We start from the raw sequence: 57,671 nt of genomic DNA, 5'->3' as shown, positions 1-57,671 counted from the left end.
GCTTTTCACTAGCTGTCGGAACTTCTTTCATTACCTCGGCGATCCGTAAATCTGGGAATGATAAGCTATGCGCTCTATTTTGGAGCATCATCATTTCTTCTCGTCTAATATTTCCTGTCACTGTTTCACCAACAAGGTGTGCTGCACGGTTCGTTTTTTCCCAAAACTCATTTATATTTAATGGGCCAGTAAACAATAGTACCGATCCTTTTTCCTCGACAATATTGAGGAGCTCATTAAATGCTGCAGTTTGAAAATTATGTGCACTTGGAACGATAATCAATTTTGGTGTATCTTGTCTGAGTGCTTCAAGATGATATTCACTTAATGCTCTGAATGGAATATTCAATTCATAAGCCATGACACGCGTTAATTTTGTCGTTGCAGAAAATGCCATTCGTCTGTTCGAAAAATCATTTGAATAAGGGAAAATGACAGCGATATCTTCCAGTTCACGTTTTTCAAAAATATGGCCAACTTCTTTCATAAATGTGCCAAAGTCATAAGATACATTTGTTTCAGGCTTTTCTGTACCATCTGCTCGTAACGTACCGATATTAGACTCATTCACATTGTCCATAAAGTAGTTAGTATTCCATATCCACTGAACGGCACCAGCACCTGCTCCTGAATATGCGTAAGCATATTTTCTTTCTAGAATATTTCTTAATTCTTCTTCACTGCGTTTGGCGATATTATTTGGTTGTTCTACATACATAATGCCAGTTTCTTGGATTAAATTAGGCTTATTCGGCGTTTTGGTGAAAATGCTATCCCAAAGGAGTTGGTCCATCATCCACCAGGAATGATTTGTTGTATAATCAACAACTTCCTCATAGAAAAACGCGGAAGGACGCTGTCCCGCAAGCGCTTCATCTTGACCAACCGTTACTAGTTGATTAGGTGTATAATGCTTGACTGTCGCTGCAAGTTCTTTTGCCCACTGATTATGCATCTCCATTGTGAACAATGTATAATCTAACCATTTTAAACCTTTTTTTCCTGAAGCCATATTTTGAATATGTGAATTAATCTCGCTTGGTGCCGGCGGGTTAATGCTAGAGAATGATGGCAGTTCAGCTGCAGTCATATTCCAGTTTTCTTGAAGTTTTGTAATTGATTCATACTTAGCTTGTAGCCATGTTTGATATGCTTGTTTTTCAAAACGATCATGATTCGTCCTTGGCCCCGCGAAAACATTTGCTGGATCGAACATAGATGGCTCATTAATGAGATCCCAATTCACATTTTTAGTTTGTTGATGACGTTGAATAATTGTACCGATAAATCTTTTTTGCGCTTCTACACTTCGTGGGTCTAGATAAGGATTTTCTCCATCCCATGTTTCTGGAGTAAATGAAAAGAAGCATAGTGTTACGTAAATATCATGTTTTTTAGCAGCTAATATAAAAGCATCAAGTGCCCTTAATACTTCTTCATTTACATGTCCATCGACAAACATCATATTACGGTACGCAAACCATGCTCCTGTACGGACATAATTGATACCTGCTTTTTTCATTTGAGCGAAATCGCGATCCCATACTGCTGGGTTCGGCAAATAAAGGAAATATCTAGAAACATCTGATGTCATATAAGTCATACCAACAATTGGAAATGGCTTGTCCCCTTTACGGAAATAATCACGATCACATGTAAGTGCTTCCCCTTGTGCTAATAAAGCGTGATCAACACCCCAAAATCCCTGCCTCATCACTATTCTTTCTTGGTTATCTGATGTACAAATACAATCGATTTCAAATAAACCTGGCTCAACAACAATATCAGGATATAATTTAGTGATATTTAAATACTGGTCAACTGTTGCTGTAAAGAGATGATGATACTTTACCTCACCTTCTTTGCTAATTGTAATTTCATATGTCCATTCTCTTTCATAACTATTAATAGACTGGTACTGCAATGAAATGACTGGTTGTTCTCCAATTTCATATGTTGCATAGTTTGTTTTTAACCACATTTCAGTTACGCCAGATGAAACAAATCCTGCTGCTCCTTCGATAAAGTCGATTCCTTTATCTTGCCAGAAACTAGCTTTCAACTGCTGGTTAATAAATACCCAACGGCCGCCTGTGAAATTTCCGCGGTAATTTTCCATTAATACGATCGGTGCAGCAATCTCCCTATTCTCAGGACTGAATCCTTTCAACAATGGATAAATTCTAGCATCCATCGGTCCATTCGAACCCATTTCACCTTTGATCGTACTTACTTTTGAAACATGTAAAATAAAATTATATGTGTCCTCAATAGTGAATAGTTCTTCAAACCCATTTAATAGCTGAATATCGTGATTTGCCTGCAAGAGCTCTACTTGTTCCGTTTTTACCGGTAGTGCTTCATGGATATTCATCTGCATATGATATGCTGTTTGTTCCCTTTCTTCCTGCCACTGACCATCAATCAGATTACATGGAATCCGAAAAGGGATACCACCAAAATGGACAATACCTTTTCCTTTTTTCAGATATTGCAATATTGTCGGCCATGCTTGTTTCGGAAAATATGGTCCATGCAAATTGATAAAACTTGTAATCTTTGGATCTTTTAAAGTATCTGCTAATTCATCCGCTGCAACCAATGTAAATAGTTTGTTCATTTTCTCTACATATGTTTTTTCGGGACGCTCCCCTGCATATGGAAAATTCTCATCATAAAACAACACAACTGTGTCCATTCTTCTCCCACCCTTTACCAAACTAAATTATACCTATCAAGCTCAACCTCTTATAAATAAAATAGTTCAATCACTGATTAGACCTATCCAGTGATTGAACTAATCTGATCATTATTAATTAGCTTCGTAACGGTCGTAGGCAGTTTGATAAACTTCTACAATCTTATCTATACCGATGTCTTTAGCTGTTTTTACATATTTATCCCAATTAGAGATTGGCTCCGCGCCTGTAATAAATTTCGCTTCCATTTGTTCTACATAGGCAACGATGTCTGCATTAATACCTGCAATTTGATCCAATTCCTCTGCTGTCAAGAATAATTGTGGCAATGCGACTTGCCCGTACTTAAGAATTTTCTCTTCTGTTTCTTTATCTCTGAATTGATCATACTCACCAGCAAGACTAGCTGCATACTCTTCATTTGTCCACATAGGAACTGGAATTCCGTATGCTGGTGTTAATGTCCCACGAATATCCTCTGCCCCTTCTTTCATTTTTCGTTTTGTTTTAGCGTCATCAGAATACTCCCACACATCACCTTCATCCAATCCATGTAAGAACGCAGCTCCTTCTGGTGAATAAGAATAATCGATCCAACGCATTGTTGCTTCTGGATATTTATTTACTTTGGAAATAGCAAATTGGTTAATACTTTGTCCAGGACTGATAGGAATCACTGGGTTATCAACGTTAGGACCGGTTACAGGTTGCATCATTGGGTGTTTCGTTCCCTCTTCAGTTCCCTTAAACGCTCCCGGACTCCAGTTTGCAAATAGACCAACTAGATTATTTTTACCTTTCGCACCTTTTTGTTCCCCTGTTTGAGAAAATGCTTCATGGTCAAACAAATCTTCTTCCCATAGTTTATTCATATATTCTAGATATTCTTTAAATTCTGGTTGGATTGCGCCGTATTTGACTTCTCCATCATACACGCCTTGTGCAAGTTCATTAATTCCAAAGAAGCCCATAAACCACTGTCTAATATCCCACATCTCTGCAGCTGTTAATGGAATTTCATCTTGCTTCCCATTACCGTTTGGATCTTCTGTTTTGATTCTTTTCAATAGTTCATACAGTTCATCAGTAGTAGTAGGTAATTCTTTCACATCCAAAGCTTCTAAGAAGTCACCGTTATACCACATTGGATGAATATTCCAAGGTAATGTGCGGTCAACAGCTGGTAATGTATAGATATGACCATCTAGCGCAGTAATTGTTTTCTTAATATCAGGATATTGTTCAAGCATTGCTTTAATATTTGGTGCATATTCATCAATTAAATCTTCTAAAGGTACTAATAAGCCTTGTTCACTGTATTTAGTGACATCACTATTCGTTAACGCCGCCGCATAGAATACATCTGGAAGCTCATTACTAGCAAAGAGTAAGTTCTTTTGTGTTTCAAAACTTTCATTTGGTGGTGTATTAAATTTAAATGCAATATTCGTTTTCTTTTCCATTTCCTGAAAAAACTTCATATCCTCCCATTTTGCGACCCCGACATTCGGTCCAAACATAGAAAGTGTGATTTTCTCATCTACAATCGGAAAACCTTCTTTTTTCACTTCAACATTTTTTGCGTTTGAATCATTTGATTTTCCTGCTTTTTCTTTAGATCCACAGGCAGCCAATACGCCAACTAACAACAAAATAACCATAAAAACTGATATACTTTTTTTCATTGTTATCCCCCTAAAATTCACATTTAAATTTATTTATTAAAACATTGATAACTGAGTTAATTTCATAATTGCTTAACCAAATCACAAACCCGTATACTCATATAAATGTGCTTTTAATCATTCGTTAATATAAAACTTTAACTTTGTTCGAACATTATAAAATGGATTCAACCAACTCTTTTCAAACCACCTCCTTAAATGAATGCATCTTCATCATCCTTTTACTGACCCGATCATAACTCCTTTAACAAAGAATCTTTGCATAAATGGATATATGACAATTAATGGAAGTGTCGCAATAATGATTACTGCATATTTGACAGTATCTGCTATGGTAGCTTTATTTTGGAGCGCTTCCACTGTAGATGCATCCATTGTCATTTCTGCACTCATTTCTTGCAGTACTAAAATTTGTCTGAGTACTAGCTGTAAAGGATATAAATCTTGATCTCTAATATAAATCAATGCGTTGAAATAACTGTTCCAATGCCCTACTCCGTAGAACAAAGCCATAACAGCGATAATTGGTGCAGACAGCGGTACGATAATCTTCAAGAATAATGTAAAGTTACCAGCCCCATCCATTCTCGCCGATTCTTCAAGTTCACCAGGTATTGTGCTTTGAAAGAATGTCCGACATACAATGACATTGTAGACCGAAGCAGCTCCTGGAAGAATCATAACCCAAATCGTATCAATGAGCCCTAAACTCTTGATCAGTAAATAGCTTGGAATTAATCCTCCACTAATGAACATTGTGACAAGCATAAGCCCCATTATAAACCCACGTCCGACAAAATCTTTCCTCGATAATGCATATGCCGCCGGGATTGTTACTAACAAATTGACTGCGGTTCCTAAAAAAGTATATATCAAGGTATTTTTATATCCAATCCAAATTTGTGGATTTTGGAAAACCATTTTATATCCTTCAAATGTTAGACCTTTCGGTAAGAGCCACATTTCTCCAGAGTTAACGAATTTTGGGCTACTGATTGAAGCACTAACAATAAAGATAATCGGATACAAAACAATGATTAACGCTAATGATAGAAATAAATAGTTAAAAACTTTAAATATTTTATCCGAATATGTATCTTTAATCATATTTTTATCTCCTTTCTTACCACAAGCTAGCTTCTGATTTCTTCCTTGCTATATAGTTTACTGTGATCAATAAGGACGCATTAATTACAGCGTTAAATATATCAACAGCAGCACCAAAGCTATATTGTCCTTCAACAAGTCCTATTCTATAAACAAACGTCGAAATTACATCGGAAGAACCCATATTTAATGCATTTTGAAGTAATAGTATTTTTTCAAAACCTACTGATAAAAAGCTTCCCACATTAAGAATGAGTAGAATAATAATTGTCGGTATGATTGCTGGTAGATTGATGTGCCATATCCTCTGCCATCTTGTTGCACCATCTATCGTAGCAGCCTCATGCTGTTCAGGGTCCACTCCCGCCAATGCTGCGAGATAAATAATCGTCCCCCACCCTGTGCTTTGCCATATTCCTGACCATACAAAAACACTTTTAAACCAACCTGGTTCGGTTAAGAATGAAATTGGCTCAAATCCCAAGGCCTGTATAAAGAAGTTAATAATTCCAGTTGATGGCGTTAAGAAAGTAATAATAATTCCTGACATAACAACAACCGAAATAAAATGAGGAGCATATGTAACAGTCTGTACAGTTCGCTTAAAAATCCCATCTTTTGCTTCATTAAGTGAAAGCGCCAATATAATTGGTATTGGGAATCCCGCTAAAAGACTGTAAAGACTAATTCCGACTGTATTCTTTATTAAGTCCCAAAAATAATATGAATTAAAAAAACGCTCAAAATGCTTAAATCCAACCCAGGGGCTTCCTAAAATCCCATCAACTGGGTTGAAGTCTTTAAATGCAATTTGTATCCCATACATTGGAAAATAGGCAAAAACAATAATATAAGCTACTAGTGGTAGTGCAAAAAGATAGAGCTGCCAGTTTTGAAAAATCATTTTTCTTTTATATGTTTTTTGTCTTCGCTTGAAATCCGGATCATTCATGTCCATATTCAACTTTTTTCTTTCCTTCTTTACATTCACTTCTCCTATTAGAGGCGAAGTAGTTGTGTCTACTATTTGTTCTTTAAGAGCACTCAAAAATCCAACCTCCCCTAACTACTATTTTTTATTGGTGTTTCTAAGTTTATATTAAAGCGCTTTCTACAACTTTGTAAATGTGTAGATTTTAAATGGATGAAAACACTTACAAGTCAATGTTTTCGCATTATTGAATGATTTACACATTGAAGTAAGATTTGACACATGTAAAAAAAACCATGTAGCTAAACACTACTACATGGTTTTTTCATAGTTGAAAAACGAATATTTAATTCTCCTTCAACTGTATATTAATTTCCTGTGTGTTCATCGAATCACTGCCAACCATTACTTTAATATTCCCAGGCTCTACTACAAATTTCATTTCGTCATTCCAAATTGCCAATTCCTCTTTTCCTATTAAAAACGTAATTGTTTTTTGTTCACCTGCTTTAAGCCAGATCTTTTTAAACCCCTTTAACTCTTTTATTCTTCTAGTCACACTGGCTTCCAAATCTTTAATATACAACTGAACCACTTCTGCACCAGCCATTTTCCCAGCGTTTGTTATATCTATTCGTACTTCCACTAATTGATTATTTTCTATTTCTTTTAGTTGTATGTCAGATCGGACAAGTCGTAGATTGCTATATTCAAATTGCGTATAACTTAAGCCATAGCCAAATGGAAATAACGGTGCAGCCGTTGTATCGATATAAAGCAATTCTCTCCCTTGATCTTTATGATTATAATAAACCGGAAGCTGTGCGGATGATCTCGGTAAAGATACAGGTAGTTTTCCACTAGGGTTCACATCTCCAAAAAGCACTTCTCCGATCGCTTGCCCGCCTTCTTCTCCAGGATACCATCCGCAAAGTATAGCATCACAATCATCCATTATGCCTGTGACCGCATGTGGTCTGCCTTGAATTAAAACGGTAATGATTGGCTTACCAGTTGCAGCGATCGCCTTCACTAATTCCCCTTGCACACCACCTAATTGTAAATCGGCTAGATCAACTCCTTCCCCACAATCCATCTCACTGGAATTCCCAGAAATAATGGCTGCACCATTCGTGTCAAATTGAATATCAAAATTACGCATGCTACTGCCACCCAATGCGAGGACAACGACATCCGCTTGTTCAGCAGCTACAATCGCTTCATCAAAGCCCGCTTTTGATTCATCCCTAATACTACATCCTTTTGCATAAATGACCTCTGATTCTGCGATATTACGTATACCTTGAAGTACTGTGATGCCTTTCTCTTTTGCTTGAACTGCTGTATAGTCTCCTAGCTGATTGTATATTTGGTTAGCATTCGGTCCAATTACAGCTATTTTTGTATTTTTGCTTAGTGGTAAGATATCTGCCTCGTTTTTCAATAACACGATAGATTCTCTTGCGACTTGTAAATTGACTTGGCGAAAAGACTCATTGCCAACTACATTTACCGATACTGTTTCATCGATAAATGGTTGATCGAATAAACCTAAAGAGAATTTTAAACGTAGTATTCTACGAACCGCTCGATCAATGAGCTCTTCCTTCGCTTTCCCGTTTCTCACTGCTTGCTTCAATGTTGTAAAAGAAGTATCCCATAAACTTAAATCTACTCCGGCTGTTAGTGCCATCGCCGCTGCCGATTCATAATCACCCGCCTGTATGACTAAGCGATCAATCGCTACCCCATCCGCCATCACAATCCCTTCATATCCCCATTCTTCTCGAAGGATTTTCGTTAATAGCTTTTCATTAGCATGGCAGGGTATCCCATCAATTTCATTATAAGCTGCCATACATCCAAGGGCACCTGCTTCTACACCTGCCTTCATGCCTGGAAGATGTATCTCACGTAATTCCCTTTCACCTATATTAGCTGGAGCAGCATTTCTCCCACCTTCACCAGACCCTTGTGCTGCAAAATGCTTCAACACCGCAATAATTTTATCCTGCTTATGTATGTCAGATCCATCTCCTTGCATCCCCTTTACAGCTGCTACTGTCATTTGGGACGCTAAATAAGGATCTTCACTATAACATTCCTCTGATCTCCCCCATCTAGGTTCACGTAATATATCCAAAGTGGATATCAGACCTAGATGAGCGCCGCGCGAACGGACTTCCGCGGCCACATGTGCATAAGCTTCTTCCATCAACTCTGGATTCCAAGTACTGCCTGCACCGATATTAGTTGGAATCATCGTTCCATCTAGTGCCTGATGGCCATGAGGACACTCTTCAGATAAAAGCACTGGAATGCCCAATCTCGTGTTTTCTTTTACATAACGCTGCACGAGATTCGCTGTTTTGGCACTTTCATGGGGAGGAATACCATTTTCAAACGTAACTTCTGACCAAGGATCTGAACGGAATAAACCGTATAATGCCCCCATCCCTTCCCCAAATGTCACTTGCTTCTTAAATTCTTCTGTTAATTTGATACCGTCTTTTGTGCGCCTATATGCATTCCAACCATACATTTTCTGATTAAGCTGTCCTACTTTTTCTTTTAGAGTCATATGGGATAGTAAATTTTCCACACGTTCATCAATAGAAAGAGAGCTATCTTTATATCTCATCTAGTCACACTCATTTCGATTTATTTTAAAAAACCAACTCAACACGCAAACATGTCGAATTGGTATGTTAACTTCATTCAGTAGAAGTCCCACACTTCTATAAGTGCTGGGATAAATGCAATTTACCTAATTCAGTGGGTGTGCAAACCCGGCTGAATTAAATCTGGACGCAATTCCGACGAGGCTTTATTGATTTTGACTCAGTCATTATTTAAACGGATTGTTTTTACTTCAAATGGTTGAAGGTCGATAACTAATTCTCCATCTTCTACTGCAAGCGTAGATATATGCTCTTCTAATAAGTTTGTTTCCTCTGCCGAATTTAATGAACCTGCTATTTGCATATTTATTTGCTCTCTACCACCACCAGATTCATAAAATCTAAGTACTAATCCACGCTTGTCTTCTGAGGGCTTAACTGTATCTAATACTCCGTGTTTCCCTCTGATTTTCACAAAACTATGTTGACTAGGTAATACACCTTCGTGATTAGTCGTCGTTAATACACTGATTGGGTGATTCAGTTCATAGCCTCGTCTTACTATATTCGCTTCCTGCCAATTTCCCTCGTGTGGATAAATAGAATATGTGAATTCGTGAAAGCCTTGGTCCGCACCCGGGTCTGGCCATTTAGGGGCGCGTAGTAATGATAGTCTTAAAACATTATCTTTTACGTCATATCCATATTTACAATCATTTAATAAGCTAACCCCATAATTTGTTTCCGAAAGGTCGGCGAAACGATGTCCACACACTTCAAATTGAGCTTGCTCCCAACTCGTATTTGTATGTGTCGCTCTTTCCACAGTCCCAAATGGAATTTCAAATGCAGCCCTATTAGTCAATACATCCACAGGAAAGGCTACTTTTAATAATTTATGTGCTTCTTTCCACTCCACTTTTGTTTCAAAGTCAATTCTCCGTGTATGGTGATAAAAGACGATATCCTGTTCTAGCATAGATTGTGATATAGACCATTTAAAACGCAAAATGTCTTTGGTCTTCCCCTTCTGAATCACAGATACAGATAATAATTTCACTTGATCTGCCTGTTGCTCTGCAAATTTCGAATCGATATCCCAAGCATCCCAATACAAAGGCCGATCATGGAAAAGTTGCAATTGATTGGCTGTTTCTCCGGATTTAACCACTTCGCGCTTTGCTTTTTTATCATATAAACGCGATATTTCTCCGCTAGCATTCCACTCCACTTGGTAAAAATCCGTTTCCCAATGACCATTAAATTCATTCGTTTCTATTTCTTTTTTTACATGATCTGCTTTTAACCAAATTGTGCAATAGCCCATCTCTGGAATACTTGGTATATATACAGACAATTCTAGTTCTTCCTCTTCAAGTCTCTGTATATCACTAGTTAATAAAGTACCATCCTCATCGTAGGCTCTTACTTCCAATAGTTCAGGCCCACCTTTAATTATGATTGTCTCTGATCTTTCCCAAGACAAACTATTAAATAATAGAACGGGTACACCATCGCCGGCAGTGTTTATTTGGCTTTCAAGTGAGTGAAGCACGTTTTCCTTCTCACCGCTACCAATCTTAAATATTTCTTGATAATCCGACTCTGACTTCACATATACATCCGGAATCGATGTACCAGGGATGATATCGTGGAATTGGTTCAATAATAATAGTTTCCATCCAGCTTCCATATTTCTAGTGTTTCCTGAAGCCCCATACAAAGAAGCAAAACTTGACCAAATTTCAGCATCGCGATATAACACTTCGGCCTTGCGATTCCAGCGTTTATTTCGTGCATGAGTTGTATAAGTCCCACGATGAAGTTCAAGATACATGTCTCCTTGCCAGGTAGGCAATGTTGGATCTGCCTTTTGAACTCCATCAAAAAATTCATGTGCGGTACTATAGACGCAGCTTGGTAATCCAGGTAGATCATCTGAGCGCTCTACATATTCAAGCATCTCTTTCGTTACACCACCACCGCCATCACCATGTCCATACAGGAGCATTTGCTCTGGATGGACTGATTTTTGTTTATAGCTATCCCAATGATCTTGGATTTCCTTCGGATGTGTATATTCATTCACTCCGTGATTAACATAAGATATAACGCTCGTTCCATCAATGCCAATCCAATTAAAAAGATCATAGGGAAAAGCATTTGTATCATTCCAATTCATTTTAGTTGTCATAAAATAATCAATGCCTGCTTTACGAAGCAGCTGTGGTAAAGATGCACAATAACCAAATGTATCTGGAAGCCACTCAATTCGCGGTTTCACTCCGAACTCTTCTTGATAAAACTTCATTCCATAAACAAGTTGCCGTACAAGCGATTCCCCAGATGGTATATTCAGATCAGGTTCCACCCACATTCCGCCAACCACTTCCCATTTTCCAGAAGCAATATGTGCTTTCACCCTCTCATAAATATCCGGATAATGTTCTTTTATAAACGCATACGCTTGCGGCTGACTTTGCGCATATCCGAATGCTGGAAATTGATCTAATAAAGTACTCATCGTGGAAAAGGTCCGACTACATTTCCGAACTGCTTCCTTTAATGGCCATAGCCAAGCTAAATCAATATGTGATTGGCCTACCATATGAATTTTCCCATGAGAATATCCATTTAACTCTGCTAATTTGTTCAATAACCTTGTTTCAATTGACTTTACCCAAGCTTGATCTTTTAGCTTCTGTTCACTTTCATTTAAGACAAGCTCAGAAGTCTCCTTTAAAGCCTTTACAATTATCGATTGCTTTAAATCGCCAACTGACATTGTTCGAGCTGTTTCAAAATAAACCTTAACCGTATATAGTAAACTCTCGACCGCAGCGTTGACACAAATTAAATCACTTTGTAGAAGGATAAGTGGAGCAGGATTATATTCTGCTGGTTCATTCTGGTGATTCAATGTATCTAGTGGCTGAGCAGCCGGATTGAACAGCTCGATTTTCAAATCATAGGCATATTTTCCATTTCTATTTTTCGGAAATGGGATATAACTGCGATTTCTATCAATCCCATGATATGGGACACCATCTATTGATAAAAGGCCTTCATGATGCGTACTCACCTCGGGTTGTCCAACTCTAAATTCTACTCCAACGGGATAATCATCCCATTCAGCTGGAACAGTAACAGACTGTTCTAAAAACATCGTTACCCCTGTAGTAATTAACTGATCTCCGACATGAATCATTTCACTTTCGGACTCTTCATAGATATATTTACTTGGTTCCTTATATTGAGCTCGTCTAGCTGCCCACGAACTAATATTTAAGGTTTCTAATCTTTGATGTCCACTTAAATATTGAATAAATCGATTAATTCTTCGCAATGTTAATAACTTCCTTTATATGTTTTTAAGAAACTGTTTATATATCTCAATTGAATCGAAATACATGTGCAATTGGAGCATGTTCTCCAAATTCTGTTTCAGGAAGTTCAATGAATATGCCCTCATTCGATGAAGTATATTTAATATTTTCAGATCCTCCGACAATATCAACACTATTCACTTGGTCTGTGTATGGAATAAAGATTTCCTGTTTAAGAGGAGAATCTTCGTTTTCATACATATAGAAGCAGTAAACGATTTCATTTTTTCGTGTGAAGGCGATGTTCTCTTTATAGTATGGCGCACACATTCTTGTTCCATATACGGCTTCTCCATATACTTTCAACCAAGCACCCATTTCTTTCATTCTAGTAACTGCACCACGAGGTAATCGACCATCTGGCTGTGCAGCGACATTTAAAGCTAAGTTTCCACCCTTGGAGATTACTTCTATTAATAATTGGATAAGTTCACGGGTAGGTTTATAATCATCCTCATAGCGGAACGAGAATGCAGATCCCATCGTGATACAACTTTCCCACGGAACATCCATCGGATTTTCCGGAACGGCTTGCTCAGGTGTAATAATATTTTCATAAGGTCCACCAATTAGACGATCAGCTGAAAGTAACCATGGCTGTTTTTCGCGTGCCTTGTCAACTAACTCACCTAGACGGATATCTTGCTTACTTCTTGGTGAGACCCAGCCAGCATCAAGCCAAAGCACTTCAACCCTGCCGTATTCTGTTAATAATTCTAACATTTGCTCATGAGTAAATTGCACAAACTCTTCCCATAGATCTGGGTGTTCTATTGGATCATAAGATGGGCCACGCCACATCTCTGTTCCTCGCTCCATACCAGGTTTCCAATATGTAGGTGTGTGCCAATCCGCTTTTGAGAAATAGGCGGCAACTGGTAAACCTTTTGCACGAAAAGCATTAAATGCATGCTTTACAATATCAGCATATTTGTGCGTATGAAAAGGGGAACTCGGATCAGTTATTTTATAATCTGTCGTCTTTGTATCCCACATGCAAAAACCATCATGATGTTTTGTAGTAAATAAAAAGTATTTAAAGCCGCCCTCTTTTGCCAATTCTGCCCATTCATCCGGCTGAAAACGGACCGGATTAAAGCTTTTATTCAAATCGAAGTACTGCTTTTTAAAAACCTCTGGATCAGACTCCCAGTCAACATCTTCCCTTGACCACTCAGCATCGTGATCACTCAATGCCCAAGACTCTACTAATCCTAATTGCGAATAAGGCCCCCAGTGCATCATAAAGCCAAGTTTTTGATCTTTAAACCATTCTATTTGCTCTAGAAGTTCGGGTTCTTCGGGTTTTACCCAACCTTTTTCATTGCTAAAGTGATGTACTCCATTCTCTACTTCTACTTTTTCTTCTTTCACTTCTGTTGCTTCGATATTATTTTCTGGCATTAAGATTCCTCCATTAACTTAATATAAGAACTTTCTCACAGTAATTTTAGGGTTACTATCATTGCTTTGTAAACATGTAAAATTCTCTCGTGTTGAAAACCCTTTCTCTCACATCTTTTTCTAAAAGACATGAACTACATACGTATGTAAAATATTACATAGTCATAGTGCCTATATACGCCACCAATAGAGTGAAGACTGACTTGACATTTTTTTTTATCTTCCCTAACATGTAGAAGACATAAATAAAAAACACTTCTTAGGAAAATTGGTGATGAATGTGATTAATACAAGAGGATTTGCTGGGCTATTTTTTGGAGTTTCAGAATGGATTTTCAGAGTTATGTATGTACATCTTCTTTGGGTAATCTTCACTATTTTAGGGTTAGGTATTTTGGGCATTATGCCCGCTACATCAGCAGTTTTTTCTGTTGTTAGAAAATGGCTTATGAAGGAAGAGGATATCTCTATCTTGCCTTTTTTTTACAAAACTTATAAAAGCTCTTGGAAAAGTTCCAATCTTATAGGGTTAGTGATGCTATTGATAGGTGGTTTTCTTTATCTAGACATTAAAATTTCTCAGGAATTCTTAAAATTTGCTCCGTTACATATATTTTTGCTAATACTTAGTTTTCTATTTTTTATGACTTGTTTATATCTCTTCCCAGTTTTTTCACACTATAATTTAAAGCCCTTACAATATATAAAACAATCATTTTTGCTTGCGCTATCTCAGCCTTTATATACTATTTCAATTTTTCTTTGGATATTATGCGCTTACATTATTTTCATTAAAATTCCTGTTGTATATTTTTTTATGGGAGCTTCCATCTTGTCTCTCCCGATCATGTGGTTTAGTTTAATGTCATTTAATAAATTGGCAAAAAAGAAAATTCAATAGTTTTTGAGAGAATATGTAACAAGGAGAAGAATTCCGCATGAAAAAAAGACCAACTTCCAGATTGCAACTATCTTATATAATTTCATACATGTTAATATTCATTGTTCCTTTCTCGATAATTTCGCTGATCTTTTATTTTAATTCAGTTAATAGTTTAAGAGAAGAGATAGAAATATCTCACATAAATAACCTAAAGAATATTAAAAATATCGTGGATGATCGGATGAAAGAGTTAAATAACATTGGCGCTCTCATTTCCTATGATCCTAAATTATCACCTTATCGAGTTAGCTTGAATCAATTTCGACCCGAAGCAATTGATGAACTTAAAAAGTACAAAGAAAACAGCGCCATTATTGATGATCTATACTTATATTATTTTAAGCAAAATGAAATTTTTTCCACTAATGGTCATATGTCAGTTAATACTTTTTTAGAGTATCAATCTAATGTGCAAATAGCAGAAAAAGATGTTTTTATGAATAATTTGAGGGATATAAACATTCCAGGTATTTCCACTTCCGTTAATATATTCGATAATAATAATCCAACCTTTCTCTACCCGCTTCCACCTGGACCAGTCAGTTCATTTGGGGTTGTCTTTATGAAGTTAGAAGATACCTTTTTTAAAAATATGATTAATAATATTTTAGGCAGTTATGAGGGCATAGTACTTATTTTTGATCAAGAAAACAAAGTCATAGCCACCTATTCCAATGAAAGTGAAAAATTGAAAGTTGCTGATGTAAAAAGCATTCTAGACAAAAACGGTACGATTAGTGAATTAAATATCAATAAAGTAAATTATTCCGTTTTAAAAGTTAAATCTGAAACAAGCCAGTGGTCCTATGTAACTGCCTTGCCTACAAAGCAATTTTTTAGCAAAGTGTCCGAATTCAAAACATTCATGCTGCTCATTTTATTATTTATAGCTATTGTTGCTACATTTCTTACAATATATATTGCACTCAGACAATATCATCCTATCGAGAAAATGCTAGATACCGTGAAACGTAAAGACACTTCCTATCCAGTCAGCAACAAAAATGAATTAGATAATATGCGGATCATTATCGAGAATCTATATGCGCAACACGAAGATTTAAACAATAAGTTTGAAAAACAAGAACCATTAGTTCGTGATCAATGCTTAATCACCCTTCTCCAGGGTCATATGAAAGCCGTTAATCAATCGAAAGAATTATTCCAGTCTCTAAACCTAACTTTTACAGGAAATTATTCCTTTGTGTTCGTTACCTCTTTTTCCAAAGAACAATTAAGCGATATTGATATGAGGGAATTGGAATTAGCATCTAGTCAATTATTGCGGAATGCAAAGTTGTATAGTGTAGAGTTAATAAATGAAAAAGTTGTTGCCTATATCATTAATGGTAACGTTTCTAAAAAGGGGGAGAATCAAAAGTTCTTATCACAATTTATGCAGCTACTGATGGCTAATGACAAGAACCTCTGCATAGGCGTTGGCAAAACATATAAAGGGAAAGAGTTTATTAATCGCTCATTTATTGAAGCATCTGCCGCTTTTGAGCATGGTATATCGAATCAAATTAGCGGTGTCATACTATTTGACGAGATTAAAGAACAGCAAGAAACAATGTGGCTACCAAAAACAGATTTACTTAAATTAACCCAAAGTTGCAAACAAGGGAATGTCGAAATTGCTACTGAAGCTGTCAAATTACTCACAACATGGCTAAGTGAAAGAAATGCACCTATTCACCTGATTAAACATATGCAATACGACATTATTAACACAATTATCAAAACTGCAAGTGAAACTGGCATTTCCATTAATTTAAAGAAGGCTAGTTATCAACTAGATGTAACATCTATCAGACAATTTGAAATTGACTTAATCGAATTAGTAAAAGAAATTTGTATAGAAATCTCCAAAAAGAAGGAAAATCAAAAAAGTCAATTACAATTTGATATCTTGAAATACATCCATGATCATTTCCAAGACTATACGCTAAGCCTTGAAAATATGGCTCAAAATTTTAATTTATCTGCATCCTATTTAAGTAGGTTTATTAAAGATGAAACGCAAAAAACATTCTCACAATATGTCTGGGAATTAAGACTCACCGAAGTGAAAAAGCAATTAACTGAGACCAACTCTCCTATTAAGCAGATAATTTCTGATGTTGGCTATATCGATGCTCCAAATTTCACCAGAAAATTTAAAAATTCAGTGGGACTAACACCTAGCGAGTATCGAAATATACACGCCAAACACAGTAAGCTGTCCTAATAAATGAATAAGCCACCAATTAATCGATGGCTTATCCATTTCTATTTAGCTTTCTATCCTTTTGAAGCGCCATTTAATTTTTCAAAGCACTTGATCAACTTGAAATTAACACAACTTATTCTAAGGAGATAATTATGTCTAATAAACAGCCTAATATACTTTTTATTTTAACGGACCAACAACGTGTCGATACCTTAAAAGCTTATGGAGGAGAAATATGTCAGACTCCAAATATTGACAGTTTAATCGAAGAAAGCATTGTTTTTAATAATGCTTATGCTAGTTGTCCTGTTTGTACACCGGCCCGTGCTTCACTGCAAACAGGATTATACCCTCACAATCATGAAATGAGGAATAATACCTCTGAACCGGGGTGTAGATATGATGAATTACCCAATACCCAAGATTTATTAAGTGCTAGGCTTAAGAAACAAAATTACAGTATTGGCTATACAGGTAAATGGCATCTCGGTTCTGGTGATGATAACGATAGATCCAGCTCCAAATCCTCTCCAACTGCTGTCGGATATGAAGGTGATAATTTCCCGGGACATGGGGCTGGCGGACATAATTATCCACAATATGCGGAATATTTAATTGAAAGAGGACTTGAGGTCAAGTTGGAAAATAAAATCACTGGCCACTACAAGGGACATTGGGCAGCTGAAGTTGTTTCTCCTGTTGAAACAACTGTGGAATACTTTTTAACAGATCGTGCCATTCATTATATAGATCAATTCCGAAAAAGACCTGCGCCCTTCTTCTTCCAATTGAACTTTTGGGGTCCCCATGAACCATATGTGGCTCCCACCAAATATTTAGACTTATATCGCAATCAATCCTTGGAACCTTGGCCAAATTTTTACGATACTTCAACGAATAAGCCTTCTATTCATAATGTCAAAAGAGCTAATTCAGCGGAATGGAAAACGTTCGAACCATATGTAAAACATTATTATGCCAATATGAGTTTAATTGACGACCAAATTGGTAGATTACTCAACTACTTAAAAGAGCACGACTTGTATGATAATACGATTATCATTTTTTCCGCTGACCACGGAGAATCTCTAGGTATTCATGGTGGATTATGTGATAAAAACTTCTTTATGTACGAGGAGACTTGTCGGATTCCACTTATCATTAAACCACAAAATAAAAGGAATCAGATGAGATATGAAGATCGTTTTGTCGGAACCTGTGATATTTACTCGAGTATACTGGATTGGGCCGGAGTTCCTGAATTGGAGGCGAGGCGCGATGGAAGATCCTTCGTACCATTTATCAACGATGAAAATGTGATTGATTGGCCAGATCATGCAGTCACTGAAGGTAATGGGCTTAGTGAATTATTATATACACAACGGATGATCAGACATGAGAATATGAAATACGTCTTTAATTGTGGTGATATCGATGAATTATACGATCTGCAAACAGATCCCTATGAACTCGTAAATCAAGTTGAAAACGTTACATATAAAAATACGCTTCGATCGATGCAAGAACTATTAGCAACATGGATGGAAAAACATCATGATCAAGTTTTAGATCAATACAGAGACTTACGTATGCGCTGATCATGAATCATTGGTATAAAATAGAAAAGAAAGGTGATTATCGTTATGAAAAAGCCCAATTTCATTATCATTTATTGTGATGATTTAGGGTATGGTGACCTAAGTTGTTACGGATCGGAACATGTAAAAACACCGCACCTCGATCAGCTAGCAGATGACGGGATAAAATTGATGAATTGGTATTCAAATTCACCAGTATGTTCGCCATCCCGTGCTGCTTTATTAACTGGCAAGTATCCTTTACGAACTGGTGTTGACAGAATACTTAGTGGTAAAAGAGGTTCTATAGGACTATCAACGGCCCATGAAACACTTGCAACTAAATTAAAATCGTTAGGATATAACACTGCTATGTTTGGTAAATGGCATTTGGGTGCTTCCTTAGAAACAGGGCCGAATGCACATGGATTTGACGAATTTTTCGGTTTTCGTGCTGGTTGTGTTGATTACTATTCACATATTTTTTATTATGAAAGTCCACCGGTGCATGATCTTTGGAATAATGATCAAGAAGTCTGGAATAACGGCGAATATTTAACAGAATTAATTTCAGATAAAGCTGTTCAATTTATTGAAAAGCAAGCACATCAAGAGCAACCGTTTTTCATGTATGTTCCTTATAATGCTCCACATTATCCAATGCACGCTCCAGAAAAATATATGGCCCGTTTTTCACATCTACCTTGGGATCGTCAAGTGATGGCTGCCATGATTGCCGCAATGGATGACGGTGTTGGTCAAATTGTTGATGCACTCAAACAAACCGGAAATTACGATGATACAGTGATTTTCTTCTCAAGTGATAATGGTCCGTCAGCAGAAGTACGCAATTGGCTTGATGGAACGGAAGATCGTTATTATGGTGGTAGTGCTGGTATATTTAGAGGTCATAAAGCTAGTTTATTTGATGGCGGTATCCGAGAGCCTGCTATATTAAGTTATCCCGCAGTCATTCCGAAGGGGCAAGTATCGGAAGAACTCGGAGTAATGATGGATATCTTCCCTACTTTTCTATCATTTGCTAAAGAGGTTTATTCGGAAGATTCATTCGATGGTAAAGATGTGGTTGAAATGCTAACCGCGGGTGGATCAAGCCCACATACGCAAGTGTATTGGGAATATAATGGGCAACTTGCTATTAGACAAGGAAAATGGAAACTCGTATTAAATGGAAATATAGATTTTGATACTAAAGCGGAAGATAGCATTCATTTATCTGATCTTGAGAAAGACCCTGCGGAACATACGAATCTGTCCGAGCAATATCCAGAGTTGATGAATCAATTAAAGGATGATCTCATACATTGGTATGAAGGGCTTAATGTTATTGACTAAAAAAAATAGTCAATACAATATATAGGGAAAACCTCCTCAGGACAATAAATGAGGAGGTTTTCCCTATCGCTAGATATTACAGAGTGCAAGTTAACGATCATATGCTTGCTGATATATTTCTAAATACCGTTCTAGTTGAAGCCCTTTAAAACCTTTGATATATTTATCCCAATCTTTATCGATATCCTGTGTACCTGTAACGAATTGCGCTAGGTTTGACTCAATATAATCGCCAATAGTCGTTTTTAATTGTGCAGCTTCACTAGAGTCTTCCAAATCGATGAATATGCTACTAGGATACGCCTCTGTTGTTCCGTAAGGCTCATAATTTTTTTTTGTTTCTTGATGTAATCGAGTCCCATATCCCCCCTCGGCTAATGGGTCCTCCGGAGCAGTAAATGATGCTCGATATTCGAATGTACGAAGGGATGGTCCAATTTGCTCCCAGCCATTATTATGAGTTTGCGCCGCCTCAACTGGTAGTTGAGTATATTTCGCCTGATTTCCATCATAATCAAGCTCTCCCTCTTCCGCTTTACGCCAGCCTTGGCCTTCTGGCCCATACTCTTGTAATAGAACTGCTTCTTCCGTAAAGAGGAAGTCTACCAATCTAATTGCTGCAATTTGTTGTTCTTCCGTAGCTTTATTTGTTAATGCAAATTGTCCACTTGTCACACTTTCCTGAACATTTGCTTGTTGTACGCCATTAGGCCCCTTTAAAGGTGGTACTGTTACATATTCTTTGTGTCTAGGAGTCTGATCATCTGTTGAAAATGCATAACTAATCAGCGCCGTTGTAATGGAGCCCATTACATTATCTGAATCACGGTTTGCGAGTTGGTTAACAGCATCGGCATTTTGAGTAAATGCTCCCATATCTATAAGCCCTTCTGAATATAATTTATTCATATATTTAAGGCCCTCTTTCCACTCATCCGTATTAGCAGCTAAAGAAACTGCATTATCCTGAACTCGTAGGTAAGTATCAGCATCATTATAGATAAATGGATTCATCAGATAGGCCGCAAAATTACCACCCCACATTGTTTCTTCAGTCGCACCAGTTAGTGGGACTTCATCGGCTTTACCATTTCCATTGGGATCTTTTTCTTTAAATGCTTTTAGTACGGTATATAATTCATCCGTAGTTGTCGGGATATCAAGCCCAACATTTTTAATCCACTTTTCATTGATCCAATATTTATTCGGATACGTACAGTGATAACATTCATTTACCATTGGAATCGAGTAAATATTTCCATCTGGAGCAGTTATGGATTGTGATAAATACTCAAGTGACTCCATTGCTTGTTTTACATTTGGCGCATATTTTTCAATTAGGTCATTTAATGGTAGAAATACACCTTGTTTACCATAACGCATTTGCTCTTCAGGTGTTAAGGCTCCATGAAGAATTACTTCTGGGTAATCCCCACTTGCAAGCATTAACTGCTTGCGGTCGTTCAATGCATCATTTGGAACAAGATCCCAATCAATGTGTATATTTGTCTTTTCCTCAAGCCACTTTGTATACAAGTTTGTTTCCATATTTTCAATGCTTGCATATTGAGGAGCAAACATCCGAAGTGTCATTGTTTCATCTACAATTGGTAATTCTCCAACTGGATTTATTGCCACCTCTTCTTTATTTCCTTTTTTTTCAGTTTCATTCCCCTTTGTCTCATTTGAACTACAAGCTACAAGCATCATCATCATTGCTAAAATACTAATAAATATAATTGCTGTCTTTTTCACAGATATTACCTCCCCTATTTTTCTCTTTCTATTCAACTAATTTTCCAAGTCTATCCTAATCCCCCCTTTCAATAGAATATTAAATTAACCTATCCCCTATCCTTTTAAAGAACCTATCATGACACCTTTTGCAAAATGCTTCTGAACAAATGGATAAATAATGAGAACAGGCACACTTGCAACAACAATTAATGCATATTTTAGTTGTTCCTTTAAACCAGACTGAGCAAGTACTTGATCCACATTTGACATCATCGAAGGGTCAATCGTATTTAAAACGAGAATTTCTCGAAGTATTAGTTGTAAAGGAAATAAGTTCGGGTCTCTAAGGAATATTAGCGCCTGAAAATAAGCATTCCAATGCCCAACAGCATACATGAGAGTCATTACTGCAAGAATTGGTTTAGACAATGGCAGAACGACACTTGTAATAAAGCGAAAATCTGTACATCCATCCATTTCTGCTGCTTCAAATAAGTCGTCTGGAATCGTCGTTTGGAAAAAGGTTCTAGCAATAATCACCTGGAATACAGCAAGTGCGCCAGGTAAAATCATTGCCCACGGTGTATTCAGTAATCCCAATGATTTTACAACTAAATAATAAGGTATGAGTCCTCCATCAAACAACATTGTAAAGACGAGGATTGCCATAATCAGGCCCCGTCCATAAACCGTCTTTCGCGATAGTGGGTACGCAATCATTATTGTTAACACAACATTGATGAGTGTACCAAGAACGGTATAGAACAGTGAGTTTCTGAAACCAATTAATATATTTGGATTGTTAAAAACTGCTTTATACCCTGCTATCGAAAAGTCCACTGGAAATAGCCATACCTTTCCTGCAATAACGGCACTTGGATGACTAAAAGAAGAACTAACGATATTTAACAAAGGCAGAAGAATAACTATTAACACAATGATTAAAAATAAATATATACTAGCGAGAAACAGACGATCAGTGTTCGATTCACGAATAACACTTCTTTTCTTAGCCATTTTTTCACCTCTTTACCATAGACTTGTTTTTGACACTCTTTTCGCTAAATAATTGACTATTACTAGTAGAATTAAATTAACTACTGAATTGAACAATCCTACTGCTGCTGAGAAACTAAAGTTCGATTCAATTAAACCTACTTTATATACATAAGTCGAAATGACTTCAGATGTCATGACATTTAATGAATTCTGCATCAGATAGATTTTCTCAAAACCGATGGCCATCATATTTCCGATATTTAAAATAAGCAAAATAACCGTTACTGGCAAAATGCTTGGTAAGTCGATGTGCAAAATCTTCTGAATTCTTGTAGCTCCATCCATTTTGGCTGCTTCATAAAATTCAGGGTTTACACCAGCTAAAGCCGCAAGATAAATAATTGCTCCATAACCTGTTTGTTGCCATACATCGGAAAATACATAGATGGTTTTAAATAGACCTGGTTCCCCCATAAAATTCCTTGGTTCGATTCCGAATAGCCCCATTATACTATTCACAATCCCAGTATTCGGAGATAACGCAACGATAATAATCGAAACCATAATAACTGTCGATATAAAATAAGGGGCATAGGTAATCATTTGCACCGATCTTTTAAATAACCCTTGGCGCACTTCATTTAAAGCGAGAGCCAATATAATTGGTGCTGGGAAACCGATAAGTAGACCGTAAAGACTAAGCCCTAATGTGTTTCCAATGATCGTCCAAAAGTGAGGTAGATTAAAAAACTGTATAAAGTATTTGAAACCAACCCAATCACTACCCCATATTCCCTTTATCACGTTGTAGTCTTTAAATGCGATCGTGCTCCCAAACATCGGAACGTATTTAAAGATGATAAGAGAAGTTAACGGGAGTAACATTAATAAATAAAGTTGCCAATGTTTCTTTGCTAATTTCCAATTTCTTTTTCTTTTTTTCTGAGCAAGAAGATGATGCGGGTTCTTCTCAAGTATTGCTTTCTCTGGTGACATTAAAGCCCCTCCTTCCTTATTGTATGTAAGGGTTTACATCTTTGATTTCACCTCACATGCCTCGTTACTTTCCGCGAGTGAATTAATCATAGCTTTTTATAAACTAAAGTGGCAACAAGCAATTTTCTTCGATCATTCATTTTTCTCTTTCCTCAGTACATTCAGTTAGACCCAATATGATAGGTTCTCTTTTTTCGTATACATGCTTTTTTCGCCAACACACTAAAACTCTTATGTGGTATATAATTACCACTCACAATTAATATATCTGAATTACAAAGTTATTCACCCATTCTGCCACTTTATCTAAAGCAAAAGAGGCAATGCCGAATGACATTACCTCTTCCCAAACAGATAACTATATGTATTATAAATATTTCTTTAACTTTCTATATTCACCTGGGGATGTTCCATATACTTTACGAAAAACCCTTGTAAAAGAATTAGCACTGATATATCCTACTTGTTCGCTAATTGCGAGAATTGTATCATTTGTAGTTTGCAAGAGTTCCTCCGCTCGCTCCATCCGAATTCTTATCAGGAAATCTACAAATTTCTCACCGAACTCTTCTTTAAATAACTTACTAATATTTTTCCCAGGCATTTCAAACACTCCACTCAAGTGATCGAGGGAAAGCTCTACATTATCGTAATTTTTTTCTATATATTCTTTGATCGTAAGAAGTACTTGGTGGTAATTCCTTGCTTGCCTAAGTACTGCAATTTTATTAGACATGCCCTCTAGGAGAGTAAATATATTCGTTTCCAGCTCTTCGATTGTATCAAATTGCTCAAGTTGAACAGCTAACCCTGGCAATACATGTTCGCTCCATCTTTTCTGTATTTCCTGCGGAAACATATGCTTTTCCCTTTCTAATTGATAGACAAAAAAGTTCATAATATTAACTAACTCCTCTTTTCGTAACTTCGTCGTACGAAGCTCTTCAAATAGCTGACGATATTGATCCTGCCAACGATCCGGGCTCATCCGATAAGCTAAAACAATCTCATGGGCAAGCTTTAAATGACTATACACATCCACCTCCGTATACGTTGCTTCGTGATAGCGAATAACTTGATCTAGTCCCCTAATCGCTTTATATGCCAGTGCATCTTCTGCTTCACGATATGCTTTGCGAAGATCTTCGGGGATTAATATTAGTCTACTAACACCAATTGTTACGGTGAGTGATGAATGCTCCCTTACTTGATTTTTATATTTAATAAAATCCTCATAAGGATCAATTGCTTCATTCACAAGCTTTGCAACCCCAACTAATCGAAACTCAGTTTCCCATCCACACCAAAGAATCGACAAACTCTCTGCATCCATTTGGAACGTAGTCTCCTCAATGTTCATTTTTAATTGCAACATTTGCTCTGGTGTCAGTTGCTTCTCCCACTTACTATATTGATCCATTTCCATTAAGAATACTACGGACGGATGAAACACTTGTGGTAATCCTATTTTCTCCATTTCTTCTTCCCAATCTAGAGAAGCTGCAGTCTTTTTCAATAGTTTTTCAAATCCATATTTCTTTCTCAACAACAAGACCTCATCCCGTTCTTGATGATACCGGTTTGATTGCTCTAACATTTGATCCAATGTATGGTCAATAAGCGTGAATTCATTCCGATGGGTAGTAATAGGTTGTCCCTGTATAGCTTCTTTTGAATACAAATGGATTTTTCCTACAAGTTGCTCCAATGGTTTATAGGCCTTTTTGGTAATATAAATAATCCATATAATACCTGTAAACACAACAATAGCAGAGATAAGTAACCATAAAGAATTGATAGATTTCATGATACGACTCAAATTACTTTGGACAAGCCCACTCTCAATCGTCCATCCTGAATAGTCTGAGGTTAATCGACTAAGGACCTGCTCTTCATCTTGATTAGCTTTTTCATTTTCAAACCCGACATCTTTTTGATCAACAAGCCGAACAAAGCTCACTTCGGGATCATACATTTCCCGAATTCCATATCTCAAACTATCGAGACTTACATTTACGACAATTAATCCTTTAGATTTACTATAAAAGGGAACAGGGCGAGTAAGCGATATCACTTCTTTTCCACTTTGATTGGAGAATTCCCTAAATAATCGACTTTCTGTCCATTTAGAAGTGTCTTTATTAATATAATCATTGATAAACGGACGATCAGCATAATCTGATACCTTTGTCATTGTGCCAAGACTTAAGACAGACTGATCATTGTAACGCACAAGATAAATAGAATCCACAATCGGATAATTAAGCTTTATTTCCTGTAGGGATTTTAGTGCCTCCAGATTTACCGGAACATTAGCCATAGCCTGCTCATTTAAAAATCGCTGAAAGCTTTCATTGATCAAGGATTCCCTTAGTACTCTATGATCAATTTCTTTTAAACTGCGATCGATATAACGGTAGGCTTGTCCAGCTAATGATTCATTAATATTTGCTGCCTCCCGCCGGCTCTGCTCATTTAATGCTTGAAAAAAGATAAGGAATAAAATAAAAATGACAATAAAAAAAACAGGCGTATAAGCCAGCAGCATACGACGAAACCAATTGTGAGTCATAAGATATATTTATCGCTCCTTTCCTCAGATTAAGACCTAGAAATAAAAATCCAGACGTATAGCCACCTAGTTTTGTATGCGCTTTCCTTAATATTTTACAACTTTTCCCTCGTAGTGTATATATGATTAAAAAACAATATATTATAAGAATTGCATATAAAAAATGCCAATACCCCTCATTGGCATTGGCACTTTTCTATAATTAATTACTTTTTTCTACTCTAAAAACAACCCATCAGGTATCTTTGCATCATATTGTTCCGGTATCGCTAAGCCAAGAGCATGGAGCACGATAGCCGCAGTATTCATATTTTTAAACCCTTCCTCTAACTGTGACTTAGGGTTAATTTCTGGTCCATGACATCCCCAGAAAATAGTCATATCTTGAGGATGATCACTACCATGAGAATAATGATGATCTCCTCCACCACCATGATCTGAGGTAGTAATGATCAAACTACTATCTAGCAATCCCGCATCCTTAATTGCTTCAATGATGACACCAACAAAACCGTCTGTCTTCGTAATACTATCCAAGTACGCTTTTGTTCCATATCCATATTGATGTCCAGCAGCATCTGGTGTATCAATTTGCACAAACATCGCCTTTAAATCTGGATTTTCACGAATATAGGCAGCCGCTGCATGAACTAATTCTTCATCAGGTTTTGATACTGCTTGATGTAGCGTTGATTGTTCAATAATCCCGTAATTAATCGGTTCCCATTCACTAAATGCAGCTAATTTACAGTCCGGCCAGGCATCCTTTATCACTTTAAAAAATGAAGGATATGGTGAGTACTCCGGATAAATCTCAGCCGCAATTAAATCATTATTTAATCCATGTTTTTCTGGCACTACACCGTGTAAAATAGAGCCCCAACACTCTGCACTAATCGTAGGATATGAAGCTTGTCCCGAATAAGTAAGCACTCCTTTCTTCAATAATTGATGGATATTCGGAGTATTCGTATCTTTGATAAAATTACCGGCACCATCTAGGCCAATCACGAATACTCGTTCTATTTTATTAGTCAAAACAACCGCTCCTTTAATTGAATCACCTACTTTGTATAGCTTCATAGGCTCTTCCTATCTATTCGATAGCGGTCTGCGATTTCCTTCCTAAAAACAACTATTTAAAACGAAGTTATATTTTCTGATCTCCTCTAAAATGAAAAAAACTGCTCCATCTCCAGAAGCAGTTTTCCCTTTATCAATCAATCATACCTATTTCTTGTAAAAACTCTTTCGCAACAATCTCTACCATCATGCCTTCATTATCTACCTTCGCGTTCATGGTTTGCATGATCGGTTCATCTATTTTCCCTTCCAATAATTGTAGGACCTCTTCCAATTCTGGATATTGTTCTAACGTATCCTCTCTTACAAGGGGAAGTGCATGATATGGTGGAAAATAAGCTCGATCATCTTCTAATACTCGCAAGTCGTATAATTGGAGTTGCCCATCGGTTGTATAGGAGTTGATGACGTCTACTTCATTTGAACCAAAGGATCTGTACATGATGCCATGGTCCATTCCTTTCACATCTTTAAATTGGATATCATACTCTTTTTGAAATCCCGGCAATCCATCTGGACGATCGATAAATTCAAATACTGCTCCGAGAATAAATTGATCAGATACTTCCGCAAAGTCACTGAATGTTACCAAGTTAAGTTCCTCTGCTCTTTTTTCATCAAGTGCAAGAGTATACGTGTTGTTAAAGCCAAAAGTATTGAAGGCAATGATTCCATCTGCACCAACAAGTTCCTTTGTTTGCGCCAATGTCTCTTCCGCATTTCCAGGCATTTCATTATAATAATTAACTACAATTGTTCCCGTGTAATCAGGTATGACTTGAATATGATCATTAAGCATCGCATTCCAGACAACGTTTGATCCACCTAGGTTTTCTTTATATATTACCTTTATATCTGTTTTCTCTTCTATTAATTGTCCCATTATATTAGATAAAATAATACTTTCTGTATTGTTTCTTGAGCCTACTGTAATCGAATCACCACTATTTAGGATACATCCAGATAAGAATACAGTAAGCATAATGATTAGTGAAAATGTATATTTTTTATATTTTATCATATTTTCTCCTTTACTTTAATCCTTCTGGAGTTGTCCAACGCTCAAGTGAACTAAGTAATATTTCCAGGATGATTGCTAATAAGGCAGCAGGGATTGCTCCTAGCAAAATCAATCCATCAATGCCACGCGTAATTCCTAAGAAGATAAAATCACCGAGCCCTCCCGCACCGATAAATGCTGCTAAAGTCGCTGTCCCCACATTGATCACGGCTGCTGTCCGAATTCCAGCCATCATTACTGGAATCGCAAGCGGCAGTTCTACCTTAAATAAGATTTGCATGTTGGTCATGCCAATACCCTTTGCCGCTTCCCTTGTTCCCTTATCTACATCCTTAATCCCCGTATACGTGTTACGAATAATTGGTAATAAAGAGTATAAGAATAGTGCAGCAATCGCTGTTTTTATACCTATTCCGAAAATTGGAATCATAAATCCGAGTAAGGCAAGACTAGGGATTGTTTGCATGACTCCTGCTCCTCCTAACACTACCGTGACGAAAGAGGGAAAGCGCGTGATCACAATACCTAAAGTAACACCGACAACAATCGCCAAAATCATCGAAAAAAAGACAAGCTGAATATGTGTAAATGTTGACATTAAAACCTCTTGCCAACGAAGTTGTGATTGTTGGATAAATTGTTCCCAAATATTTAAATTAGTCATTCCGATTCCTCCGTCTCTATCCACAGAGTAGATAATGCAGACAACAAAGATCCTCTTGTAACTACGCCAATAACCTTTTTATTTTCGTCTACAATAGGAATAATCCCATGGGGTGCATCATCCATCACAAGAATCGCATCTTTCGCTGTTGCTGAAGCCGATAAAAATGGTTCAGGTGGATACATAATTTCTTCAATTTTTGTTATCTCTTTCATTTTCGCGATGAGGTCATAGGCTGGCATAATACCTAATAAAACATCATTTTCATCTACGATAACTAAAGTATTTACTTGACGCTTACGCATGATGGAAAGTGCCCTTTCCGGAGAACGTTTAGGAAGGGATGTTAATGGTTTATCATTCATCACATCTGTTACAGGCATTAAATCAGGGTTTTGCATGATTCGATGTTTACCAATGAAGTCCTCTACAAAACCGTGGGCGGGTTCGTGTAATAGTTTCTCAGGGGTATCTAGCTGAAGTAAACTTCCGTCTTTCATAATAGCAATTCTATCACCCAATTTTAAAGCTTCATCCATATCATGGGTAACAAAAACAATCGTTTTATTAAGTTTTTGATGTAGAGAAATTAATTCTCCTTGCAACTGTTCCTTTGTAATTGGATCTAATGCACTAAATGGCTCATCCATCAAAATGACTCGAGGATTCGATGCCAACGCCCTTGCCACGCCGACACGTTGCTGTTGTCCACCTGATAACTCTTTAGGAAAGCGATGCGCATATGTTTTAGGATCAAGTCCAACCATTTCCATGAGCTCGCTTACTCTTGCTTTAATTTTTTTCTTATCCCACCCTTTTAGTTCAGGGACAATTGCAATATTTTTCTCAATCGTATAATGAGGAAAAAGTCCAATTTGTTGAATAACATAACCGATATTACGTCTAAGCTCTGCTGCGTTTAATTTTGTGATGTCTTCCCCATCGATTAAAATTTTCCCGTCTGTATGCGGTATCATCCGATTAATCATTTTCATGGTCGTTGATTTACCCGATCCACTTGGACCAATAAGTACAAGAAGCTCTCCTTCGAGAATTTCGAAATCAACTGAGTCTACTGCTTTAAAACCATCTTCGTACACTTTACTTACGTTTTCAAATTTGAGCATGTGTGCCTCCCTATAATTCTAGCTTTCTCAAAAAAAAACTTTTTCACCTTTCCCTGGATAGCCAAAGGAATCCCTTGTAAAAGAAAAAGGGTGGTGAAAAAAGCATCTACTAAAAGTATACATTCTTTACAAACTTGTTACAAAGTGCGCAATATTAACCAGGCATTGAAATTTCTTACTATTCTTACACCTCGTTTAAGAAATGATGCTATTGGTTATCATTACTCCCTCCTCCTATGTATTACTCTTGAAACCGTTCCTTTAACAGGCTAAACGAACCATATTGTTCATATCTTTTTCGTTTTATTAATAAATGTATATTTATCGTTCACAATATTAACTAACTGTTGTAGTCATGAATTTATATCCAAACCCCCTGACTGTCTTAATGTACTGTGGATTTGCTGGATCCTTTTCTAATTTACGTCGCAAATTACTAATATGCACCTTTACCGTTTGTGCTGTCCCTTCCGAATGAAAACCCCATATATGATCATATAATTGCTCAACCGTCCATACTTGATTTGGATGGCGAGCCATTAATAGCAAAAGTTGAAATTCCTTATGGAATAATTGAATTTGCTTCCCCTTTACATATAATTCACAACGATCTGTATCAATTTGCAAATCGCCATATCGGATAATAGACGTCATCATTTTTTCAGTATCTAGCCATTGATTCCTCCGAAGTATTGCTTGAATTCGCGCTTCTAATTCATGGAAATCAAATGGTTTCGTAATAAAATCATCCCCGCCAACCTTCAGTCCTTTAATACGATCTGCCGTTTCCTTTTTACAACTTACAAACACAACGGGGGCTTTTGTTTGTTGGCGAATTTGCTCACAAACTTCAAATCCATTTGAACCTGGCATCTCAATATCTAATAAAATAATATCTATTTTTTGTGATTCAACAATTGGTAAGGCCTCTGTACCATCCTTAGCCGTTAAAACATGATATCCTTTTTTCTGTAAAAATAACTGAATAAGTTCCCGAATACCTACCTCATCTTCCACTATTAAAATAACCTTATTACTCACATATCTCCCTCCTGCTGCAATGATTTTCCCCTTATAATCGGTAAAGCTATATAAAATATGCTTCCTTTCTCTACCTTACTTTCTACCCAAATTTCTCCTTTATGTGAATGAATAATCTCCTTTGTGATAGCCAATCCAAGACCAGTTCCATTTGATTTTATTTTCGTTGAATCTGATGTTTGATAAAATCGATCAAATATAAAAGGTAAGTCAGCATCATTAATGCCTTCACCATTATCTATTACTTTTATGATTATTTTCCCGCATAAATGCCCTTCATCAACTAAATTGGAACTCTTTTGAGCTATATCGAAATCTATAGCAACAGTGATCTTCCCAATCTTTTGACTCGTATGTTTTACGGCATTCCAAGTTAGATTTGAAAAGACTTGATCCATTCTATCAATATCAATATTTAAGATAAGGCTTTCTGTCATTTCACCATATGCGATCGTTTGCCTGCTAAATTCTCTACCGCTTTGCTTAATATCCGACTCTATACTTTGTAAAACATGCTCTAACCAATCTTCTAGATGAATAGGATGAAAATGTAAACTTATTTTTTTTGACTGTAATTTCGCCAAATCAAACAAATCCTTAGTCAAACGATCTAGAAGTAATAATTTTTTGTGGATCATATCTAAATATCGCGAATTATTTTCTTCGATCAATCCTTCTCTGACTGATTGTATGTAGCTTTGAATCAACGTAATTGGAGTACCTAATTCATGGGAAATACTAGACAATAACTGTACCCGCGACTTCTCCATTTCCTTTAATTCCTGGTTAACCGTTTCTAAATTTTTGTTTGCAATTTCCAGAGCAATGGTTCTTTCATTTACCCTATGTTCAAGGAGACGATTAATTGACGTTAATTCTTTCGTTAACTGTCTTAAATCAAGTAAAGTTTTCACGCGCGATATTAACTCTTCTCTATCACATGGCTTAGTCAAATAATCATTTGCTCCAACAGCAAATGAAGTCACTTTATCAGCCATTTGATTTTTTGCTGTTAACATGAGAATCGGTAACTCCGTTAACGTATATTTTTCACGTAATAATTGGCAAACTTCAAAACCTGACATTCTCGGCATCATAATATCAAGAATAAGTAGGTCAATCTGATGTTCCTCCATCGCCTTCAGTACTTCGGGACCGTTAGTAACAGCGACCACCTCATAACTTTCTACTGAAAGTTGGTTAATAAGAACCTGCAAATTAATCAGATCATCATCGGCGACAATTATTTTAAAAACTTTTTTTTCTTTATCCATTTTAGGGGTCAATATAATTGGTGTATTTGTATTCGTAAGGTCCTTTGCAAAGTTAGGTTCATTGATTAAAGTTGCCACTTCTTCAGCATGATTATTCTGCTTAGAAATAGGGAGACTAAAATTAAATATAGATCCCCTACCCAGCTGCGATTTAACTTCTATTTTCCCCCCATGAAGTTCTACTAGGCGTTTAGTAATCGTTAGGCCTATGCCTGTTCCCCCTACATTTCTAGAAATAGAATTATCCCCTTGACGAAAGGGTTCAAATATAGTCGTAAGTTGACTTTCTGGTATTCCTTTTCCCGTATCTGACACACTAATAATCATTTTACCTTTCACTTGTTTCGCTGATAAAATTATCTCTCCTGATTCAGTATAGTTAATCGCATTACCGACTAAATTAAATAAAATTTGCTTCAATCGATTTTCATCAGCATACACATCAGGTAAATTTGCCGCTATATTATTAACCAATTTTAACTGCTTATCCTTCACGAATGATCGAAAAACAATTAAGATAACATCAACTAGTTGTGATAAACATAAAGGTTTGGATTGGATGTCCAATGCATTATGATTTAACTTTGATAAATCCAACATATCATTAACAAGATTCGTTAGCCGTTTTCCACTTGTAACTATCAATGATAATTGATTATCCATATCACTCGTTATTTTCCCAGCTGCACCAGCACGTAACCCTTCAGAAATACCGATTATGCCATATAATGGTGTGCGCAATTCATGAGAGGTGATTGCTAGAAATTCTTCTTTCAGTTCATCAGATTTTCGCAAATTATCCACTGCAAGCTTTTGATTTTCAATCGCTGCCCTTTCTGCGCTTTCTTTCTCTTTACGCATAATATTGATTTTGTCAGCTAATGCAAATGATAATAGAATTACCTCAATAGCACCGGCGATTTGCGCTGCATATTTTGTCCCATTTGTAAGGGGAAGTAATGCCGAATCTGCCAAAACAGTTATGAGCACCCCAACAAGAAAGATAACCCAAGCTAAGAAAAAATAACGAGCTTGTCGTACTCCTTTTCTTAAACACTGGTACGCAGAAGTAATAATTACAACGAGCATCAATGTCATATTGATCACCATCAAATTAAGCGCGGTAGAATAAGAGAAAAAAAGTAGAATAATAATTAAACTATTAAAACCAATTAACCAATTATATATTTTATTGAATTTAGGAAGCTTATTTTTTATATCTAAAAAGCTTCTAGCAAATAAAAGAGAGAAAATACTTCCCAACATGACAAAAAAGACGATGGAACGTAGATTCCACCAAGGAGATTCTGGCCAAATATATTGATAGGACATTCCGTTCAAAGATAGGTTCGAAAAAATGGAACAGACAATCACAAACACATAATACAAATAACTAATGTGACGTAAACTAATAAATAGAAATAGATTATATAAAGCCATCGCTATTGTTATTCCATAGAACAATCCTAGTAGGATAAACTCCATTTGTGTTTTTTCAATAAAAGCACTTGATTTCCAAATCGTTAGCGGCAGTTGCATTGCTCCTTCTGTTTCAAAGCGTAAATAGAAAATTGCCGATTCATTTGGCTTTATATCTAATTCATAGACAAAGTTACGATGAAGGAGTTCTCTATCATGGAATGGATAGATCCCACCCATCTTTCGCTCTTCAAATTTACCTTCACCATTTATGGAGTACAACTCAATTTGATTCAAAGGAGGGTAACTAATTTCCAATAGCCATTCTTTCTTTGGCGATTGATTGAAAACCTCAAATCGTGCCCAATATGCCGACTTCGTGTAACCAAAGTTGGGCATGTGATCTTTATTCCTTATAAATTCTTTATTAAATAATTCAGACGAAACATCTTCAATCGTCCATTGTTTTTGTGTATCTTCAAGCAAAAATAGCTCAGAATCAACAAATATCTTCTTTGAATTTGAAAGTATTTGAAGCTCTGTTTTTTCCTTAGCCAATGTCTCCGTTTGTAATAATTGTAATAATAAACCAAATAAAAGCATGACCATAAATACAATATTTATCCCCTTACATACTCCTTTAATCTTCATAAAGGAACCCCCTGGATTGGCAGATCTATATATTCCGAAAATTTAAAATGGTTAGTTCCTTCACATTATACCACTTTTTCTGGAATAATTAGGCATAAAGTCATATAATTCCTTAAAACAAAAACGCAATCGTCTATTTAGTGACGCACAAACTACACCTACAGGATGTGGATGCTTTTGGAAAGAGGGAACTTAAGAATAGATAAAGGGAACAAGATAAGCCACGTATAGCGATTGACGCTTGTTTAGGGTCGACAAGCATAAGATAAGAGGGACAAGAGATGTTGAATTAATCGTAGATAGAATTAGAAAGTTTGCTATAAATAAAAAACTCAACGTATTATATAAAATAATACGTTGAGTTTTTTCATCTATATATTCTGGCAATATCGCTTTCCAAACTCTAGTTGGGAATGGATATGCGGATTATTTAATCTTGAGGAATCTCTTTTTCTAATAAACTCCCTCACTTCTTCTGGACTAAATCCAATGTTCTTTGCTGCAATCATTAACGAAACCCACTCTTCATCCAAACTAGAACTTTGAACTTTTTCAATCGACTTCAATATAAAACTCCCCCAGTCATATATCTTTGAATGAAAAAATACCCCTATTATCGTTTGTAGTTCAAGTCTTGGTAAGCATATATAAATGAATACCCCCTACTTTTTCTATATATAATTTCCAGTTGTGAATGTACGATGCTAGCTAAGATGATTTTCATGTTTATTAGCTGCTACAGTTCTTTTACAAGCGGTCATTACTTATTTTAGTTACCATAGAGTTTATAATATCTGAAAAATAGTTCTTCTGTACTACTAAGTTCTCATCTTAAACACTTAAGGTTAAGCTAAGGTTAAAAAAGTAAATTTAAATTCCAAGAAAAAAAGCATAGTGAATACGATATTATAAAGTTGCGGATATACTAAAAACCGGGCATGATTCACCCGGTTCTTGTTAACTTTATGCATATTTTTCTCCCTTTTCCATTGGTGAGGAACAAAGAGGACAACTTTTATTTACTTGTATAGCCTCATCATTTGAAGTGATTCGTTGCCAAGCTATGCATGTATCTGATGTACAGATCCACGCATATACTTTACGTTTTTCTGATGCTTCTTTTACTTTTCCAGCGCGATTCTTTATTGATTTCTTTTCTTCCACACCAAAAACATGTTGAATAAAACGTGACACTTCAATTTTATTACCACGATAAAAAGCAGGCGAACTAATATAAAGTTCTTCCTTTGCGCGCGTAATAGCTACATAAGCGAGTCTTCGTTCTTCCTCCAGCAACTTAAGCTGTTCTGCTTCTGCTGTAGCTTTCAACTTTACATCCTCATACTTTTTCATATCTATCGCAGTTATATGTGGGACAATTCCCTCTGATGCACCAATGAAAAAAACAACCGGAAATTCTAATCCTTTCGCTTTATGAATGGTCATCATTTGTACAACATTGGCCCCCGGGTTCTTAGCTACCATCTTCATTTGTTCGTGTCTCTTTTTCATATCTTTAATAAAAGTAAGCATATCCTCGACTTTTTCAAAACGGCCAGCTGATGTCTCTAATTCATCTAGTTGTTCTTTAATCGATTCCTTTTGCGTTGTAACTGTTTTTTGGTCATTCGTCTCAAGATACTTATCATAAAATTGCTTACGGATTTTCCTGACTGCTACTTTCGGCTCTAATGAAGGTAGTTGCCTAATTAAGTTTCTTTTTTCTTCTATTGTTTTACGCTGATACGGCTTGAGTGTAGGCAATACTGCCATATGCTCTATTAAACTCTGTCTTGGATGACGCATTTGTTCAGCGTGTACTTGCTGCATACCAGTATCTTTCTGTATATACATTGTCGGTAAAATGATTTCAAATGCATGCCAATCAAGTGGATTTATTGCCAACTTCATATAGGCAATCACAGGACTGATTGTGCTCTGCTCATAGAAAAAGTTCCCCCCCATTCCATGATCAAAAAAGGGAATCTCTTCAAGCGCTAGCTGTTCAAATATTGCTCTACTGTTGCTCGCGGTTCGATGTAAAATAGCAATATCTCTATATTCGCAGGAACCTTCATTTACTTTCTTCATCATTTCTTCTGCAATCCACTCTGCCTCTTCATCGGTAGACCCTGGTCTTAAATATTTCGGTACCACACTACTTGTCCTTGTGGATTGCAACTGCTTTTCCATACGAATTTTATTTTGATTTATGACTGCATTTCCTAACCCTACAATCGGTGAAGTGGAGCGGTAATTAATAGTTAAAATAACTGTTTTCACATCGGGATATTGCTGATCAAAGTCCAAAATAATATCATTGCGCGCACCTTGAAATGCGTATATGGTTTGGTCATCATCACCAACTACACATAGGTTATTTTTGAGAGCTGCAATTCGTTTTATTAACTCATATTGTAATGGATTCGTATCTTGAAATTCATCCACCATTATATACTGAAATCGTTGTTGTAATGTTTGAAGCAAACCGACATCACTCTTAAGTAATGCAAATGCTTCTGTCAAAACATCGTCGAAATCCATCTTATTATTCTTCTTTTTCCAATCTTCATAATGACTAGCTAGTTGTTTTATTTGCTGATCAGCTGCTAATTCATTTGGCATATCTTCCACTGACTTTCCATTCATTTTATATAATGAAAGCAGTGACAAAACAGATTCTGGTTGTAATTCATCCGGAAAACTCAGTTCTCTCATTTTCTTTTTTAAGATGATTTGTTTAAATTTATCATTTACCAACATTTCTTGACGAAAACCTGAATGCCTTAGTATTTGTAAGAAAAAAGAGTGGAACGTCCTAACTTCTACCTTTCTTGCCTCCCGTGCATCTATACCAGGTAAAGAAGCGATACGCTCTTTCATTTCATCGGCCGCTTTTTTCGTAAATGTCATAAGTAAAAGTTGTTGTGGCGAAACCTTCTGTACATCTAGCAAATAACCAGTTCTACACACAAGTACCGATGTTTTTCCCGTACCTGCACCAGCTAATATTAAAAGTGAACCATCCACACTTCTCACTGCTTCTATTTGCGATCTATTCAATTGAATACCGCTCTTTTCCAATCCTCGAAAATAAAAAGCATCCGGTTCTGCATCTGTTACAATTTCCACACTCGTTGCTGTTTCCGCAATTGATGCAAACGGTATTTGCTTTCCGTTAGTACCCGCTGGAAACTTGAAAAAGCGAGTTTTTTCTTTTGTATTCATCATTACTTTACTCCCTGTATCATTGATAGATAATATTCGTTTTTTATAGCTTACTATCTCCAGAAAAGCTAAAAAAGGCACCAACCAGATGGTGGTTACCTTCTTCTTATTAAAAAGCTATATTCCAAGCAAATTATTTAGTTCTTACCTATTCATTCTAGCATTGTTTTTAATATTTTTCCTAAAAAGTCGATATCCGAACGCAAATCATTTAGCATATGGTACTTGATCTATCGGTTCCATACCTGTAACAACAGCAACTAAATTCTCAGCAGCTCGCATTGCCATCGCATCCCGCGTTTTAAGAGTAGCAGAACCAATATGGGGAACTGTTACGACATTTGTCATGTCTAACAAGGGGTTGTCTTTTTCAATAGGTTCTTTTTGAAAAACATCTAATCCTGCTCCATATATCTCCTTATTTTGTAACGCCTGAATAAGGGCTTTTTCATCGACAGTTTGTCCACGTGAAACGTTAATAAATATTGCTGACTTTTTCATTAACTTAAATTCGTTTTCTCCAATTAAATGATGCGTCTCTAGTGTTAATGGAGTCATCAATACAACGAAATCCGATCGTTTTAACAGCGATTCAAGATCGCTATATTCCGCCCCGAATTTTTTCTCAGCATCCGGCTTTCTACTTCGGTTATAATAAAGAACATCCATATTAAATCCGAATCTTGCTCTTTGGGCAATCGCCTCACCTATTCTACCCATACCGATAATGCCAATTGTTGATCTATGTACATCAAGGCCATAAAACATTTCATCATCTTTTGTTGGCTCCCATTTTCTATCTTTAATGAAGCCGTCCAACTCCGTAATTCTTCTGGCCGTAGCGAGAATAAGGGCAAATGCCAAATCAGCAACAGTTTCATCCAATACATAAGGTGTATTCGTACCGATTACACTTCTTTGTTTCATTGCTTCTAAATCAAAATTATTATAACCAACGGACATATTACTCACAACTTTTAAATTCGGTCCATGCTCGAGTAACTCCGCATCAATCTTACCACCACTCGTAAATAAACCATCTACATCGGCTATTTTTTGAAAAAGTACTTCCCTAGGAATTGGACCTTCTTCTTCCCACTGACTTATTTCACAATGCTCAGCAATATACTTTCTTACTTCTTCAGGAACTGGTAAAGTTAGATATACCTTAGGTTTCATTCAGTATTCCTCCTTGGGTTATTCAATCAATAAAAATAATAATTCCGGTGGTACCTGACACCTTAATCATACTTGTAGAAGGGAGTTTTAACAATGCCATTTGAAGGTTTCGTTAAAAGCGATTTTGACACTTTCCATATTAATGGTTTAGATGAAAGAATGACAGCTATTCAAGAAAGGATCCAACCAAAGTTTAAATTAATCGGGGACATCTTAACTGATGATTTAGCTGCAATGCTAGGAAATGAAATGTTTTTACATATTGCAAGGCATGCAAGACGGACAGTCAATCCTCCTCAAGATACTTGGCTTGCGATTTGCAATAATAAACGTGGCTATAAACAACATCCTCATTTCCAAATTGGGCTTTTTGATGACCATCTTTTTATTTGGTTAGCATTTATTTATGAATTACCAGGTAAAACAGAAATAGCTAAGACTTTCTTAAATAATAAAGAAACAATTAAAAATACAATTCCTCAAGACTATGTCGTTTCTTTAGATCACATGAAAAAAGATGCTGTATCTATAAAAGATTTAGATCTTAATCAAGCTTTAGAACGGTTCCGTGATGTGAAAAAAGCTGAATTTCTTATTGGTCGACATATAGCAGTTAATGATCCAGTTTTACAGAACGGTGAGCAATTCATTCAATTAGCAAAAGAAACTTTTGAAACACTCATCCCAATTTATAAATTAGCTTATACATCATCATTGAGTGAACTTCGGTAAATAGGAATCAGAAAACGTAAGAAGTTGTTACTTTTTACGTTTTCTTATGTCGGGTATCACTAGATGAATAGGATAACTACCTCTTCTACTACATTGTCATTTCCATTTGTTTTCGCCGACTGAAGATAACTAATCCAACCATTAACAAGATTCCCCCAGCAACAAGTACACTTGGAATAATGAAAATTTGAGGCTTATATCCTTCGATTAAAAACGGTAACACATACCCAACGAGGGATGCCATTTGAAATAAAAACACATAGACGCTAGATCCAAAGCCAATTTTCGCATGAAACATTCTTTGTACATACCCCATCGCGACACCATATAAAACCGATACATAAAAGGAATACAGTGGCTGTACAAGAAAAAATACGAACAGAGGTGGACTTGTACTATAAATGATATACGTGATTACCGCACAGAAGCTACTTAATAAGATCACTCGCTTGCTGCCAAATTTCATCGCCCAATATCCGGCAAACGTCATAAAAAGTAATTCAAATACAGCTTGAACACTCCATAAATAAGACATTAATTGGGGCTTTTCAAATAAATCTACAACAACAAGTGGTAAATAAAGACCCCTTAACGAATCAGCACAACCGAGCAATAGAAGGGCAAATAACATAATAAATGAAAAAGTTTCCCCTTTTGTAGTTGTGGCATCTGACTCCACACTTTCAAATTCTTTATAAAACAATAAAAGAAGAAAAAGAAAAAAATAACCGAAAAAGTTTCCTATAAGTATTCCTTTAAAGCTCGCCACTAAGTAAAGATTGGCACCTACAAGTAATCCAACAAAAAAGCCAACGCTCATCATGGCACGTAGCCAGATTTGTGCGATTTCATAGATAGATGGAGCAAGCTGCATAAAGTGATTACGTGCCATGGCAAATAATTGCCCCATAATTAAACCTGAAGGTGCGATTGTGATGACCATACCGACCAAAGCACCCATATATGTATCCGCTTGCATATATACGATAAGCCCAAACATACATAACATTAAAGCAAAAATGGGCAATGGCTTTTTTCTTTGCATTTTATCGCTAATAAAACCAATCAGAATGGTGATCACCATATTTAATACAACCGAAATGCCAAATATCGAAGCAATTTCTCCCTTTGATAATCCAATTCCTTCACTCATATAGACCGCATTCATAGGTGCAAGTATGCCTGTTCCAATTCCATATAAGAACAAGCCAAGTAGAAGGAACCATGCCCCTTTAATTTTTAAAAACGAACGAATATCACCAATTATATTCATTTTTCCTCCTATTTTCTAATGACCTTCTGGATAGGGTACAACATCTATTTGAAATTATCTTTCTAGTCTAAATTTTACCTCTCTATTTACTATCTTACAAGATACTTTAAGAGATTAAGAGAAAAAGATTCGTTCTATTCGTGGACATACCTTTCTATTCGCTGTCACGCAACTCTATTCGCCGTCGCACATTTCTATTCGCACTCAACCGATTCTATTCACAATCCGATTCATGAACCTTGCTTCCAACAGATCAGCAGAAAAACAAAAATGGGGCTGTTCAAGTAGTCATTTATAATGAATTCTTGGACAGCCCCCATACACATCTAATCTGTTCCCCGGTCTAATGTATACAATTGTCTATATCTTATATTTGATTGCATTAATTGTTCATGTGTTCCTTGCATGGCAATTTTCCCTTTATCTAGGAACAAAATCTGATCCATTTGCTCGATACCAATTAAATGATGGGTAATCCAGATAATCGTTTTATCTTTTAGATTTGTTAGTATTGTTTCAATTAGCTCAAATTCTGTTTCTGGATCTAGTCCAACTGTTGGTTCATCTAGGATGACGATTGGTGTATCTTTTAATAAGATTCTCGCCAACGCGATTCGCTGTCTTTCTCCTCCAGAGAAGCGCTGACCTGTCTCTTCCATTTGTGTTTGCAATCCATTTGGCAATGAAAGAATATACTCATCCAATTTCACTTGCTTGATGACACGTTCAATTTCCGCTTTTGATGCTTGTTGATTCCCTAGACGTATATTATTTTCCACAGTCGTCGCAAATAAATATGGCTTCTGATTTAACACACCAATCATCTCGTATATTTTCTCTCCATATTCGCTAGGTTTATACCCGTTCATTAATATACTTCCGCTAGTTGGTTCAATTGCTCCTTGAAGTAATTGTAATAAGGTAGATTTTCCTGCACCACTTTTACCAAGCAAAGCTAATTTTTGACCATGCGGAATCGATAAAGAGATTGCCTGAAGAGCATCTTCTTGTTGCTCATTATACCGGTAAGAAACGTCTTTTATACGTAAATTTGCTTCCTTAAATATCTCCGCTTCACTAGTGTTTATTTTTTCATAAGGTACATACTCCTGAATTGATTCGATCCGTTCCAAAGACTCTTGATAAGCCGGTATTCGTTCAATCGCATGGGAAAGCGGGATTAACCCTTCAATGATAGGCAATGTAACCAAAGTAAAAGCCGCAATATAAACAGGGAGTATTTCTCCTTGTTGGGCTTCCATACCTGCCCAAATCCCAACCATCAAAACGATCAGACCAGAGAAAATTTGCAATTGTAACTGGCGGGATTGGCTCCAATAAGCTAATTTCTTTTCAACATAGTGGCTTTTTCGACTATCTTCCATAAATCCTTCGATAAATTGCTCCTTTTTCCCACTAATAATCCAATCACTGATACCGAATACAGCATCTGTAAATGTTTGGTATAAACGACTGCGCTTAAGCTTTGAATCTCGCTGCCATTTTTTCAAAAAGTACAACGAAAGCAACGGGTAAACGAACACGATCACACTTAAACAAAGAGCGATCCAAAGTGCAAACAACCAATCAAATAAAGCCAATATTGTAACTGCATATACGAATAGAAATAAACCGATTAACGTAGGAAAAATGGTCCGAATATAAACATCTTGTAAATGTTCAATATCATCTGCTAAAGTACCAAGTAAGTCACCTGTTTGGAAACGTGAACGTATAAATATAGCTTGTGGCTCAAGCATGCCATATAATTTTACACGTAACTCAGATAATATTTTCAAAACAGCATTATGACCAGCCAATCGTTCTAAATAGCGAGTCACCGCTCGTGAAAGACCAAACGTTCGAACACCAACGATTGGTATATATAATAGCAATATCGTTGCAGGCATTTCCGAAGCTCTGGAAATTAAATAGCCGGAAGTAAACGTCAGCATCGAGGCGGATAATACCGATAAGATACCTAAAATAATAGTTGCAGTCATCAATTTTTTATATTTTTTTAAATACGGTAAAATATAGGATTGAAATAATGTCATACTTTCATTTCCCTCCTATGTGCATGGATTAAACGGTCGTATGCAGCTGATTTTCTCGCCAATTCCTGATGTGTACCCTTTTCAACAATTTCCCCATTATCCACTACGATAATAAGATCCATATTCTGCATCCAATGCAAACGATGTGTAGCAAAAAACACAAGCTTATTTTCTAAAATCGGTAGCATCATTTCTTTAATCTCATGCTCAGTTTCGATATCTAGATGGGCAGTTGGCTCATCAAATAAAAGAATCGAGCGATTCTGTAGCAATGAACGCGCTAATGCAATTCGCTGTTCTTCCCCACCACTCAAAGATCTACCACCCTGTCCAATCTTTTCATCGAAACCTTTTGGAAATTGGTTAATCAAAGCAGTCAGACCAGTCATTTCTGCAGCTTGTTCAATCTTATCCCGCTTTGCATCCGGTTCATAAAAGCTAATATTTTCAGCAACTGTACCAGAAAATATATATGGATGTTGTGGAATATACGTTACTTGATTCTGCCAATCCGGTATGGAAAAATGGTCCATATCGATTCCATCAACCGTGATTTTTCCAGTCGTAGGGCGACTAAATCCAGATAGTAGATCAATCAATGTTGATTTACCAGCACCGGAAACACCCACAATACCAATCTTTTGATATCCTTTTATAGTTAAGTCAATAGGTGAAAGTATATCTCGACCATCTTCTGATTGCTTACTTACATTGCGAATCATTAATCTGCTATTTTCTGACCAATTTGGAAGAGTTGGTTTGGCCATCGTTTGATCCTGCGTACTTTCCGCTAGCAAGCCCCGAATTTGTTCACCTGCTTCTTTTCCATCCATCGTCGCGTGATAGTCGTTACCAAGCTCTCGAACCGGCAAGAAATAGTCTGGTGCTAAAATCAATATTGCTAAAGCCGCCTCCAGGCCAATATGACCATTAACTAGTCGTAAACCTAGTTCTACTGCGACAACAGCTACAGACAAACTAGAGAAGAAGTCTAATGAAAATGTAGACAAAAAAGCAACGCGCAGTGTTCGATTCGTTGCAATTCGATATTTATTACTCACAATTTCAATTGCCTTTTGATGTGACTTGCTTCTTCCTAAATATTTTAATGTGACTAGACCCCGAAGGGAATCAACAAAATGGCGTGATAGTAGTCGGTACGTATCCAACTGAGCATCCATTTGCTTTTGTGCAGCAAAACCAAGCAATATTAAAAAGGCAATCAAAATTGGCATGACAATCGCAAGAATAATTCCTGACATTCGATCAATCGTAAAAATATAAATGAACAATACGATCGGAATGATCCCCATTGACATGAAACGGGGAATAAATAATTCCAAATACGTTTTAAATTGAGGTATACCTTCTAATGCCAGCGTAATTAAATTACCAGATCCATGCTTTCCGATACTGCGAGGGCCTAGTTCAAATACTTTTCTAATAAGCAATTGTTGAAAGTCCAACGCAGTCCGATCCGCAAACCGATATGCTAATCTTTCCTTTCCCCATTGCAATACATGGCGCAAGATATGAGCGGCTAGAAAAATAAATAAGGAAGGAAGGGCTGCTGACCAAGCAGTCCCATGAAACATTTGTGTAATTGCTTTTGATAAATATAAAGCTTGAAAAATGATCGCTACCGCTTGGCAAATAGTTAGCAATCCAACTAACCCCATCACTAGTTTACTACCTTTGTAGTGAAACAGATGTTTATCCATTAGTATTCCAAGTCCTTAGCTGTCACTCGTTTACGGAATACATAATAACTCCAAATCGTATAACCTAGCACAATCGGAATCATCGTTGCAGCTACAATCGTCATAATACGAAGGGAATAGTCGCCTGATGCGGCATCATAAATACTCATATTAAATGCTATATCTGTTGAACTGATCATTACATTTGGGAATAATGCAATAAAAAACGAAGTAGTGATAATAATGATCATCACTCCTGTCATCGTAAAGCTTAGCCCCTCTTTTTTATTTCGCAAAAGCAAGCTCAACATTCCATATAGAATGAATACGACCACATATAATGGGATTAAAATCCAGCCTTTTTCTGAGAAAGCCTCTGTATAAACGGCAGTTAGCGCTGTAAATATAATAAGCGCAATCCCGCTCATCCAATACAATTTCTGTGCTTCTTTCCGAGCTCGTTCACGAATTTCGCCAGTCGCTTTTAATGTAATGAACATTAGGCCATGCATATAAGTTAACAGCACAAATGTAATCCCACCAATAATTGTATACACATTCACAATATCAAGGAAACCTGCATACATATTCATGTCTTTATCAATTGGTAGACCTTTAATTAAACTTGTAAACATCACACCTAATAAAAATGGCGGTAAGATACTTCCAATAAAAATAGCCGCATCCCAAATCTTTACCCATCGTTCTGAATGAACTTTTCCTCTAAACTCGAAAGCCACACCTCTTGCAATGAAAGCAAGTAAGAGAACAACGAATGGCAGATAATACCCACTAAATAACGTCGCATACCAATGTGGGAATGCAGCAAACATCGCACCACCTGCTGTAATAAGCCAGACTTCATTCGCATCCCAAAATGGTCCAATTGTATTGATAAGTACACGTTTTTCCGTATCATTTTTGGCTAGAAACTTCGTGCTCATCCCTACACCAAAGTCGAATCCTTCAAGAAACATGAATCCGACAAATAGAACACCGATCAGTACAAACCATATCTCACTTAGCTGCATATTCTACCCCTCCCGTCTCGAATGGATCTGAAGTTGAAATATCATCTTTGGGCTTTTCATGCGGCCCTTGCTTAATCACTCTAATGAATAAAAACACCATCGTAATTCCCAACAAAGTATAAATCGTTGAGAAAGAAATAAGTGAAAATAAAATTTGCCCAGCTGATACATTTGGTGAAATTCCATCAGCTGTTTTCATTAAACCATTAACTACCCATGGTTGCCTTCCGATTTCAGACATAATCCAACCAAATGAGTTTCCTATAAACGGCAGGAATATAGCGAAAACCATTATTTTCAAATACTTGGTACTTTGCTCGATTTTTTTACGGTATGATAAAAATAAACCTAAAGAACTTAATAAAATTAATACACCACCAGTACCCGCCATAATACGGAAGCTCCAAAATGTAGTTTTTACAGGTGGCACATAATTGCCATCACCATATTTCAGCACATATTTTTCTTGAAGTGTATTCATCCCTTCGACTTTCCCCTCAAATTTTCCATATGCCAAATAGCTTAATAAGTAAGGAACTTCAACTCGATGAGTACTTTCTTTATTTTCCACATCAATATTAGTAACAAGTGTCCATGCTGCTGGGTCATCACTATCTTCCCACAACCCTTCAGCAGCAGCCATTTTCATCGGTTGCGCATGCATTAAATACGTTGCCTGCGAATGTCCTGTAAAAGCAAGGCCTAATCCAGCAACTAATCCTAGGATTAGTGAAACATTCATCGAACGCTTAAATAAATCAATATCCCTCTTTCTTAAAATATTCCAAGCACTGACACCAATAATAAAGAAGGCCCCTGTCGCAAAACTTCCGAAAACAGTATGCGGGAAAGCGACCCATAGTTTCGGATTGGTCAGTAATGCAACAATATCATTCATTTCCGCTCTGCCATTTTGCATCACGAAGCCAACAGGATTATGCATAAATGAGTTAGCAGCTAAAATCCAAAAAGCAGAGGCAATTGTTCCAATTGAAACAAGCCAAATACATGCTAAATGTAGCTTTGTTGGTAGTCGATTCCATCCAAACACCCATAAACCAATAAATGTTGACTCCATAAAGAAAGCAAATAATGCTTCTACTGCTAGCGGAGCTCCGAAAATATCCCCAACAAAACGGGAATAAGCTGACCAGTTCATCCCAAACTGAAATTCTTGGATAATCCCTGTCACTACCCCAACTGCAAAGTTAATCAGAAAGAAAATACTCCAGAACTTCGTCATTTTTAAATAGACTTCATCTTTTTTTATAACATACATTGTTTGCATAATAGCAATGAGTAGCGCTAACCCAATAGATAAGGGCACAAATATAAAGTGAAACAATGTAGTGGAAGCAAATTGAATTCTTGCAAGTATTACCGCATCCATAAATGTGATACCTCCAAATTTCATTCTCTTATCTATTATATCTGGAGTTATCATTTTGTTTGTGAACATTTGAACAAAGGTTTGTTACAAAATTAGAAACTCTTACATATGACAATTTCGTCACTGTTATACATTAGACACAATTAGTAAAATAGCGACTATCTTCACACTAAGATTTATTCTTCTATAAGCATTCATTCCTTTTGGATAGACGAAAAAACACCATAACAATAATAGCTATGATGTTTCAATCAAAGAAATAAACTATTCTTTGTTTTTAGAAGTTGGTGGATCGATTTTGTCTATATCTTTTCTCATTAAAAAATAAGAGGTTATTCCTGATAGAATTGCTGCTCCACCTGTTATCATTAATCTTATTGAGGGCTCAATATCCGAGTAATCTTTCTCAAGCATCCACATAGCAATCGTTGCTACGATAATCATAATCGGGATGACAACGATTAATCTTTTCACATTTCAACTTCCTTTCGCTAGGCTACTTTCCTTCTAAATCGTTGAAGCATTATAATTTATTCTAGCATATATCAAATAAGGCTGTCCCGTAGCCATTTTATGACTTTTGGAACAGCCCTATTGTTATAGCAATTATTTTTCAATCAACCCATGTTCAATTAAAAATTCTCTAGCAATTGCATCTTCACTTTTCTCTTCGATATCAACTTGATAGTTTAATTCACGTAATGATTCACTGTTAAGCAGTTCTTGCAATGGTGCTAGTATTTCTTCAATTTCTGGATATTTTTCTTTTGTTTTCATTGTCATTGCTACTGCTGCTTGGTAAGAAGGGAAGAATTCTTTATCATCTTCAAGAATAACAAAATCAAATTCTTTAATACGAGCGTCTGTTGCAAATGCAACCGAAACATCTACTTGTTTATCTTTTAATGCTGCATAAGTAAGACCAGAATCCATTTCAACGATGGAGTTATCTGCAAATTTAAAGCCATATTCTTTCTCTACTCCTGGTATTCCATCCTTACGATTAGCAAATTCTGCGTGAGAAGCCATAAGTAATTCACCCGGATGCTCATTCATATAAGCAGCGAAATCAGTAAGTGTAGTAATACCTAATTCTTTCGCTTGGTCCGCTCTCATCACAAGCGCATAAGTATTATCTGCTTCAGTAATATTTGACCAAGTAATACCATTTTTCTCATCAAGTTCATTTAATTTTTTCAGTGCTTCTTCGCCATCACTGATTGGATCTTCCTTTAAATATGTGACAAGCCCTGTTCCTGTATAGTCCCATGTAAGATCCACTTGCTTATTTTCCAGTGCACTTCTTAGCGCCAAACTTGCTAAGTTACTTTTCTCTTTTACATCAAAACCATTTTCTTCAAGCATGATCGTTGTCATTTTTGCTAGAATAAATTGTTCAGTAAAGTTTTTCGCACCAACAGTGATCTTTTTAGCATCTTTATCATTCCCACATGCTGCTAAAACAAAAACCAATACAAATGTGGATAACACTAATAATAACTTTTTCACATTTATTCCTCCTCTATTGAATGAAAGAACGCAAAGCTTGCGCGTTTAGCCGTTCGTTTTTCTTGCTAATCTTAATCCTTTTGGTACAACTAAATATTCCAATCCTCTGCATAGATAATCAATTGCAATAGCAAGTATCGTTATTGGAATGGCCCCAGATAATAAAAAGCTATTATCAAATAATTGAATACCTGTAAAAACCCAGACTCCTAATCCACCGCCGCCAATTAAATAGGCTAAGGCTGCTGTTCCAATATTGATAACAAGAGCAGTGCGTATCCCCGCAAATATGAAAAAAGATGCTTGGGGCATTTCAATTTTCCATAATATTTGCACAGGAGTAAAACCCATACCTCTTGCTGCATCGATCGTTTGTTTATCAACCGAATCTAATCCTGCTATTGTGTTTTGGAGAATAGGCAAAACTGAAAACACATATAAGGCGATAATCGCAGCTTTTATCCCAATTCCTAAAAAGCCCATCGCAAGTGCCAATATAGCTAAGCTCGGTATCGTTTGACCTAAATTTGCAATATTGACAAATAACCATTCTCCTTTACGAAACTTTGGTCGCGTCAATAATATCCCTAATGGAATTGCCGTGAATATAGCTGCTAAACCTGAAACGAAGACAATTGTTACATGCTGTTTAAGCAATCGTAAAAATTTATCTGGTTCTTCATAAATATGACTAAGCATATTGTTCTTGATTGCCCAATAAAAGAAGACAAGCACAAATATCCAAGATATTACTTTGACAATATTCGCTATTATTTTCTTTTTATTCATATGCTTTGCTTCCTCTAACTTCCTTGCGAAGGAACTCATTGATAAGGTCAAACGTCAAGCTACCCATATTATTTCCATTCTCATCTTCAATGACGAGTTGATCAGCTTCTTGATTTAGTAATAAAGAAATAGCTGTTCTCAATGATGTGTTTTCTTTGATGATCTTTATATCTTCGGATGTAATATTTGGTTGAAGCGAACAAACATTAGATAAATCTTTAACAGTGTAGAGACTCATCGATTTTAACATTCGATCATTTCCTATAAATTCCGAAACAAAATCATTGTTGGGATGACTTAAAATCTCTGCCGGGCGATCATATTGCATGATTTTCCCATCACGAAATAAAGCGATTCTATCTCCCATTTTCACGGCTTCATCAATGTCGTGACTTACGAATAGAATCGTTTTCTTCACTTCTCTTTGGATTTGTAAAAACTCTTCTTGCAATCTTGTGCGAATAATCGGATCAAGGGCACCAAATGGTTCGTCCATTAACATAACAGGCGGATCTGCTGCTAGGGCTCTTGCCACACCAATTCTTTGTTGCTGTCCGCCTGATAGCTCATGTGGGTATCTTTTCCTGTATTCATCAGGATTTAGGCCTATTAAATCCATCAAATAGGAATAACGTTTTTGTTGCTTTGCTCTATCCCAGCCAATTAAATTGGGTACAGCCAAAACATTATCTTCAATCGTCATATTAGGAAATAATCCATTACTTTGAATAACGTATCCAATGTTCCGACGCATTTCAATGATATTTGAGTGTCTTACACTTTTATCATTGAGAATGATATCACCATCTGTAATTGTTTCTAGTTGGTTAACCATTCGTAATAATGTTGTTTTCCCACAACCAGAGGGACCAAGCAAAATAACGAACTCACCATCTTCCACATTAAAGCTCACATTATCGATCGCCCTAACATTTCCTTCATATGTTTTAATTACATTTTGGAATTTAATCACACGCTTACCTCACTTTAACTATTTATTCCTTTTACGGTAAATCGTTTTTGAATATACTTAAGTAGTAAATCAGCCATAATAGCCATAATAGATACTGCCACAGCTCCTACAATCACCATTGTCGAATTAGAACGGCTAATTCCTTGATTGATTAAAACACCTAGGCCTCCAGCTCCAATAAAAGCTGCAATAGCTCCAATTCCAATATTCATAACCGTAGCAAGACGTATTCCAGTCATAATGAGCGGCATTGCAATTGGAATTTCTACCTTTACTAATCGTTGAATAGTTGACATGCCTATGGCTTTAGCAGCATCACGAACATTCGGATTAACGTCTTTAATACCTGTATAGGTGTTTCGAATGATAGGCAGTTGAGAGTAAAGTACAAGTGCAATTAATGCGGGTAAAAATCCTATTCCTTGGCCGATGAGAGATAGAATGGGGATCATCATCCCGAATAAGGCGAGACTCGGAATGGTCATAATAATTGATGCAATGCGAAGGATTGATTCTGCCAAATATTCATTGGTAGTTAGGTAAATACCGAGAGGAACACCAATCAAAATAGCGATAATCGTCGCAATTCCAACCAACTGGATATGCTCCAGAGTGAAATTGAGAATTTCATTATTGTTACGCAAAACATAGTCGATAATTTTACTTATGATGTACACCTCCCTAATTTATATGTTTCATGCAATTGTAAATAAAATACTCCAATCATATCATTTACCTTCCAATAGTCTATGATACCAACGATCGACATTTTTTTCAACATTCGACGTTTACTCCTTCATATAAGAGGGTAGTTAAAACTTCCGTCATTCAAATGTTAAAACCCTCTTAATTAACTAATCAATTAGGAGGGTTTACTTATTATTTTATCTCTAGTTATTTTTTCACAGACAACCATGGACGGTTATCTTCCCAACGAACTTTCACAGGCACCTGAAATGTTTCTGTTAATAACTCAGCATTGACTACTTCATCCTTTGGTCCTTTTGCGACTATTTTTCCTTTATGAAGAAGTAAAACATGTGTAATCTCATGAACAATCTCTTCAATATGGTGCGTGACATAAATTAAGTGTGAGTGATTGCCCACAATCTCTTTCGTTAATACTAGAACTTCCTCACGTGAAAGAATATCTAATCCCGAGCATGGTTCATCTAGTATTAGTATCTTTGGATCACTCATTAGCGCTCTAGCAATTAACGCTCTTCTTTTTTCTCCTTGTGACAATAACTGATAAGATTTTCCCTTCAAATAACCTAAACGAAAACTATTTATTAAAGAGTCAGCCTTATCCCAATCAGCATCCGACACTTTTTCATACAAACCAAAGGAAGCAAACTTACCACTTACAATAATTTCTTCTATCGTTTCATGTTGTGTAATATGAGAAAAACGATCTAAAGAACTGCTCACATAACCAATTTCCTTACGTAATTCTGGCAAGTTCGTTTTACCGAATTCATTGCCAAGCACCGTAACATCACCACTTGTCGGAAAATGATAGCCTGTCATAATATTAAGTATAGATGTTTTTCCAGAACCATTTAAACCAAGGATCGCCCAATGCTCATTTTGGTGTATGTCCCAATTAATCTCCGTTAAAATTTCTTGGCCCTCTCTTCTCCATGAAACATCCTTAAATGAAAGAACTTTTTCCATTTTATCCACCTCATTTGCATTTCTGATATGTAGTAAAATCATGTATGTGATGTTAAAGGAAATAATACTTCAACATTAAAAGGGTACTTAGACCTTACGAATAAAGTATCATCTTCCCAAAAAGCTGTCGTTGTCGTTACTTTATATTTTATAAGCTCAGGGATGAAATGAAATTCAATACGATTATCTTGATTAGAAACCATCTTTTCTACTATATCATCTAAGTTAATTGCATGTTGACTGATAATATCATATATATTCAGTACACCATGCTCCCGATCAGCTAACACTAATACATCACCATCAGCAAAAAAATAACGCTCCAAATAATCGCAATATGGATCCAAGGTTGATGCTGAAAGTGGCCATTTATCATTCACAACACCAAGCATATTTGATACTGGTTTTCTATTCTCCATTAATCTTGAGATAATTTTTCGATCATTTGGTCGATTAGGATTTAATATACTTGCCTTAGCTACCTGATTTACTACCTCTTTTGCATCCAACGCATAATGCTTCTCGGCTATCCTTTTAAAACCAAACTTAGGATAAAACTGCAAAACCTTATCATTGGCAAATAAATAGAGGAAATCATACTGATCTTCATATTCAGCAATCACATGTTCCATTAAAAGCTTGGATAAACCTTTGTTACGAAATCTTTTATCTGTCATCACTGTTCCGATTTGAACAGCTTTTTTCGGCTGGTGATTAATAATTAAATCTAAAAAACTCACAGATACATTCGCAATAATTTTACCATCCAATAAAAATGAATGTGGAATATACCGATTATTAAAAAAACCAGCTTCGTACCAGGGCTCAAAATCCAAGTTAAATACGTCTATGGATAACTGATTAAAACTTTTTCGATAGACGTCATTATGTAAGTAATGACTTATCAACTTTACATTCTTCATCCCGTCACCTTAAGTAAATAGTAAGATTACATTCATCATTTTCCAATAATAAGATCGCATGTCCCATCACTTTTCTCCTTTATAAAGTTTGTTCCTTTCATTATAGCGGAAATCTTTGTTATAGGGCATAGTTCTATCATTACAACATAATATTTTACCACCCATTCATTGCGTTTATGATCGGGGACATTTTATAGGCCCTTGAATATGATGATAATTGACTTTGAATTTTATAAAAAGGAGAATGCTTGATGCATCGAAATCATTGGTACAATCAAAATCAATATTGGCATAACCCAGGATATTACCAACAACCAATCAACTGGCAACGAAGGGTAACAATCCAGGAAGCAATGGATATTGCAGTAGAACGAGTGCCGGGACAAATAGTTAAAGTAGAATTGGATACTAAAATGGGCACTTTAATCTATGAAGTCGACATTGTCACAGCACAGGGCGTTAAGTATGAAGTAGAGGTTGATGTGAATACAGGCGGAATATTAAGTGTAGAGCTTGATTAAATTGATTTTATACTAAATTACAAATAAAAAGCTTTTTAGTAAAAAAGGATTGATCAGTTTATACACTTTGATCAATCCCTATCCTTTATTCTCCTGCTATACGCCTCGCTTATTTCCCCATATATATGTATGTAATTGTGGAAGTGCCTTTACTTGATTCATTTCAGGATCCGCTATCACTTTATTAATCAACCATTCATATTTTTCTAGTAAAGCAGAAATGAGCTTGGCATGATCAATTGTGCTTGAATCATCATTTCCCACTTGTAAAAAGAAAGGAATGTTAGGGTAACGTTGATGCACTTGTTTAGCATATTGAAAATCTTGATCATCGAAAACAACTACTTTTAAGCTGGTATTTTGAGATGTTGATTGCTGTTCTAGCTTCTCGATAATTGTATCTAATATATCAAAGTCAGTAATCATTTTTGAACTCGGTGGTTTTGGGGAAATCGTCAATTCATCGATATCAAGGAACCAATCCTGCCACCTGCTTCCCTGTGTTTCCAAACCAGTTTTAATATTATTCTGTTTCAACAACTGAACCAAATATGCTAAATTTTTTAATAAAGCAGGATTACCTCCAGAAATTGTAACAAAGGAAAAACCGTCTCCACCAATCGATTTTAATTCTTCCCAAATGGTCTTCGCATCCATTTGTTTTATCATATCTTTGCCACTACCATCCCAAGTAAAAGCAGAATCACACCAAGCACATGAATAATCACAACCTGCTGTTCGTACAAACATCGTCTTCTGGCCAATGACCATGCCTTCTCCTTGGATTGTTGGACCGAATATCTCCATAACAGGAATTTTACTCAATTTCCATCCACTCCCGTCTTGCTTCCGCATAGCTTGTTGGCGTTTCGTATAAGCGGACAAATTCTACCTCTAGGCCACTATACTGCTTTTGTCTCTTCTCTTCTTGTAATGCGGCAACCATCTTCTCATATATCCAAACAACGATATTTTCAGCTGTTGTATTCATTGGTGGTAATGATTCATTCAAATATTTATGATCAAGATGGACCTCAATTTCTGATTTCCAAATGTTTTTTATGTCTCCAAAATCAATAACCAGACCATGATGATCTACATATCCACTGATTCCAAAAATCACTTTATACGTATGTCCATGGAGGTTCTTACATTTGCCCTCATAGCAATGCAAATGATGTGCAGAATCAAACGTAAACTCCTTGCTCACAAGCACTCTTTTTGAATGATATTTTAATTGATCACGCTTGATATCTTTATCGATTTTCTGTAGTTTATCAACAATTTTAAAGCCATACATCGTTGTCCATCTCCTTCCGATGTTTCAAATAATCGTCAAGCCCTCTTTTTCTTAGCTTACAAGCAGGACACTCACCACAGCCATCAGCAATTATACCGTTATAACATGTTAATGTATTTTCTCTAATAAACTCAAAAGCCTCCAATTGATCTGCCAGTTCCCATGTCTCTTCCTTATTCAACCACATTAATGGTGTGTGAATGGTAAAATCTTTTTCCATCGACAAATTCAACGTAACATTAAGTGACTTCATAAACATATCTGTGCAATCTGGATAACCACTAAAGTCAGTTTCACTCACACCTGTAATGAGGTGTTTAGCTTTAATTTGATGTGCCAACACACCTGCAAATGACATAAATAATAAATTTCTTCCTGGCACAAATGTGGAAGGTAAATCACCATTTTCTCCATCTTCCACATCAATTTCATCCCGCGTTAATGCATTCGGAGCTAATTGATGTAGTAAACTCATATCGAGAATATGGTGCTTTACTCCAAGTTCTTCCGTAATTTTTTTCGCACAGGTGATTTCTGATTGATGTCTTTGATTGTAATCAAATGTCACCGCTTCAACCTCTGCAAATCGCTCCAATGCCCAGAACAAACAAGTCGTACTATCCTGACCTCCACTAAACACGACTACAGCTTTATCTTTTTTCATCATTACACCAGTCCTTTTATGATAATTACATACCTTATTCGAGAGCTAAACAAAAAAAACAGCACCTAAGAAAACGGTACTGTTTTTTCCTTAGTTTTTTATAGAGGGTAGCTAGAACCTCTTTATTCTTTTATTTTTTATCTTATCATATTATAAGCCATTCTATCGAATCAATTTTATAATAGACAAACTCAGATGGAAATCCGAACAAAGCTGATTTCCGTTCCAATCAATGAAGTTAAAGCCTTCTATTCACGAATGAATAAGTTCTCTTTCGCGTAAATTCTCGGATTTTTGGTCAGATTAAGCAATGTTGAAATGAACGCTATCATCAAAAAAAGTCGATAAGATATGTTTGCTTACCTGGAATCAATTTTTCAAATTGTTCAATCTCTGCTATATCACCGCTAAGTAAACCAAGTTCATATAATGATAATGGGCGCTTGTAGCCTAATAACATCGCTGTTAACGATTGAATACTACAACGGATTCCCCGATCCTCTTGCATTTCGGCTAGCTTACAAACATTCATAATACCATTTTCCGCTTTTAACTCGTAAATCCCTTCATTTTCAGGTAGGAATTCATCTTCAACTCGAAAAATGATAGATTCAGACTTAGTTGCTTCTTTCATTTGATATGGATATTTTTTTAGAAAGGCAAGAGCATCTACAATTCGAGCCATGCAATACGGGACATTCTTTTGTTCAAATCTTGGTTCATCTAATAAAAAAGGCAATGGATCATTTTCCGGCACTGTAATTGTTACTTTTTCCGCCATTGAATCATGGTTTGCGATAAACTGATATAATAACTTCCATTCATTCGAAGAATTGGAAACCATTTCCTTCACCGTCATGATCTGGTCTTTCACATCATAAATAATATAACCACCTGGCTCACCGGCCTCATTATAAGCAACTGCTATTTGAGACGGATCCTTTAATACACGTCGTTCCCACCAATTGTCATCACGGCCGAGCATCCCATTATATATTTTAGCATAATCAGTGTATATGGCATGGAGCAATGGGATGTCCGCTTCGATACGTCTGATGAATCCATTACCAGCCCAATCTCTATTTAAGTGATTAATAGGAATGGTGTAATATCGATTCGTAAACGCTAATTCCCAACCGAATTTTCGATAAAAAGCCACAGAAAAAGGATGAAGATAAGAAACGGTTTGACCAACTTCTCTCATATGCTGAAGGGCCTGCTGCATCAGCGCTCTTATACTTCCTTGACGCCGATATTCCGGCCAAGTGGCAACAGAACAAATTCCCCCGACATCAAATGTCTTACCATTTATGTAGCAAGTGAAAGGAAAAATATGCAATTTCGCAGCCAACTTCCCTTCGATCTTATGTCCAAAAACAGTTTGTTTCCTAAACTCCTCGATTTTCTTTTCTTGCTCTTCTTCTGAAAGTCTATATTGAAACGCAAACTGAGATAATGCTACTGCTTCCTTATAGTCAGCCTCTCCCAATCTTTTCAACTCTTTCATAAAATGACCCTCCTATTTCATCTATATTTTCTTTAGCTTATGAATGAAAATACCAATAACAGCACCAACAATTGCTGGAATAAGCCAACCAATTCCTTGTGCGTAAAGTGGTAAGAAAGAAAGTAGTTTATCAATTGCTGAAATATTTATGTCCGCTGCTTTCAACCCATCAAAGATACTGACGATAGCAGTCCCAATTAATGCAAGTGAATAAACAATCGGAGCACGATCGAATGTATGATCAATAAAGGACATTAACATCAATACAATTGCTAGTGGGTATATAATCAGCAGAACAGGGATGGAGATCTCTATTAATCTTGTAAGTCCAACATTTGCGACAAATGCACTAAATGCTGAAAAGGCAAAAACAAATATCTTATAAGGCATCTTAGGCATGAGCTTTTTAAAATACTGGGAACATGCCGAAACGAGGCCAATAGACGTCGTCAAGCAGGCAAATATAATCGTGAGAGCGAGTATCATTGTTCCAGACTGTCCATACAGTATTTTTGAGGCAAGCGCTAAGATTGCACCTCCGTTTTCCTGTACACCGACTGCTTCCATACTTGTTGCTCCGATATAACCTAAGGAAATGTAAACAAGTGAAAGAGCAGCTGCAGCAATGATGCCAGCAATAACAGTTGCCTTAACGAGTGGTTTACTATCCCGCACACCCTCGTTGTGTAATGCATTAATTACAACAATACCGA

General features: G+C 36.4%; 43 protein-coding genes and 1 riboswitch (2 of these 44 running past the window's edge). Of the genes, 6 read left to right on the top strand and 37 right to left on the bottom strand.

Annotated features, from left to right (window positions below):
- The 7 genes from BLE01S_RS01040 to BLE01S_RS01010 form a co-directional block, all read right to left on the bottom strand.
- A protein-coding gene (locus BLE01S_RS01040) for a beta-galactosidase (protein ID WP_066136241.1) crosses the window boundary here: on the bottom strand, window positions 1-2,698 show its 5' portion. 383 nt of this gene lie to the left of the window's left edge; only the first 2,698 of its 3,081 coding nucleotides appear in the window; its start codon is at window positions 2,696-2,698; its stop codon lies off the left edge, out of view.
- A gap of 114 nt (window positions 2,699-2,812) precedes the next feature.
- Window positions 2,813-4,384, bottom strand: coding sequence for a type 2 periplasmic-binding domain-containing protein (locus BLE01S_RS01035; RefSeq protein WP_066136239.1), 1,572 nt, complete (start codon window positions 4,382-4,384; stop codon window positions 2,813-2,815).
- A 213-nt stretch (window positions 4,385-4,597) separates the two neighbouring features.
- On the bottom strand, window positions 4,598-5,491 hold the full coding sequence (locus tag BLE01S_RS01030; protein ID WP_066136236.1) for a carbohydrate ABC transporter permease: 894 nt from the start codon (window positions 5,489-5,491) through the stop codon (window positions 4,598-4,600).
- 16 nt (window positions 5,492-5,507) lie between these two features.
- Window positions 5,508-6,443, bottom strand: a complete 936-nt coding sequence (locus BLE01S_RS01025) for an ABC transporter permease (RefSeq protein WP_231955933.1) — start codon at window positions 6,441-6,443, stop codon at window positions 5,508-5,510.
- A gap of 325 nt (window positions 6,444-6,768) precedes the next feature.
- Window positions 6,769-9,063: a glycoside hydrolase family 3 N-terminal domain-containing protein gene (locus tag BLE01S_RS01020; protein ID WP_066136233.1), complete on the bottom strand. Its 2,295-nt coding sequence runs from the start codon at window positions 9,061-9,063 to the stop codon at window positions 6,769-6,771.
- Between the two features lie 200 nt (window positions 9,064-9,263).
- Window positions 9,264-12,389 (bottom strand): alpha-mannosidase, encoded by a 3,126-nt coding sequence (locus BLE01S_RS01015; protein ID WP_066136228.1) that lies wholly within the window; start codon window positions 12,387-12,389, stop codon window positions 9,264-9,266.
- 46 nt (window positions 12,390-12,435) lie between these two features.
- The gene (locus BLE01S_RS01010) at window positions 12,436-13,833 is read right to left on the bottom strand and encodes an alpha-L-fucosidase (RefSeq protein WP_066136223.1); all 1,398 of its coding nucleotides are present in this window, start codon (window positions 13,831-13,833) and stop codon (window positions 12,436-12,438) included.
- A gap of 274 nt (window positions 13,834-14,107) precedes the next feature.
- Between BLE01S_RS01010 and BLE01S_RS01005 the strand changes: the two genes are divergently transcribed.
- The 4 genes from BLE01S_RS01005 (at window position 14,108) to BLE01S_RS00990 (ending at window position 19,921) form a co-directional block, all read left to right on the top strand.
- Window positions 14,108-14,734 carry a YesL family protein gene (locus BLE01S_RS01005; RefSeq protein WP_066136218.1) on the top strand — a complete coding sequence of 209 codons (627 nt, stop codon included), beginning with the start codon at window positions 14,108-14,110 and terminating at the stop codon, window positions 14,732-14,734.
- Between the two features lie 37 nt (window positions 14,735-14,771).
- The gene (locus BLE01S_RS01000; RefSeq protein ID WP_066136217.1) at window positions 14,772-17,006 is read left to right on the top strand and encodes a helix-turn-helix domain-containing protein; all 2,235 of its coding nucleotides are present in this window, start codon (window positions 14,772-14,774) and stop codon (window positions 17,004-17,006) included.
- Between the two features lie 134 nt (window positions 17,007-17,140).
- Entirely contained in the window at window positions 17,141-18,586 is a 1,446-nt protein-coding gene (locus BLE01S_RS00995; protein WP_066136212.1) for a sulfatase family protein, read from the top strand.
- Between the two features lie 45 nt (window positions 18,587-18,631).
- Entirely contained in the window at window positions 18,632-19,921 is a 1,290-nt protein-coding gene (locus BLE01S_RS00990) for a sulfatase-like hydrolase/transferase (protein ID WP_066136204.1), read from the top strand.
- Between the two features lie 90 nt (window positions 19,922-20,011).
- Here BLE01S_RS00990 and BLE01S_RS00985 read toward each other — a convergent pair whose 3' ends face one another.
- The 13 genes from BLE01S_RS00985 to BLE01S_RS00925 all read right to left on the bottom strand — a co-directional run bounded on the left by BLE01S_RS00985 (window position 20,012) and on the right by BLE01S_RS00925 (window position 38,912).
- Window positions 20,012-21,676, bottom strand: a complete 1,665-nt coding sequence (locus BLE01S_RS00985) for an ABC transporter substrate-binding protein (RefSeq protein WP_066136194.1) — start codon at window positions 21,674-21,676, stop codon at window positions 20,012-20,014.
- Window positions 21,677-21,772: 96 nt separating this feature from the next.
- On the bottom strand, window positions 21,773-22,675 hold the full coding sequence (locus tag BLE01S_RS00980; protein ID WP_066136190.1) for a carbohydrate ABC transporter permease: 903 nt from the start codon (window positions 22,673-22,675) through the stop codon (window positions 21,773-21,775).
- Window positions 22,676-22,687: 12 nt separating this feature from the next.
- Window positions 22,688-23,653, bottom strand: coding sequence for an ABC transporter permease (locus tag BLE01S_RS00975; protein ID WP_066136187.1), 966 nt, complete (start codon window positions 23,651-23,653; stop codon window positions 22,688-22,690).
- Between the two features lie 367 nt (window positions 23,654-24,020).
- On the bottom strand, window positions 24,021-26,225 hold the full coding sequence (locus BLE01S_RS00970; RefSeq protein WP_066136184.1) for a helix-turn-helix domain-containing protein: 2,205 nt from the start codon (window positions 26,223-26,225) through the stop codon (window positions 24,021-24,023).
- A 216-nt stretch (window positions 26,226-26,441) separates the two neighbouring features.
- Window positions 26,442-27,308 (bottom strand): alkaline phosphatase family protein, encoded by an 867-nt coding sequence (locus tag BLE01S_RS00965; protein WP_066136177.1) that lies wholly within the window; start codon window positions 27,306-27,308, stop codon window positions 26,442-26,444.
- A 133-nt stretch (window positions 27,309-27,441) separates the two neighbouring features.
- On the bottom strand, window positions 27,442-28,329 hold the full coding sequence (locus BLE01S_RS00960) for a glycine betaine ABC transporter substrate-binding protein (protein WP_066136175.1): 888 nt from the start codon (window positions 28,327-28,329) through the stop codon (window positions 27,442-27,444).
- 10 nt (window positions 28,330-28,339) lie between these two features.
- Window positions 28,340-28,993 (bottom strand): ABC transporter permease, encoded by a 654-nt coding sequence (locus BLE01S_RS00955; RefSeq protein WP_066136172.1) that lies wholly within the window; start codon window positions 28,991-28,993, stop codon window positions 28,340-28,342.
- Entirely contained in the window at window positions 28,990-30,120 is a 1,131-nt protein-coding gene (locus BLE01S_RS00950; RefSeq protein ID WP_066136169.1) for a betaine/proline/choline family ABC transporter ATP-binding protein, read from the bottom strand. The genes BLE01S_RS00955 and BLE01S_RS00950 overlap by 4 nt, the downstream gene beginning before the upstream one ends.
- Before the next feature lie 336 nt (window positions 30,121-30,456).
- The gene (locus BLE01S_RS00945; RefSeq protein WP_066136166.1) at window positions 30,457-31,161 is read right to left on the bottom strand and encodes a response regulator transcription factor; all 705 of its coding nucleotides are present in this window, start codon (window positions 31,159-31,161) and stop codon (window positions 30,457-30,459) included.
- Entirely contained in the window at window positions 31,158-34,505 is a 3,348-nt protein-coding gene (locus tag BLE01S_RS00940; protein ID WP_066136163.1) for an ATP-binding protein, read from the bottom strand. The genes BLE01S_RS00945 and BLE01S_RS00940 overlap by 4 nt, the downstream gene beginning before the upstream one ends.
- 371 nt (window positions 34,506-34,876) lie before the next feature.
- A complete protein-coding gene (locus BLE01S_RS00935; RefSeq protein WP_066136156.1) occupies window positions 34,877-35,071 on the bottom strand; it encodes an anti-repressor SinI family protein in 195 nt (64 codons plus the stop codon).
- Window positions 35,072-35,468: 397 nt separating this feature from the next.
- Window positions 35,469-37,736, bottom strand: coding sequence for a UvrD-helicase domain-containing protein (locus BLE01S_RS00930; RefSeq protein ID WP_066136153.1), 2,268 nt, complete (start codon window positions 37,734-37,736; stop codon window positions 35,469-35,471).
- Between the two features lie 204 nt (window positions 37,737-37,940).
- The gene (locus BLE01S_RS00925; protein WP_066136150.1) at window positions 37,941-38,912 is read right to left on the bottom strand and encodes a 2-hydroxyacid dehydrogenase; all 972 of its coding nucleotides are present in this window, start codon (window positions 38,910-38,912) and stop codon (window positions 37,941-37,943) included.
- 93 nt (window positions 38,913-39,005) lie between these two features.
- Here BLE01S_RS00925 and BLE01S_RS00920 point away from each other — a divergent pair, with 93 nt between their 5' ends.
- Complete coding sequence (locus BLE01S_RS00920; protein WP_066136147.1) at window positions 39,006-39,644, top strand: YktB family protein; 639 nt, start codon at window positions 39,006-39,008, stop codon at window positions 39,642-39,644.
- Between the two features lie 88 nt (window positions 39,645-39,732).
- On the opposite strand, the gene BLE01S_RS00915 is transcribed toward BLE01S_RS00920, so the two are convergent.
- The 12 genes from BLE01S_RS00915 to BLE01S_RS00860 all read right to left on the bottom strand — a co-directional run bounded on the left by BLE01S_RS00915 (window position 39,733) and on the right by BLE01S_RS00860 (window position 52,966).
- Window positions 39,733-40,917, bottom strand: coding sequence for an MFS transporter (locus BLE01S_RS00915; RefSeq protein WP_066136144.1), 1,185 nt, complete (start codon window positions 40,915-40,917; stop codon window positions 39,733-39,735).
- Window positions 40,918-41,243: 326 nt separating this feature from the next.
- Window positions 41,244-42,974: a thiol reductant ABC exporter subunit CydC gene (cydC, locus tag BLE01S_RS00910; RefSeq protein WP_066136141.1), complete on the bottom strand. Its 1,731-nt coding sequence runs from the start codon at window positions 42,972-42,974 to the stop codon at window positions 41,244-41,246.
- Window positions 42,971-44,695: a thiol reductant ABC exporter subunit CydD gene (gene cydD, locus BLE01S_RS00905; RefSeq protein ID WP_066136138.1), complete on the bottom strand. Its 1,725-nt coding sequence runs from the start codon at window positions 44,693-44,695 to the stop codon at window positions 42,971-42,973. The genes cydC and cydD overlap by 4 nt, the downstream gene beginning before the upstream one ends.
- Window positions 44,695-45,705: a cytochrome d ubiquinol oxidase subunit II gene (gene cydB, locus BLE01S_RS00900; protein WP_066136135.1), complete on the bottom strand. Its 1,011-nt coding sequence runs from the start codon at window positions 45,703-45,705 to the stop codon at window positions 44,695-44,697. The genes cydD and cydB overlap by 1 nt, the downstream gene beginning before the upstream one ends.
- Window positions 45,692-47,095, bottom strand: coding sequence for a cytochrome ubiquinol oxidase subunit I (locus BLE01S_RS00895; RefSeq protein ID WP_066136132.1), 1,404 nt, complete (start codon window positions 47,093-47,095; stop codon window positions 45,692-45,694). The genes cydB and BLE01S_RS00895 overlap by 14 nt, the downstream gene beginning before the upstream one ends.
- A 264-nt stretch (window positions 47,096-47,359) precedes the next feature.
- Complete coding sequence (locus BLE01S_RS00890) at window positions 47,360-47,569, bottom strand: hypothetical protein (RefSeq protein WP_231955897.1); 210 nt, start codon at window positions 47,567-47,569, stop codon at window positions 47,360-47,362.
- A gap of 132 nt (window positions 47,570-47,701) precedes the next feature.
- Window positions 47,702-48,604 (bottom strand): ABC transporter substrate-binding protein, encoded by a 903-nt coding sequence (locus tag BLE01S_RS00885; protein WP_066136129.1) that lies wholly within the window; start codon window positions 48,602-48,604, stop codon window positions 47,702-47,704.
- A 45-nt stretch (window positions 48,605-48,649) separates the two neighbouring features.
- Window positions 48,650-49,393 (bottom strand): ABC transporter permease, encoded by a 744-nt coding sequence (locus BLE01S_RS00880; protein WP_066136126.1) that lies wholly within the window; start codon window positions 49,391-49,393, stop codon window positions 48,650-48,652.
- Window positions 49,386-50,366, bottom strand: a complete 981-nt coding sequence (locus tag BLE01S_RS00875; protein ID WP_066136123.1) for an ABC transporter ATP-binding protein — start codon at window positions 50,364-50,366, stop codon at window positions 49,386-49,388. The genes BLE01S_RS00880 and BLE01S_RS00875 overlap by 8 nt, the downstream gene beginning before the upstream one ends.
- 14 nt (window positions 50,367-50,380) lie before the next feature.
- Complete coding sequence (locus tag BLE01S_RS00870) at window positions 50,381-50,962, bottom strand: ABC transporter permease (RefSeq protein ID WP_274379892.1); 582 nt, start codon at window positions 50,960-50,962, stop codon at window positions 50,381-50,383.
- A gap of 298 nt (window positions 50,963-51,260) precedes the next feature.
- Window positions 51,261-52,043, bottom strand: coding sequence for an ABC transporter ATP-binding protein (locus BLE01S_RS00865; protein ID WP_066136120.1), 783 nt, complete (start codon window positions 52,041-52,043; stop codon window positions 51,261-51,263).
- A gap of 38 nt (window positions 52,044-52,081) precedes the next feature.
- Window positions 52,082-52,966: a GNAT family N-acetyltransferase gene (locus tag BLE01S_RS00860; RefSeq protein ID WP_066136117.1), complete on the bottom strand. Its 885-nt coding sequence runs from the start codon at window positions 52,964-52,966 to the stop codon at window positions 52,082-52,084.
- A gap of 251 nt (window positions 52,967-53,217) precedes the next feature.
- On the opposite strand from BLE01S_RS00860, the gene BLE01S_RS00855 reads away from it, so the two are divergent.
- Window positions 53,218-53,487: a PepSY domain-containing protein gene (locus BLE01S_RS00855; RefSeq protein ID WP_066136114.1), complete on the top strand. Its 270-nt coding sequence runs from the start codon at window positions 53,218-53,220 to the stop codon at window positions 53,485-53,487.
- Window positions 53,488-53,583: 96 nt separating this feature from the next.
- Here the strand turns inward: BLE01S_RS00855 and queE are convergent, their stop codons facing one another.
- From queE to brnQ, 5 genes are all read right to left on the bottom strand, one after another.
- A complete protein-coding gene (gene queE / locus BLE01S_RS00850; protein WP_066136111.1) occupies window positions 53,584-54,312 on the bottom strand; it encodes a 7-carboxy-7-deazaguanine synthase QueE in 729 nt (242 codons plus the stop codon).
- Entirely contained in the window at window positions 54,305-54,787 is a 483-nt protein-coding gene (queD, locus tag BLE01S_RS00845) for a 6-carboxytetrahydropterin synthase QueD (protein WP_066136107.1), read from the bottom strand. Before queD ends, queE begins: the two co-directional genes overlap by 8 nt.
- Window positions 54,774-55,451: a 7-cyano-7-deazaguanine synthase QueC gene (queC, locus tag BLE01S_RS00840; RefSeq protein ID WP_066136103.1), complete on the bottom strand. Its 678-nt coding sequence runs from the start codon at window positions 55,449-55,451 to the stop codon at window positions 54,774-54,776. The genes queD and queC overlap by 14 nt, the downstream gene beginning before the upstream one ends.
- Before the next feature lie 84 nt (window positions 55,452-55,535).
- Window positions 55,536-55,578: riboswitch (PreQ1 riboswitch) on the bottom strand.
- A gap of 204 nt (window positions 55,579-55,782) precedes the next feature.
- A complete protein-coding gene (locus tag BLE01S_RS00835; protein WP_066136100.1) occupies window positions 55,783-56,958 on the bottom strand; it encodes a GNAT family N-acetyltransferase in 1,176 nt (391 codons plus the stop codon).
- Window positions 56,959-56,979: 21 nt separating this feature from the next.
- On the bottom strand, window positions 56,980-57,671 hold the 3' portion of the coding sequence (gene brnQ, locus BLE01S_RS00830) for a branched-chain amino acid transport system II carrier protein (protein ID WP_066136097.1). It continues 631 nt past the right edge of the window; 692 of the gene's 1,323 nt are visible here — the last part of the coding sequence; its start codon lies beyond the right edge, outside the window — the gene reads right to left on this strand; the stop codon is at window positions 56,980-56,982.

Origin of the sequence: Lederbergia lenta NBRC 16444 (genome assembly GCF_001591545.1) — a bacterium.
Classification (GTDB): Bacteria; Bacillota; Bacilli; order Bacillales; family Bacillaceae_C; genus Lederbergia; species Lederbergia lenta.
The sequence above is the reverse complement of the archived record's forward strand: the minus strand, read 5'-3'. Positions and strand labels throughout refer to the sequence as shown.

Excerpts from the sequence above, each read along its gene's own strand:
- BLE01S_RS01035 (WP_066136239.1), bottom strand. The coding sequence starts at position 4,384 with ATGAAAAAAAGTATATCAGTTTTTATGGTTATTTTGTTGTTAGTTGGC.
- BLE01S_RS01030 (WP_066136236.1), bottom strand. The coding sequence starts at position 5,491 with ATGATTAAAGATACATATTCGGATAAAATATTTAAAGTTTTTAACTAT.
- BLE01S_RS01025 (WP_231955933.1), bottom strand. The coding sequence starts at position 6,443 with ATGAATGATCCGGATTTCAAGCGAAGACAAAAAACATATAAAAGAAAA.
- BLE01S_RS01020 (WP_066136233.1), bottom strand. The coding sequence starts at position 9,063 with ATGAGATATAAAGATAGCTCTCTTTCTATTGATGAACGTGTGGAAAAT.
- BLE01S_RS01010 (WP_066136223.1), bottom strand. The coding sequence starts at position 13,833 with ATGCCAGAAAATAATATCGAAGCAACAGAAGTGAAAGAAGAAAAAGTA.
- BLE01S_RS01005 (WP_066136218.1), top strand. The coding sequence starts at position 14,108 with ATGAATGTGATTAATACAAGAGGATTTGCTGGGCTATTTTTTGGAGTT.
- BLE01S_RS01000 (WP_066136217.1), top strand. The coding sequence starts at position 14,772 with ATGAAAAAAAGACCAACTTCCAGATTGCAACTATCTTATATAATTTCA.
- BLE01S_RS00995 (WP_066136212.1), top strand. The coding sequence starts at position 17,141 with ATGTCTAATAAACAGCCTAATATACTTTTTATTTTAACGGACCAACAA.
- BLE01S_RS00990 (WP_066136204.1), top strand. The coding sequence starts at position 18,632 with ATGAAAAAGCCCAATTTCATTATCATTTATTGTGATGATTTAGGGTAT.
- BLE01S_RS00980 (WP_066136190.1), bottom strand. The coding sequence starts at position 22,675 with ATGGCTAAGAAAAGAAGTGTTATTCGTGAATCGAACACTGATCGTCTG.
- BLE01S_RS00975 (WP_066136187.1), bottom strand. The coding sequence starts at position 23,653 with ATGTCACCAGAGAAAGCAATACTTGAGAAGAACCCGCATCATCTTCTT.
- BLE01S_RS00970 (WP_066136184.1), bottom strand. The coding sequence starts at position 26,225 with ATGACTCACAATTGGTTTCGTCGTATGCTGCTGGCTTATACGCCTGTT.
- BLE01S_RS00965 (WP_066136177.1), bottom strand. The coding sequence starts at position 27,308 with ATGAAGCTATACAAAGTAGGTGATTCAATTAAAGGAGCGGTTGTTTTG.
- BLE01S_RS00960 (WP_066136175.1), bottom strand. The coding sequence starts at position 28,329 with ATGATAAAATATAAAAAATATACATTTTCACTAATCATTATGCTTACT.
- BLE01S_RS00955 (WP_066136172.1), bottom strand. The coding sequence starts at position 28,993 with ATGACTAATTTAAATATTTGGGAACAATTTATCCAACAATCACAACTT.
- BLE01S_RS00950 (WP_066136169.1), bottom strand. The coding sequence starts at position 30,120 with ATGCTCAAATTTGAAAACGTAAGTAAAGTGTACGAAGATGGTTTTAAA.
- BLE01S_RS00940 (WP_066136163.1), bottom strand. The coding sequence starts at position 34,505 with ATGAAGATTAAAGGAGTATGTAAGGGGATAAATATTGTATTTATGGTC.
- BLE01S_RS00930 (WP_066136153.1), bottom strand. The coding sequence starts at position 37,736 with ATGATGAATACAAAAGAAAAAACTCGCTTTTTCAAGTTTCCAGCGGGT.
- BLE01S_RS00925 (WP_066136150.1), bottom strand. The coding sequence starts at position 38,912 with ATGAAACCTAAGGTATATCTAACTTTACCAGTTCCTGAAGAAGTAAGA.
- BLE01S_RS00920 (WP_066136147.1), top strand. The coding sequence starts at position 39,006 with ATGCCATTTGAAGGTTTCGTTAAAAGCGATTTTGACACTTTCCATATT.
- BLE01S_RS00915 (WP_066136144.1), bottom strand. The coding sequence starts at position 40,917 with ATGAATATAATTGGTGATATTCGTTCGTTTTTAAAAATTAAAGGGGCA.
- cydC (WP_066136141.1), bottom strand. The coding sequence starts at position 42,974 with ATGACATTATTTCAATCCTATATTTTACCGTATTTAAAAAAATATAAA.
- cydD (WP_066136138.1), bottom strand. The coding sequence starts at position 44,695 with ATGGATAAACATCTGTTTCACTACAAAGGTAGTAAACTAGTGATGGGG.
- cydB (WP_066136135.1), bottom strand. The coding sequence starts at position 45,705 with ATGCAGCTAAGTGAGATATGGTTTGTACTGATCGGTGTTCTATTTGTC.
- BLE01S_RS00895 (WP_066136132.1), bottom strand. The coding sequence starts at position 47,095 with ATGGATGCGGTAATACTTGCAAGAATTCAATTTGCTTCCACTACATTG.
- BLE01S_RS00880 (WP_066136126.1), bottom strand. The coding sequence starts at position 49,393 with ATGAATAAAAAGAAAATAATAGCGAATATTGTCAAAGTAATATCTTGG.
- BLE01S_RS00865 (WP_066136120.1), bottom strand. The coding sequence starts at position 52,043 with ATGGAAAAAGTTCTTTCATTTAAGGATGTTTCATGGAGAAGAGAGGGC.
- BLE01S_RS00860 (WP_066136117.1), bottom strand. The coding sequence starts at position 52,966 with ATGAAGAATGTAAAGTTGATAAGTCATTACTTACATAATGACGTCTAT.
- BLE01S_RS00855 (WP_066136114.1), top strand. The coding sequence starts at position 53,218 with ATGCATCGAAATCATTGGTACAATCAAAATCAATATTGGCATAACCCA.
- queD (WP_066136107.1), bottom strand. The coding sequence starts at position 54,787 with ATGTATGGCTTTAAAATTGTTGATAAACTACAGAAAATCGATAAAGAT.
- queC (WP_066136103.1), bottom strand. The coding sequence starts at position 55,451 with ATGAAAAAAGATAAAGCTGTAGTCGTGTTTAGTGGAGGTCAGGATAGT.
- BLE01S_RS00835 (WP_066136100.1), bottom strand. The coding sequence starts at position 56,958 with ATGAAAGAGTTGAAAAGATTGGGAGAGGCTGACTATAAGGAAGCAGTA.